Origin of the sequence: uncultured Veillonella sp., from assembly GCF_963522475.1 — a bacterium.
GTDB lineage: Bacteria > Bacillota > Negativicutes > Veillonellales > Veillonellaceae > Veillonella.
Genome location: NZ_CAUQYW010000001.1, coordinates 173,015 through 230,685 on the forward strand (window position 1 = coordinate 173,015; position 57,671 = coordinate 230,685).

Below are 57,671 nucleotides of genomic sequence, written 5' to 3' on the forward strand. Positions count from 1 at the left end.
CCAATAATATTGGCTCCATCAAGGATTGTTTGTTCAATGGTTGATTCTAGCATAGCAGCTGCAAACTCTTTAGAGTGACATACTTTATCGTCCCCAGCAAGTCGTAATTTCGGATGGAACGCCGCACATTGATAGCTCACATTACCGATGTCGGAGCTACCGCCGAGGGCTGCTGGTCCCGGTTCAAAGTCTAGGCCCATATCTGCCATGACCGCTTCAATAAGAGCAGTGCCACGGTGATTTTGGTTCATATCATCATAGGGATTGCCGTAAAATTCTATATCAACTGTTGTTCCAGTACAAAGGGCAGCCCCTTCAAAAATTTTCTTAATCTGTTCAGATAGGCCATTCAAATAGTCCCGTTCTGTATGACGTACGGTTACTTCCAACTCGCCAAACTCAGGGATAACATTAGATGCAGTACCACCAGCAATAATCCATGTGCCGATGCGCGTTTCAGGTCGCACTTGTTGGCGCATCATATCCATCGCGTGAATAGCAAGTTGTACGCCGTTTACCGCATTAATGCCGTTCCAAGGCTCACCTGCAGCATGAGCTGGTTTACCGTGATAGCGTGCACGGAAACAGTCTAGTGCCAAGAATTGTGAATTAGGTCGTGTTTCTTCACCATCGAGGTGAACCATGATAGCTAAATCATAGTCTTTAAATACGCCTGCATTACACATATCCACCTTACAACCTGTAGCTTCTTCATCTGGTGTACCGATAATATCGATGTCCATATTGAAAGCAACGCCGTCTTGTTGCATTTTATGTAGTGTTAATGCTGCCAGAACACTCATAGAGCCACTGGCAGAATGACCGCATGCATGGCCCACCTCTGGCAATGCATCATATTCACAAAGGATAGCCAAACGGCCTTTAGGATTATCTACTTTTACAGGAGATGCCTTAAACGCTGTTGGTAGATTACAAAATTCATAAGTTACATCTATACCATATTTTTCGAGAACAGCACCAATCGTTTTTACGGTCTCAAATTCATGACTAGAAAGCTCAGGATTCTTAGCTAATGTATAGTTAACAGCAAACGCATCGGGTGCGAAGCTTTTACAAAGATCAGAAAATGTATTTGTAAGGGACATATTGCCTCCATGTATATATGCAAATGATTGTAATGAACGAAGATACTCTACAACATTAAATCTATAACTCATGTATTCTTAATTATACAATGTTATTGCCTATTATTGTAAAATTCCGTACAATATAAACAGAATTTGATAAACCATGTATATGGATGTTTGAGGAGGTTTCTATGTTTAAGTTCAAAAAGTTGACAGCCATCGCCCTCGTAGCGGTAGCAGCAATGGGTTTATTGGCTGGTTGTGGTAATGACAAACCCAAAATGACACAACAAGAAGGTGTATTGCGTGTAGGTTCTGAAACTACATTCCCACCATTCGAATTTACTGAAGGCGACAAATACGTTGGTTTCGACGTTGATTTGTCCGAAGCAATTGCTAAAAAATTAGGTTTAAAAATGGAATTCAAATCCATGGGCTTCGATGCTTTGATTCCAGCAGTTCAATCTGGCGATATCGACATGATCGCAGCAGGCATCAATGCTACACCTGAACGTGAAAAAGTATTGGACTTCTCCGATGTATACTTCGACCAAGGCGGTTTCATCACAGTTGTTCGTAAAGACAACACAACAATCCATAACATGGATGAATTAGCTGGTAAAACTGTAGGTGCTCAAATCGGTACAATCCCTGTTGAAATGGCTCAAAAGATTCCTGGTACAACAGTAAAAGAAATCGATTCCAACGCTAATATCTTCATGGAATTGAAAGCTGGCACAATCGATGGTGCTATTATCGATAACGCAGTTGCTATGTACTACCTCAAACAAGGTGCTGACAAAGACCTTAAACTCGTAGGCGAACCTACTCAATCCCCAGGCACAGTACTTGGTGTGAAAAAAGGCAACAAAGCTTTACAAGAAGCTGTTAACAAAGCTCTTAAAGAACTTAAAGAAGACGGCACTTACCAAAAAATCTACGACAAATGGTTCGGCGATTACAACAAAAAATAATATCTATCTCTATGAACTAGGATAAATATGACCCCTCTGAAAGACTTCAGAGGGGTTTTCCCTCTTTTACGGTCTCTTACGTTCGTTATATAATAAATACGTATTCTATAGTAAATGTAATTAATATAAAGGAGGCCTTATGGCACAGTACTTTACGGAACGCCTAGAAAAGGTCTTCCACATGATTTTCACATCATATAATCAAGAGATGGCTCAAGAAGGCTTACGCCAATTAGAGCTCATCGTAAACAATCAGCAAAGCCCTGAGCAAACAAAGCATCAAGCCTTGCGCAACGATATGACTACCTCTCTCGAAAACGAAATTGACACTAAAGAGGACGCATTAAAAATAGCAAACGATCCAGAGTCTCGAGAGATAGCTGATGCATATGCTTTATTGGCTCGTATCTACGCAGGTTCACGCTTTACGTGGGAGGAATCTAATTTCCCTGAAAACAACATGCGTACCTATCAATGCTTGCACGATAGCATTCGCCGCTGTAGTCCAATCGGCACCTTGCAAGCCTTGCGGATAAAGGGCTCAATTACACCTACTGTTGAAAAGGACATGCAAATCACCTTTAATGACGCCTTTCGTATTGTCTACAACTATGCAAAGCAAGATGATGCATTTTGTCAGTACATTATAGGTAATGTCTTTTTCTGGCGCGATGATGATCGCATTAGCTTAGCTCGGGATATGATTACACCACCCCGCCTAAGCTTGGCAAAACGGATTCAACAAAGCTTACAAAAAGGTTCTATACAAGAACGTATCAGAGCCTTACAAGGCACTGTTTTAGACGAAACATTACAGGAAAATGCTACTACATTCGCCAAAGAATGGTTTAACAAGGCCCTCAACAATGGACTTGCCATGTTCCAAGGCAATTTACGTAATATCTATATCGACGAAGGCGATTTTGATAATGCGCGCCGTATAGCATTAACTGCTGCTGAGCTAGGCAATCCAACTATGATGCTCTACACCGGCCTAGACTGTCATGAACATGGAAAATTTGAGGATGCTTTCACATGGTTCACGAAAGGTGCTGCCTTGGGCCAAGCTGAAAGCACCGCTGAATTAGCAGATTATTACTATCATTTCTATGACACCAAAGAACTACACAGAGTCATCCCTTATGATCCAGTAAAAGCGATTGGTCTCTACCGTCGTGCAGCTACTAAATATTTTAACGACGCCGGCTATGCTGCATTGCAAGCGGCCTTCGGTTATATTTTCCACATAGGCCACCTTCCTCTCGACTGGGGTCTCATTGCTGATTTAACACACATGGCTGCCACAAAAGAGCGTTTTATGTTCTCATTACCATATATTGGTTATATGCGAATCCATGGCTTAGGAGTAACAAAAAATATACGCTTTGGCGTGCAATCCTTAACGCGTGTACTCGATGAAGAAAAGCGCGCATTAGAAGAGGAAGATCGCGTTCTATTCTATGATATTACACGAGCTTTAACACGTGTCGCTCTAGGGTATGCCTATGAAAAAGGCTATATCACAGGCAAACCTGATTTAGATGCCGCTGTAGCCTATTACGAAGAGTCTCATCAATATATGCTATCTCACAAGGCAAACCTTGATGAAGAGCTAAAGGATATCCCTATCGATAATGAAGCAGAAGAGCGCTTGGCGGTCTTCGAAGAAATAGACGGTCATTGGCACTATAAAGAGGGCTTTACAGAGTCTACCTCAACAGTACGGCCTGGTCACACTGAATGGCCTCAAAATGCGGCTCGCTTATCTGTAAACATGGATGACTTCTTATGGGATACCACCTTATATGATTGGCAAACCATTGAGCATGCTTTAGAATCACAAGAAGAAATGAAACTGAGCTTTTACAATCATTTTCTATCCGTCCCAGATACGTTACGCAACATCTTTAAACTAGATGTAAAGCGCATGCCAAGAGATACATACCAAGTACGATTACATGGATATGACCCTACAGAGGGTCAAGAGGTTATCTACCGAGCGCTATTCAAGAAAGAGGATGCTAAATATCTGTTAAAAGACCTCTATGATAATCATCAGTTACCTGCATTTGGTGATAACTGGTCTATTGAAAAGAATGAAGAAAAACCAACGTGGCACTATGTACTCGACGTAGATCAACAAGCTTTCTTGCTTGAAGAATACGACGATGCGAATGCCATGATACAAACCGCATTACAAGGCTTAAAAGACAAAAAGTACGAACAAATTAATGTCCGTACCCATGACTTTATTGGTCCCTCCTATTTTATTTTCAGAGGCAATCACGCAAATCCATTTAGAGTGCAACTCTATCTGAAAGAATCCATGCGCCACTCCATCGACAAGGATGGTAAACCTCTCGATACACCAGGCAATACCTATTTATTTGAACAACAGTTAGGTAACGAAGTATCCTTAAACTACTGGATTCAAAAAACGATTAATACCTTGGAAATACCTGAATTAGATAACTGGAAAAAACTCAACGTACCAAAGGGGTTACAATAGGATATAAGAAAAAGACCACCCGCAAGCCAGGTGGTCTTTTTTCTGGGGAATGAAATTGTTATTTGAATAAAGGCAAGATTGCGTTTGCTAAACCAGTAAGCGCAGCCAAGATTGCTTTAACGATAGTTGCTACCATTGTTCTTCCTCCTTCTCATATAAGCACAATAACTAAACTAACTATAAATATCTTAAACTAAGATATTAAATTTAATGTGAAATGAGTAATTTTTTACACATTAATTTTTCATGAGGAAAATAATAAACTAGCAATTATTATAGATAGTTTTATGAGAAAGATAGCATACAATGAATTCATAAATTTCTATAAATTTTTAATAATTTGTAAAACAATGTAACTATTATACTTAAAGCACATCATACTATAATATCATCATAACCAACACTCAAAAATTCTTCAAAATGAAATAAAAACCCTTCTCTATCTAAACTTAGTTCAACATAAACTAACAATGTTAGAGAAGGGTTTTCTATTTACTGCTTAACACATAATAAATACTTTACATTATGTATTTGCAATTATGATTATAAAGATTTAACAACCTCTGCACAACGATGGCAAAGTGTAGGGTGTTCGCTGTCTTGACCTACTGTGTCACGGTGGATCCAGCAGCGTTCACATTTTTCAAGTTCAGATGGAGCAACTACTGTAGCTACGCCTGTTTCCTCGTCTTTTACAGCCTCTGTCGGTGCAGCACCGTTTACGATGTGAGCTTCAGATACAATAACGAGTTTAGCTAAGCCGTCTTCACCAAGAGCGTTCAATGCGTCGAATGCAGCGCCTTCAGCATATACTGTAACGGATGCATCCAATGGGTGACCGATTGTTTTATTTTGACGAGCAAGTTCCAATGCTTTTTGTACGGAAGTACGCAAGTCTAACAATTGGTTCCATTTATCAGCCAATTCTTGGTTGAAGTGTTCAGGATGACCTTGTGGCCAATCTTGAAGCATAACGGATTCAGGCATGCCGTCTTCTTTAGGCATGTATTTCCAAACTTCTTCTGCTGTGAAGGAAAGTACAGGAGATACCATAGCTACCAATGTTTTCAAGATTTCGTACATTGCTGTTTGAGCAGAACGACGAGCTACGTTGTTTTTGCTTTCAGCATACATAGTATCTTTCATTACATCAAGGTAGATGGAGCTCAAGTCTACTGTGCAGAAGTTATGAATTGCATGGTACAACATGTGGAATTCATAGTTTTCGTATGCGTCAGTAACCTTTTGACGTACTTCTTCTAAGCGCAACAATGCCCATTTATCGAATTCGGACATATCTGCGTAAGCCACTTTATCAGTGTTTGGATTGAAGTCATCCAAGTTACCAAGCAAGAAGCGGAATGTATTACGGATCTTACGGTATACTTCGGATAATTGTTTTACGATGTCTTTGGACAAACGTACGTCTGCTTGGTAATCCGCAGAGGATACCCACAAACGCATAACGTCAGCGCCGTATACGTCGATAATGTCGCTAGGTGCTACTGTATTACCTACAGATTTAGACATTTTGCGACCTTCGCCGTCCACAACGAAGCCGTGAGTCAATACGGAATTATATGGTGCTTTACCAGTTGTTGCTACTGCAGTTAACAAGGAAGAGTTGAACCAACCGCGATGTTGGTCGGAACCTTCAAGGTACATAGCACATGGTACATCTAAGCCGTTAACTTCAAGTACGCCAGACCAAGAGGAACCAGAGTCAAACCATACGTCCATGATGTCTGTTTCTTTTTTGAATTCATCATGACCGCAATGAGGACATTTGAAACCTTCTGGTAATAATTCTTTTGCACTGTGAGCCCACCAAGCATCGGAGCCTTCTACAGCTACTTTTTCTTGTAATGCTTTGATCGTATCATCGTTAATAATGTGCTCGCCACAGCTTTCACAATAGTAAATAGGAATTGGCACGCCCCAAATACGTTGACGGGAAATTACCCAGTCACCACGGTCACGAACCATGTTATAAATACGATCATGACCCCATTTAGGAATCCATTGTACTTGATTGTCGATTGCATCAAGCGCTTGTTGACGGTATCCATCTACAGAGGAGAACCATTGTTCTGTAGCACGGTAAATAACAGGGTTTTTACAACGCCAGCAGTGAGCGTATTGGTGACGCAAGCTAGATTTATGAAGCAATGCATTGTTATGCGCCAAGATTTTGATAACAGGCACTTCAGCATCGTGAATTTCAACGCCAGCCAATGGGAATTCAGTATCACCATAACGGTTGTCGTCCACTTGTTTAGTGTAGTTACCAGTTTCATTAACAAGAGATACGATAGGAAGCTCTGTTTTGCCTTCCTTGTTATAACGCATAACGATGTTAAAGTCGTCTTCACCATGTGCAGGAGCTGTATGTACACAACCAGTACCAGCTTCAAGTGTTACATGGTCACCGCACAATACAGTGGAGCCACGTTCAACAAATGGATGTTTGAACTCAGCTAATTCTAAGTCTGCGCCCGAGAAACGATTTACGATTTCATAGTCTTCAATGCCGATATCTTTCATAGCCGCATCAACGAGTTCAGTAGCCATCAAGTAGTATTCGTCACCTACTTTTACCCAACCATATTCAAGGTCAGGGTTAACAGAGATTGCTACGTTGGCAGGCATTGTCCAAGGAGTAGTTGTCCAGATAACAGCAAATGCTTGTTTTGGATCTACGCCAGCTGGCAATGTTACCTTTTTCTCGGATACGTAAGGGAATTTTACGTAAATGGAGAAGGATTTTTTCTCAGCGTATTCGATTTCTGCTTCTGCCAATGCAGTTTCGCAGTGTGTACACCAGTATACAGTTTTAAGACCTTTATAGATGTGGCCACGTTTTGCCATTTCGCCAAAGATACCAAGTTGTTTTACTTCGAACTCAGGGCGCAATGTCAAATAAGGGCGTTCCCATTCGCCTAATACACCAAAGCGAATGAAGTCTTGTTTTTGAGTTTCTACGCATTCTAATGCATATTCCTTACATTTATTGCGCAAATCCAATGGCGCCATTTCATGACGGTTAAGACCAGTGTTTTTAATAACCGCATGCTCAATTGGTAAACCGTGCGTATCCCAACCAGGGATATAGCGAGTATAATGACCAGTCATTGTTTTGTATTTCATGATGATGTCCTTCAATGTTTTGTTGAGGGCATGACCTATGTGCAATTTACCATTTGCGTATGGAGGGCCATCATGCAAGATGAAAGGTTTTGCGTCTTTACGCAATTCCAAACGTTTTTGATAAATTTTGTTGTCTTCCCAGAACTTTAAAATTTCTGGTTCGCGCTTAGGCAAATTGCCGCGCATTGGGAATTCTGTTTCAGGCAAATGTAACGTCTTACCGTAATCCATGATATGCTCCTTTTACATAAAAAAATCGCCCGTCCCCGAAGGGACGGACGTAATATCCGTGGTACCACCCTACTGACCTTCTGTGAAAGCCACTTAGACATATAACGGTGTTCACCGGCAGGGTTCCTGCTTGCTCCAAAGTGATCCGCACATCTCTAGATTTCCAAACCTTTCAGCCCATGAGTTTGGTCTCTACTAAATCCGTCTGAGACATGCCGTCTTTTTCAACGCAATCTTCATATAATAGATAATTATAGAGCTCATAAGAGGGAATTGTCAACTGGAAAACTATTCCGCATTAGGAAAGTAACGATGAAAGTATAACAATTAAATTTTATTGATATCAACCAAGCGACACAAATAAAATACAGCCTCTGATTAAATTCTATCAAATCCATCATATGGCAAACTATATGTCTTATAGTCATAGCCAGTAATCCGCCACATTTTATTATCCATTTGAGTCATTTCTATCGGTAATACTTTGGTTTCATTAGTCTTCTTATCCAATGCACGAATTTCTATATTAACAACTCCATTGTTCTTATTTTTTTCTTCTATGGAAATTAATTCATATCGCCCTACCTCTTTTAACGTCTGCAAATTATCTTTAAACGGATCTTTAGGGTCAGGTCTATTCGGTATATGACTCCTTAAATCTTGGTTAAGTAATACCTCTTTTACATCTAAATAATAATTATCTATTGCTGTAAACAGCAATGCTTCTCCAAGATTCAAAATCTTAGTTTCTCCTTTTGAATTAGTTTGAGATATATTCCGTCCATCAGATTCTTTTAACAATTTCTCAATATACGGATCAAACACCTTATGCAAAATGCCTTCCCCATCAACCATCACAAAAAATGTATCTGGATCACCATTTTGAATTGCATTATAAACCACTCGAAGAGAGTATTCTGGTGACTCCTTATACACAAATTGATAGTACAGTCCATATCCAGCAGACACAACTATTCCAATTACTACTAAAATACCCAATATACTCTTTACGACCCCAATCTGTTTAAACTTCATTAATATTTCATCATTCCTTTCAACTGCACATATTGCTTAGGTTTATCTAATTAATGTACAATATATCATAACTAGCATTTTATAGATAGTTTAAATTTGTAGTGTGAAAGAGAGGAATACTATGAGAAGATTATCCCTTATGATTCTTAGTTTATGTATGTTACTACTATCTGGGTGTGCCACAATAGATTCAGATGTAAAAATTGACAATGATGGTAGTGGTACTTGGAATGCGACTATTCAATCCCAAGCAGAACCTCTTGAAAAAGAAGTTATTACCGAACTTATAAAAGAATATCCAATGCCTACCTACACCATCAAAGCTATTAATAATGATGGTAAAACAATAACAGTTGAGGATAATGATACAACACCTTATAAGTCTTGGTTAATAGCCTCAGAATTTAAAAACATAGACGAATTTACTCTAATTAGAAATGCTATGGTGTTGAAATCTAAGAACGAAAACCTAGCACCAGCATTAGAAAAAACAACAACTGGTGATTATATTGTGGATTTAGGTACTTCACTTGGAAACACAACTATCTCTGTATCTGGGACAATCGATAAAGCAAGTGTTCAATCAGGTACGTTAAAAAATGACAACACTATACTATTCACCCTAGGCGAACATATCCGTTTTGTCTTTAAGCCAAGCCACGGTTGGTTATTCTATATTGGCATCGGCGTTGCTATCGTTGCTGTCATTGGCGGTGGCTACATCTTCTACTTACGTCGTAAATATTATGGAGATGCTGCATAAGGAGACCATATGAAACGTAACTTTATAATTACACTATTACTAACTTTCACAATGCTCTTTGTAACTGCATGTGGTAGTGATAATAACAAAAGCAATAATGCTAACAGCAAATTTGAAGGTACTTGGATTGCTTATAATAAAACTAATGATAAAGATGATATTCAAGAATTAATAATTGAAAATATCGACGGCCAACTATTAGTATCTTTATATGATTACTCCTATTATCCTTTAATGGATTATTTTTCTAGTGGTCTTGAAGAAGCTGATAACACTAAAAATGGTGGAGATACAGCTCCTGCCAATGCAGATTATCTCTTAACCAAATCTAGCGATTCTATACATAACAAACTTACTTCTGCTATTGACAATAAATTAGATGTAGGTCCTAAACCAATTATTTATAACGAAAAAGATGGCACCTTAGTTTTCGACAAAGTAATCTTCAAAAAGCAATCTGATGATAATTCTGTTCAAGCATATTTACCAGAATTAAAAGAAGATATGAAAAAACTTGTTGTGGAGGAACGCAAAAAAGATACATTTGGTAGTTTCAAACCAAAGCCAACCATTCAATTCGATTTTTCCTTTAATGATTCTATTTTAGATACTGCAAAATAAGGAGATATAGCATATGAAGTACATTTTTAAACTCAGCTTAATTATGGTTATGCTGTTATCTACTATTATTATTGTAGGCTGTGGCAAAAACGAAAGCGAAAACAAGTATCTAGGAACTTGGGTTGGCTATGATGGCAACAATGTTATGTACCGTATAACATTCCAAGAAAATGGCAAAGAATATATGGTAACAGAAGATAAACTATTTTATAAATCAGAGAAGAACTATCCTAAGCCCCATGGAGGTCTCTTCCCATCATTTGATGATAGTGTAAAGCAAGCCAATAATACTTATAATATCAACTTTATCCTTCAAAAAGACTCTAGAACAACAACAGCGAAAGAGATAACACCACAAAATGAAAAAGATGATAAAGAAAAAGATAAGTATAAAAATCAACTCAGCTATGATGAAGGTCGTACAATCATTAGATATATCGAAAAGGATAATACATTATTAATTAATGGTATTCGATATAAAAAAGAAACATCCCCAGATGTAACTAATGACATTTTAAAACAAATACAAAATGCTAGACGTATTGAATTAGAAACAAAATTCCATAAGTATGGTAATCGTGCTATCGGATCTAACCACAATCTTGTCATTATTGATAAAATTACTTTTGATGATAGTATATTAACTAGTAGTAAATAACACCAAAAGCTCCTACTTAAGTAGGAGCTTTCTTTTATAAAAAATATATTATTTATGAGCTACATCACACTAGTTGTAAGTAATCGATCTACCAAGAACCACAGCACAAAGATGGCACATAGTAGACCTGCTGTAAGGCCTGTGGTAGGCGTAGCATCAATCAAACCAATTTCATGAGCCATTTGTTTTGTGAGGATAACTTGGCCTGTAGGTGATCCGAATCGATTTGTATGGTTTTCACCAGGAAGCGCCATCAAGGCTAACAATACAATTGTACCAATGACAGGAACTAGTCCGATAAATACTATCCCTCCAGAGCGACCTTGATCGTGCAAACGACGAACTGCAACGGCAACACTAGGGATAACCATAACAACAGATATGAGCACAAGAATGACTAAGCCAACGCCTACGCCAACTGCACTTGAAAGTGGACTAATATAACTCAAGAATGCACAGGTGAATAGAATAGCCACAAAGAGTAATTGATATACCAAAAAGAAGTTCCAATATTCACTACGACTGGCACGGCCTTCAAAGTCAGCGTATTTATAAACAAAACATTGTTTAAAGTTTTCAATCATGCCTAGACTATATTTATCTAACGAAATGGGTGCTTTACGGATACGTCCACAGTTTGGACAGTATCGTTCACTTTTTAACACCTCGTGTCCACAATATGGACAAGGTCTCATAACAAACTCCTTCCAACCACAGCAGGAAACCGTAAAACTCATAAAGTCCTGTTGCTCTAACACATATAGTAACTTAGATATGTTGTAAAATATCATATCTATAACTTTAAATTCATTTCGTTTTCATTTTACTACAAAGTATTATATTGTCTATAAAGGAGTTGTTAAACTTTTATAAAATAAAATAATAAATATGCTACCAAATGCAAGTTAATACTATAAGTATCCATTAGCATTTATACCATACCATAGTATATCACCTATGGTGTTACCAAATACGATAGATTGAATAATAAAAATGGTAATCCCCATAATCCAGTCTTGACGACGAGAAGGTGTTTCTTCAAGACCTATAGAGTTACTAATCATAGCAGTAACAGGAACATAGGCAGTTCTCTCACCGTAACTATTCTCGCCTTCATCGCCTCGTTTCAATTCATAATTTAAGAATATAAAGAAGCCTATAATAGGAATAAAGGAGATAATCTGAGTCCAGCCACTACGCCCAATATCATGCATACGTCGCGCTGTAATAGCAAGATTGGGGATTATAAAGAATAAAGTCACTAACAGGGTAATCGTATCAATAATGGACTCAAAATTATAGAGCCCCACACCTTTACAAAGAATGGCTACTATCCCCAACGTTCCTTGAACCATCATCATTCCAGCCATAAAGCGCCAGTATTCGCTACGGCTTGCACGACCTTTAAAGTTAGCATAGTTTTTGATGCCTAGCACGAAGGCATCGGTATAGTTTAAATCATATACATTTACAGATGCCATACTAGTCCTCCTCAAACTCTTCGAAACCGACGATTTTCCAATCATTACCCATATTATATAAACGCACTAACATAGATGGCCTTCCATCTACAAAATCCACTCGATATCCTATATAATTCACCACAGTATCATCATCAATATCTTGAGTTACATAGTCTAATTGTATAGACTTGACTGCCGAACGAGATTTCTTTTCTTTAGCTTGTTGCCAAAGATCAAAGGTACCATATCGTTCCATTTCACGACTACTCAATTCTCGATACGCACTATGATAGTCCCCATTCGCAAGTGCTTGGTAATACTCTTTCACAACTAGATAACCTTCCGTTGTAGCGGAATCACTACGTAACAAGCGATTTGCTTTCTTAGTGAAAGCCCCCTGTCCTAAATTACCAAAAGCTGCTTCTTCTACCATATAATTATGCCCCATCATTGAGGTTCCTACACTGCTAGCAATCCAACCTAAAACAAGGATAGCCACAATGAATACACCAGAAATAGACTGCTTTTCACTTATACTAGATTCTACAGATATCTGCTCATTAGTTATGTTTACTTCTTGTCGAGAAGCCGACCGCTTACATAATAAGTACAGCAAAATCAACCATCCTAAAATAGGAACAAAGACAAGAATCATCAAAGTTGGATCATTATTAGAATCACGCAATCGTCTAGCTACTAGCATAATAGTCGGCAATGTTAATAATACCGTCAATGCCGTCAATACACCGCCCCCTAAGGATATGGCATATAGAAATCCATAAGGAATGAAGGTCGCAAGACCTGTTATGAATGTAACTAGACCGTATACAAAGGTCATAGCGCTTATGGTAAGCCAAAAGTCGGCTGTTGTTGTTCTTCCTTTACCATTTGCATAGTTTTCTACTAGCTCGCGATAGAGGATGTTAAATACTCTCTGCTTCATAAATCTCCTACTATATTTAGATATGATACAAACTTAGATATTACTATTATACTATGCTTTACCAAGGCTTACATTTCATTTTTTCTTCATTAATTTTATCTATACTAATAATATATTTTTTACAACTAAAATTCGTGCAATTAAGTTTGTATAGGAGATAATACTTATGAACGCTAAATTGACTAAAGTAGTAGCTATGGCCAGCTTGGCAGCATTCTTAACAGTTGGTATTGGTGCTAATGTAGCGCAAGCTAATGATTACCACTTCAAAATCGGCGAAAACCATCGCATGGAAAAGAACGATGATGGTACTGTAGATAGCAGTGCCCATCCATGGTTCAAACCAGATCGAAATAAACATAGAAAACACAAAATTTCTGAACGTGAAAAACATGATAAAAATGCCACTGCTAAACGTAGTGAGCAACATCAACGTTCCGAATCTACAAACGGCTAATCATTCCCCTTTCATAACTGGTTATCCAGTCATATGACACATAACTAAACTAACTAACATAAAAAGGACGTTATACACATGTATAACGTCCTTTTTATGATGTATTGTATTATCATTTTATTATGCGTTAGCTTTTTGTACCGCTTGCTTCATAGATTGTACGTAGTCAAATAACGCTTGGTCAGCATGTTCACCATGTTCTGCCACGATTTTAACGATAGCAGAGCCAACGATAGCACCGTCAGATACGCGAGCCATTGCTTCCGCTTGTTCTGGCTTAGAAATACCGAAGCCAACGGCTACAGGAATATCTGTATATTTGCGAATCGTCTCAACAATGGATTTAATATCTGTCTTGATTTCGCTACGCATGCCTGTAACACCGAGAGAAGATACGCAGTACACAAAGCCTTCTGCATCTTTTGCGATCATTTCGATGCGGTTTTCAGATGTTGGAGCAATTAAGGATACTACTTCAACGCCGTGTTTATTAGCTACACTCGCAAGTTCCCCTTTTTCTTCAAAGGGCATATCTGGCACGATAACACCAGAGATACCAACCTCTTCACAGAGAGTAAAGAATTTTTCACGACCGAATACATAGATAGGGTTCAAGTAAGTCATGAACACGAGTGGTACTGTCACTGCATCATCACCACTGCGCAAACGACGCACCATATCAAAGATATCATGAATTTTTACGCCTGTAGATAATGCACGTGTACTCGCTTCTTGAATAACTGGACCTTCCGCTGTTGGGTCGGAGAATGGAATACCGATTTCTACCATATCCGCACCAGCTTTCACCATCACGCGAATATAACGTTCTGTATTTTCAATACCGTGATCGCCAGCACTGATGAACGGGATGAATGCCTTTCCCTTTGTGAAAGCGTCTTTAATTTTACTCATGAAGATCCACCCCTCTATATTTTGCCATAGCCGCTACGTCTTTATCGCCACGACCAGATAAACAAATAATAATGATATCATCCTTGCTCATAGTAGGCGCAATTTTACGTGCATGTGCCACTGCATGAGCACTTTCAATAGCTGGAATAATGCCTTCTAAACGAGACAAGTATTCAAATGCATCCACCGCTTCATCATCCGTTACAGGCACGTATTCTGCACGGCCGCTATCGTGCAAGTACGCATGTTCAGGGCCGATGCCAGGGTAATCAAGGCCTGCAGAGATAGAATATACTGGAGCAATTTGGCCATCTTCGTCTTGGCAGAAGTAAGATTTCATGCCATGGAAGATACCAACAGAGCCTTTTGCAATTGTTGCTGCATGTTCTTCTGTATCAATTCCGCGACCTGCTGCTTCACAACCGATAAGGCGAACGCCTTCATCTGGAATAAAGTTATAGAACATCCCCATCGCATTGGAACCACCACCTACACAAGCCATAACAGCTGTTGGCAATTTACCTTCTGCTTCAAGAATTTGTTCACGCGCTTCACGACTGATAATAGACTGGAAATCACGAACGATCATAGGGAATGGATGCGCCCCCATAACAGAGCCTAATACATAATGTGTATCAGACATGCGGTTTGTCCATTCGCGCATCGCTTCAGATACAGCATCTTTTAATGTACTTGTACCAGTTGTTACAGGATGCACCTTGGCGCCCAATAATTCCATACGATATACGTTAAGTGCTTGACGTTCACAGTCCTCTGCCCCCATGTATACTTCACATTCCATGCCCATCAACGCAGCGATAGTAGCTGTTGCCACGCCGTGTTGACCAGCACCGGTTTCAGCAATAACGCGAGTTTTACCCATCCGTTTTGCCAATAACATTTGACCGATTACGTTATTTAATTTATGAGAACCGGTATGGTTCAAATCTTCACGTTTCAAATAAATTTTGGCGCCTCCAAGGTCCTTTGTCATGCGTTCTGCATAGTATAAAAGGGATGGACGACCTGTATATTTTTTATGTAGATCCTCAAGTTCGCGTACGAAATCAGGATCATCTTTGTACTTGTTGTATGCCTCCTCCAATTCGATGACTGCATTCATCAATGTTTCTGGCATAAATTGGCCACCAAAGGCACCAAAATAGCCATGTCTTTGTTCACTCATATAACTAACCTTTCTATATATATTTCACAATATTTGTGAAAGCTTTAATCTTCTCATCGTCCTTCACGCCATCTGTTTCAATACCGCTACTAATATCGATGCCATAAGGTCGAACTGTACGAATAGCACGTGCTACATTCGTACTATCAATACCGCCGGCGAGCATAAACGGGCGTTCAAAAGCATCTAAGCAAGACCAGTCGAACACTTCGCCTATACCGCCGCGTTCATCCTTATGATACGCATCAAACAACAGCATATCTGCACTGCTATCAATCCATTTTTCTGCGTCACTAGCACTACGAATTTGAACTGCCTTCCAAACCTCTACATTAGTACATTCTTTTAAGGATTGGATGAAAGTCTCATCTTCATCACCATGCAATTGCACCGCATCAAGATGAACTTTTTCCGCAATCGTAACAAGGTTATCTAGCGTTTCATTAACGAAAACACCAACCGTTTTGATTTCATCAATATCGGATTGGTCTGCACCACTGTTATATCTCGCGGCATATTGCTTATGTAATTCTTCAGCAAGCGTCTTAGCTTGTTCTACCGTAACTTGTCTCTTACTAGGAGCAAATACAAGCCCCATATAATCTGGCTTTGCGTCTACTATAGCAGGTATTGTTTCTACTTTGGAGATGCCGCACATCTTAACCTTTGGCGTGTAGTATGTTGGCCCATAGAGATATGCCAACTTTTCAACCTTGTTAGGAGAACGCATAAAGGTTTCACCCATCAAGGCTACTCCAATATTGTTATCCCGCAACACTTGAATATCCTCTGGCATTTCTAGACCGCTTTCAGATACAAAAATTACATCATCTTGAACGAGATTGCGCAAGCGCACACTATTTTGTACGTCTACAGTAAAGTCTTTCAAATTACGGTTATTAACGCCAATAATGCGTGCCCCACAATCGATGGCCATTTGTACTTCTTTTTCGTCATGAGCCTCTACCAAAGAGGATAATCCAAGAGAGTCCGCTAACTCACGGAACTTGGTCAATGTTGGCACATCGAGGCATGCACAGATTAATAGGATTGCACTAGCGCCCCATACCTTTGCTTGGTAGATTTGGTATTCATCGATGATAAAGTCCTTACGAAGTACAGGGATTTTGACAGTACTTGCAATTTCTTGCAAATATTTTTTATCACCTTTAAAGAAGTCTGGCTCTGTCAATACAGAGATAGCCGCAGCACCAGCCACTTCATATTCTTTGGCGATATCTAAATACGGGAAGTGCTCTGCTATGATGCCTTTTGATGGAGATGCCTTCTTTACTTCACAAATAAAGTTAAAGTCTTGCTGACGAAGAGCCGCTTCAAAAGGAAATCCTGTATCAAATGGTAACGCTAAGGCCGCTGCTTTCACAGCCTCAGGCGTTTCCATCTCTTTTTCTTTGGCCACTCGAGCTTTAGTAGCCTCTACAATTGTATCTAAAATCAATGGTTATACCTCTTGTGTTGCTTTCACAAATTGTTCCATTGTGGCAAGAGCCTTGCCAGAGTCGATCATATGTTTCGCCTCTTCAATGCCCTCTGCCAATGTAAGGCCTTCTTTTGCAAGGTAAATGGCCATGCCTGCGTTGAGGAGAACCGCCGTACGTTTGCCGCCTTGCTCACCACCAAGAACGCGACGTGTAATCTCAGCATTTACTGTAGCATCGCCACCTTCAAGCTCAGTTTTATCAGCGTATTCGAAACCATAGTCCTTAGGATCGAATTCGTAGCTTGTGAAAGTACCATTATTAATTTCGCACACATACGTTTTGTTGGTAGCCGTAATTTCATCAAGGCCATCGAAGCCGTGTACCACAGCACCGCGTTTAACACCAAGGTTAGCCAATACACGAGCCAATGGTTCTACCAAAGATTTATCGTAAACGCCCATCAACTCCACAGTAGCGCCTGCTGGATTTGCTAAAGGTCCGAGAATATTGAACACAGTACGAACGCCTAACGCCTTACGTACAGGGCCAGCATATTTCATAGCTTGGTGGTATACAGGAGCAAACATGAAGCACATATTGGCTTTGTTAAGGACTGCCTCGTTCTGTTCACCATTGAGCTCTAATTTAGCGCCCAATGCTTCGATCAAATCAGCAGCCCCACATTTACTAGATACACTGCGGTTACCATGTTTTGCTACCGGAATACCTGCTGCAGAAATGATAAAACCAGATGTAGTAGAAATGTTGAACGTATTCGCTTCGTCGCCGCCAGTACCTACGATTTCTACAACAGTACCTTCATGAGGTACAGAACCGGCCTTCTCACGCATAACCTCAGCAAAGGCTGTAACCTCATCTACAGTAGGGCCTTTTGCCGCCAAAGCGCACAAGAAACCAGCCATAGGCACCTCAGCTACCTCGCCGCTCATAATCTTGTTCATTGTATCTTTTGCAAGGTCGTAGGATAAATCTTGACCATGCGTTACTGCATATAATGCGTCTTTAATCATTTTATATCTCCTTACTTGTTGTTCATTTTACTTCGCTTCTACGTTAATAGGGCATATACCTGCGTTAATGCAACATGTGATTCACGGGGACCTATGCCCTCCACTGGCCGGGTCTGACTACGGCCTACGGCCTTCGCAGGGCCAAAGTCGGGCCCAGAACCCCGTGAACTCACATAAACGCTATGACATTTAATCTTTTATATGCCCTACTCATCGTCACATTCGCAATAAAATGAACAACAATTCAATATCTCTTAAATGATCCTGCGCATTATATGGAGTAACGCACAGGTCATCCCTTTATCGGGAAAGTGGGAATAGTGGTGCTACGCACCACTTTTTCTTATATTAGGGGTTCTGGTTCGCATATTTCTATAGAAAAATATAGTTACTGTTCCATATATGTATTGCAGAGGGGCTAGTATAGGTCCTGCCAAGGTTGAGTTGGCAGGAAATAAGGTTTTAAAGAACTCCAAGAGGCCTTATTTCTGCCTTATCATTCTAAGGCTTATAAATAGCCCCTCAATACCTAAATTAAACAATAGTTATTTTTCTAAGAAATTGCGAATCATTTGTTCCCCGTTTGGCGTCATGATTGATTCCGGATGGAATTGCACGCCGTAGATTGGGTAATCCTTATGTTCTACGCTCATTACTTCGCCGTCGTCTGTAATGGATGTAACGATAAGTTCGCTTGGCATGGTTTCATCGATAATTGCCAAGGAGTGGTAGCGTGCCACTTCGAATTGTTCTGGTATGCCTTTAAGGATTTTGGATGAGTGTACTTGTTTGGCTACGCTTTGTTTGCCGTGCATAACTTGTTTTGCGTAGGAAACGGTGCCACCGAATACTTCGCCGATGGCTTGGTGTCCGAGACATACGCCGAGGATTGGGAATTCACCTTTGCATTCGCGCAATAGGTCTTCGTATACACCCGCATCAGCTGGTCTGCCAGGGCCTGGTGAAAGTATCACATAGTCTGGTTTTAAAGCGCGGATTTCTTCAACTGTTAATTCATCGCTGCGGATGACTTTAATGTCTGGATTGATAGAGCCTACTAATTGGTATAAATTGAAGGAAAAACTATCGTAATTATCTATAAGGAGTACCATTATTCTACCTCCTGTGCATCTGTAATTGCGGAAATCATGGATTGGCCTTTGATCAAGGTTTCGTTATATTCACTAGCAGGAACACTATCGCGAACGATACCTGCGCCGGCGCGAACATAGACCTTACCGCCTTTGTTCATAGCCATGCGGATGCCGATACATACGTCCATGTTACCGGAGAAATCGATGTAACCTACAGCGCCGCCGTATACACCGCGCGGGCTTTTTTCAAGTTCATGTAAAATCTCGATAGCACGAATTTTAGGAGCTCCAGATAAAGTACCAGCTGGCAATGTAGCACCGATAGCATCGAGGGCATCTTTACCGTCTTGAATGTCGCCGCTTACAGTAGATGTAATGTGAATAACATGGGAGAAACGTTGCAACATATGTAACGCCTCTACTTGTACGGAACCGAATTTAGCAATTTTACCTAAGTCGTTACGGCCAAGGTCAACGAGCATGTTATGTTCAGCCAACTCTTTTTCGTCATTAATGAGTTTTTCTTCAATAGCGAGGTCCTCGGCTTCGGTTTTACCGCGGCGCATAGTACCTGCAATTGGGAAGGTGTACATTTTACCATCCGTCAATTTTACCAATGTTTCTGGAGAAGCACCTGTAAGCTCTACATCGCCACCAGATAGGTAGAACATATATGGAGATGGGTTCAATGTACGCAATACGCGGTATGCATTTAACAAGCTACCATCGAACTCAGCTTCACGGCGGTTAGATACAACACATTGGAAGATATCCCCTTCCTTGATGTAATGTTGTGTCTTTTTAACAACTGCTTCAAACTCGTCCTTTGTAAACTCAGAAGTGAACTCTGTTTTAAGAATTCCTTTTGGAACATCTGCCTCTTTGCCGTTTACTACGAGATCAGCTAGTGCTTTTAACTCAAGCTCAGCTTTGTTGTAGTTCCGTTCTAAATCGTTTGTGCTAATGTTAGCAATCAAGTAGATTTTATTTTTATAATGGTCAAAGGCGATTACCTTATCAAAGAGCATAAGGTCTACGTCGTTAACCATAGCAGAGTCATCATCTGGTGTTGGGAAATCCAATGTTGGCTCGATATAGCGGATATATTCGCAAGCAAAGTAACCTACAAAGCCACCTGTGAAGGTTGGCAACTCTTCTAAGCGAGGGCTTTTATATTGGCTCAAAATATTGCGAATCTCTGCAGCAGGATCAGAACACTCAAAGGTACGTGTTGTACCGTCTTTGATGGTCATTTTATGGTTTTTGCAGAATAGCTCAATCTTAGGATCATAGCCCAAGAAGGAGTAACGGCCCCAATGATTACTATTATCCGCACTTTCAAGCAAGTACGTATGACTGCTCACTTGTTTTAATGCTTTCAACACGCTAATCGGTGTGCGTACGTCGGATAAAATTTCCATATATACAGGCACGATATCGTAGCCCGGTGCGATAGCTTTCACACGGTCTAAACTGGGAAAAATCATGAGAACCTCCATCTGGCGATGCCAATAAAAAAACTCGCCCATGACAATATAACGTCAAGGACGAGTCTATAGTTCTATTTTTACAAGATTATTAGAAAATACTTGTATTATGCTATAAATCGCGGTACCACCTTGTTTGAATGCAGCGCACTCCCCTTTCGCAGGATACTAACATATCCCTCACGACTAACGCTCGTGTGACGTCGCACCATACTAGGAATGAAATTCATTCTGTTCCATGCGCCCTCGGTGGTCCATTTAATAAGCTGCGTACTACGGGTTCTCAGCTAATCCCGCTCTCTGTGAGTGCATTTCCTATTTTTATCTCCACCTCATCAGTTTCTTTTAGGCGAGTATAAAATTATAATCTGATTATACGTTTTCTATAGAATGAAAGTCAAGGAGAATCTTAACTTTCAATATGCCAAGATTTTTTAAACAAAAGATGATAACTAACAAAAATATTAATATACGGAACGAAAAGACCAATAATCCATAACCCACTTAATAGGGAATCATGAAGTCTACGTATGCCTAATGTAATTATCGCTAAAGCTGGCCATATCAGGATAGCCATAAATCCCCAACGTGGTATATAAAGAGGTATACCAAGCTGAACAATTAACGATACTACGGCTATAACCATATTCATAATGATATCCATGAAAAGACGAGTTCCTATGAGACCAACCCAAAAAGCTGATACGGAAGCTCTTCCTTTAATATCAAATAGCTTAGCAAATAAAACATCCCATATACAGCTACAAATATAGTCAAATTTACTATTATTTGTAGCTTTAGTAATCGTAGAACTTCGAGTATAGGCAGTAATATAGTTATTATATCTATCTCGTCCTTCATCTAAACCATACTTATTAGAATCTGGCACACTAAGTGGCAACGCAAAGCAAGCCAAGATAAAATACTGCCAAAAAAATCCGTCCCAATGAAAGCCTGCATTTATAAAGGTTTCGGATATAGATTCCAAACTAAAACTCATACCCCAATATACCCACAAACTTAGGTATGCTATGGGTACTAAAATCATATACCACAAGGATGAACCACAGTCATTCAATCTACGTTTAAGTAAAAAAATAGTTACTACTATATGTATAATCTGCAAACATCCAAAATAAATATATGACAAATATGTACTGCCTTGAAACAAACCATCTTGAATAAATCCTATCAATACTACAAATATAAGGTACGCTAAAAATTTACTTCCCATTAAACCAAGTACAGCCCATAAAAATGCCAATCGGCCTATACGTTGATTCACTCGCTGCATTTCTATATTTTGTTTAAATAGTGAAAGTTCATTATCTAACCACATTAAAATAAATCTCTCTTCTCTCTCATACCGAAGGATATCTATAAACTAAAGCTATGTAAATATAATCAATACAAAAACATATAGATAAACAATAGTAATATAAAGCTCAAAATACTATCACAATAAGACTATTCTTGTAGTCTTTAGATGCTTTCTTTTGAGCAATCTGTAGTATTCGACTTGCAATAAAAGAAATGCCCGAAATTATCATAAATCCAAGCGAAATTTCTGTTAAACCTTCAATACAATAATAAGTAAATGCAACAATAATCAATAAAGAACTACATATACAGACCCATTTATATAAATTGGGAAATAACATAAATTCTCTCTTAGCTGCTTCACGCTCAGAGAGTTGCTTGCCCATAACATACTTATAATACCCTCTACAATTAAGTATTATCATGGCAAATACGGCAATTATCATATCAAAATTAAGTTCTACCATTATCTACCGTTTACTATTTATATTTCATTAATTCTTATATTAATTTATTCTAATACAAATAGCTAAAATTGAATATCTCCTCTCTCAAGCAGTCGAGAAATTCAGAATATTTATATTGTGTTCCTCTAAATACTAATAGTATACTGAAACTACATATGTTATCAGCTTCTACTGATTATTATGCGGAGGAGAGAGTATGAGTTTTTATTTCACTGATCAAATACAGCAGTCTTTCAATAAAATATTCCACCAGTGTAATAAAGATATAGCTTGGGCTGGTAAGGCTGAGCTTGATGCCCTTGTGAAACTTGATGAGGAAGGTCAAAAAATTCCTAGTATTGGCGATGTATACGCTATTTTGGCGCGTGTCTATGAGGGCGCCCAAAAGGGTTGTTCTTACTGTGCCTACGCCATTGCCAATGTATTCCAGTGGGGAGATTACCGCCTCTTACCATCTGCACAAAAGATAGTTAATGAAGGTGAACCATCTGGTATTATCCATTTCTTAAAATCTTTATTTGTACAAGTAGATCAACGTAGATTGGACTCAAAAATAACATCTATAGCACAGCAATGGTTGCATAAATCTACAGCGGCAGGTCTTATTATTGCGTACCGCAACTTGCGCCTTACCTATGCCGAGCAAAATAATAGAGCAATGGAAGAACAAGTTATTTTTGAAGGGGCTGCAGCAGGTTTGCCACTCATGATGTATTTAGCTGGCGATATTTGTAAGTCTCGCGGGGAGCATGAACGATCTCTCGAATATTTTGAGCGTGGCGTAACCATGAATAATGGCATGTGTTTGCGTGAAGCTGCCGAGTACCATGCAAGCTATTATTCTTCGCACATTAAATATCGATGGTCAGTCCCAAGACTGGTCTCGCATCGCTCACTTATTACAACAACCAGCTATTTACACTCTTGATACTATTTGGCCGTATCTCGCTTATGTATTTACTTTCAAAAAAGGTAATACCCCTGCCATAAGAACCGCCATAGAGTGCGTTAATAAGGCTAGCAAATGTTACGATAGATACGGTAGTTATGACTATGCGGACCATCTATGGCAACTGGCCGCCGGCTATTGCTACGAAATTGGTGCCATTACAAAAGAACCTGATTTAGACCAAGCCGTTACGTTCTACGAGCATGCTCGTGAAAGCATCAATCGTCTCAACACAAGAAACGATAATTGTATTGGTACTGGTGAGCCGCTAGTAATTCCTGACGAAGCATCTGAGCGATTAGAAGCCTTTGAACTCGTTGATGGACACTATCAGTACAAAGAAGGCATACAACAATCTTCTACAACTTGTAATCCTATGCCCCCTGCATGGCCTCAAAACTCTGTTGATGTATTAGAAATCTTCGAGGACTCTACTACTGGTTGGCGCACGAATAAATACGACTGGAATTTCATCGAGCGTGAGTGGGATACACAAAAACATCTTAGCCTTATCATCTATGATAATCGCCAATCCATAGAAAACGTAATTTACGATGTGTACAGTATCGTTATGTTCCACAATGAAGATAAAAACTCTTGTACTATCTATCTATACGGCTACATTGAGGATACTAGCAGACAGGATGAAAACGTGGATCCTAGGGTATATGAAATAAGATACTTTAAAGAAATGTCCATTCCTGAAGGTCTCGCTTTAATTAAAGACTTCTATGATAATGCTAAATTGCCTGTTATTGATGAAAGTTGGGAGAAACAGTACAAAAACACTACTCCTCCACGAGAATATGTATTAACTTGTGACAATGATATCTTCTACCTCAATCAATATGAATATCCAAACCAAATGATTAAGGATGCCTTAGAAGGCGTAGCGAATGGCAAGTATAATATTATTGAGGTTCGCCCTTCTAGCCTTGATGATCAATGTATTAACTATTACATCGAGCGCGGAAAAGGTAAAAACTTACGCATTCGACTCTATGCCACTGTAGATGAGGACAACGTATATGGCTTTGAAAGAGAGTCTTGCAACTTAACCTCTATCAACTACTGGATTCAGGAATCTATGACGAGCAATACGCTTTCAGATTTAAGTGATTGGGATGAAATTAAAAAGAAATAAGAGTATTATTTTATTAAGAACATACTAAAACTAAGAAAGGAGGGATACGTTGGAAACATGGAAACGAACGGTGTACATTTGCGCATTCTGTGTATTCTTCATGTCCCTCGGCATTAGTCAGGTGAGCCCTATCCTGCCCCTTTACTTCCATGAGATGGGATTAAGCGATACAGGGGCTATTTCACGATGGTCAGGCGCTTCCATGGGGATTACCTTCCTCATAGTCTGCTTAGCGGCGCCCTTCTGGGGACGATTAGCAGATCGTAAAGGCCGAAAAATTACGCTAATACGCTCTAGCCTTGGTATGGCTACATGTAGTATTTTATTGGGCTTTCAGACTACCCCAGAAGGTGTGTTCCTCGTTCGTACGTTGCAAGGTTTAGTAAGTGGTTTCTACTCCGCATCGGTAACACTTATCGCGTCAGAAACACCGCAAAACCATACAGGTTGGGCTCTAGGGATTATAGCCTCCTTTAACCTTGCAGGCTCACTAGCCGGTCCACTTGTAGGCGGGTATCTCAGTGATGTGATAGGTATTCGAAATGACTTCTTTATCATCGGTGCCCTTATGCTGTTGGCATTTGCCCTAACAGCTATACTCGTACATGAAAATTATGTACCAAAACCACTAATAGAAAAACAAACCTTCAAGAACTTAAAACTCCACTTACCTGAATTTTCTAGTTTAGTTGCTTTATCTGCAGCCTCCTTCTTATATGCGATTTCTGTTACCGCCATTTCACCTATTATGACAGTCTATGTGAAAGGTATGCTACCAAGCAATGCTGAAAATATTGCCTTTATTTCTGGTGCTGTATTTTCCGCCATGGGCGTAGCACAATTCTTGAGTAGCTCTCCACTCGGAAAATTAGTAGATCGCATCGGGCCAAGAAAGGTCCTCATTTATTCGATGCTATATGTAGGCATTCTCAATATCCCCCAAGCTTATGTAGACTCTGTATATGCACTAGGTTTCATACGGTTCTTACAAGGCTTTGGGCTAGGTGGGATGCTACCGGCACTGAATACATACTTATCTTCTAAAACACCTAAGGAATATACAGGACAAGTATTCTCTTACAATCAATCCTGTTTATTTATGGGCTACTTCCTAGGCTCCTTTGGTGGCTCCATCGTAGCCGCTCAATTTGGCTTCACAACCCTTTTCTGGGTATGTAGCCTTACCTTTATCGGCGCCGCCCTATGGGTTGCGTCAAAACTAAAATAACGCAAAAGAGCTATCCCAAGAATTCAGATGTACTGATTCTGGGACAGCTCTTTTATTATATTTTTTGTAAAAGTTTAAAAACTTTCACTAGCTAGGAGATAATCATTCTATATGTATAGAATAACTATTGTCTCTAGTTAGGTATTAAAGGATACCGAGGATTTCCCACCATGCATAACCTACAACTAGGGTTACAACGAAGCACATGATAGCGAAGATACCTCCGATAATCCACCAACTCTTAACTGTATTGTAGCCTGCACCGAATACGATTGGAGCTGCTGCACCGCCGTAGTGAGTCAACGCACCACCGTAGGAGTTTGTAGCAGCTAATAACAAAGACAAGGCCATTGGGTTTACACCCGCTACTTTACCTACAGTAAGGAATACTGGAAGCATGGCTACAACGTACGCACTACCAGATGCGAACAAGTAACGAACAGCGATACTGATAGCACCAATGATAATAAGCGCCATCATAGGATTGTCGCCGAAGCTGAAGTATGTACCCATGAAATCAGCCAACCATTCAAAGAATTTAACCTTGGATAATGCACTGGACATACCGATAATACCACCGAACCAGATCAAAGTATTCCAAGCACCTTTGGATTCAAGCATATCTTCCCATTTAATAACGCCGAACACAAGAGCGGCTACCATAGCTACAATAGCTACAGCTGTTGCATCAAGAGAGAATTTAATACCAAAGCCTTGAGTTAAAATAGAAGGCAATGCCCAACCAACTAAAGCAAGAATAAAGATAGCGATAAGCGCTTTCTCACGACCAGTGATAGGTCCAAGTTCTTTCAAACCTTCATCAGCAATACCGTGAGAATCGATATGTTGAATAGATGGTTTGTCTAAGTAGTATACCAAAGCAGGTGTAATGAAAAGCATTACAAGACCTGGTATTACAAGAGCTAATGCCCAAAGGCCCCAGTTGAGATCTACACCGAGGATTTTGTTCATGTAGTCAGCAGCCAACAAGTTTGGTGCCATTGCTGTAGCGAACATCAAACTTGTTACCTTAGTCACCATGTAAGTGTTAACCATGAGGTAAGAACCAGCTTTTTTAGCGCTTTCACCAGGCTCAGAACCTAAAGCTTTTGCTACAGAGTTCATGATTGGAAACACGATACCACCACAACGTGCTGTGTTGGAAGGTGTTACTGGGGAAATAATAAGATCTAATAAAGCAGTTACATAGCCAAGACGCAATGTAGTGTGACCTAGGGATTTAATCAATAGGTATGCAATACGACGGCCAAGACCGGTTTTTACGAACGCCACACTGAGGGAGAACGCAGAGAATACTAGCCATACTGTTGTAGATGCATAACCAGATAAAACGTTTTTCGTAGCATTCAAGAAAATTGCAGAACCTGCAATAGATAATAACAAAATAATTGGTGCTGGCCAAGGTTTAACAACTAAACCAACGATAGCCATTAAATAAAAACCTAACAGCCGCCAAGCTTCAATACTTAAGCCTTCTGGCGGTGTAATGAACCACATTGCCAAAGGAATGGCAAACATAATTGCAATTTTAAGTAGCTTACTCATTCTTACTCTCCTTTTACATAAGCTATGCCTTTCATGATCGGTCGTGCTGTTCTAGCCACGCCCGCCTTCTCCACATGCCAACCAGTATCATTAGTCAAGCATATTTCGAAATCAAATTTCCCTGATGGATGTGCCAAAGTAACACGACTTGTCTCTTTAGCACGTTCGCTCACTACTTCGTTCGCTACAGTACCCGTAATCAGCGCTGCCGTAGCTGTACAAATACCACCTGTAACGGCATAGGCTTTATGCATTACAGCGAGTGCCTTGGTACGAGCTACAATGTCTATACTATTCCCCTCGATAGTTCGACCATCGCTTGCTAAGTAGGTTTGCGGTGCGGACACCATGCATACCTTTGGAACTGCAGGACTAGCGGCCTCTTTAGATGGAGCAAGGCCCATCATTACCGCCGCAGTAGTGCGAATATATTCAAGTGTATTGAGTAATACACCGCCATCCGTTTCTGTGAAAGCCGGTAGTTCCGTGCCTTCATAACCAAGATCTGTAGCCTTTACAAATACAGCTGGATTGGCTGCATCTACGAGACTGACTTGAATTGTCCGTCCATCAGCCAATGTAATCGTGTCTTGTACATTGCCTGTTGGTAGTAGCTTACCTGTCTTAGAACCACCTGGTTCCAAGAAATATAATGTAATACGAGCACCTGTACCTGGTACGCCATCGATAGCAAAATCACCATCAATAACTGGTTTGCCATCTTGGACTGGTACATGCGCTTCAATAACCTTATTTGTATTTGTGTTAAAGATACGAACTACGGTTTCTGGTTCTACGGCTTTCACAAAGCCTTCCATAATAGCAAATACCCCTGCACCAGCAGAAATATTGCCACAATTACCTTCGTAATCTACCACCGCATCAGCGATACCTACATACCCAAAGGTATAGTCGATATCTGCATCATCGCGGTCAGAAGGATTTACGATAGCTACCTTGCTCGTCAATGGATCGGCACCGCCGATACCATTAATTTGACGCGCATCGGGAGAGCCATATAAATCTAAAATCATACGGTCTCGTCTGGCTGGGTCAGTTGGGAGCGTATCTTTTAATAGATACGCCCCTTTACTAGTGCCGCCGCGCATATAGGTAACAGGGATTTCTTTATACCCGTTCATAATGTACTCCTTTATATTAACTACTTACGCTTTACTATTTGCATAGTAGTTGATGAGACAACCTGCTGCGATAATATCTTTTTCTTCATCGCTAAGGTGACCTAAATGCAATGTAATTTCTGCTTTTTTCACACCACCGCTGATAACATATGCTGTGTAATCATCGGAGTCAGAGAATAATTGATCACGTACATTTGGCACATATACATAGTCGCCTACTGCCATAGTTTTAGAATCTTCTTCACTAGTTACGAACGGCAACATACCCCAGTTAATGACATTACTACGATAACGTTTTGTAGCATATTCAATAGCAATATTAGCACCGCCACCCAATACGCGTTGGCAAGATGCAGCTTGTTCGCGAGCAGAGCCATCGCCAGGGCGATTAGCATATACCATGCTAGATACTGCTGTAGATGTAGCCATATCTTCTACAGTTTCTGTAAGGCCAAGAGCTTGTTTTACTTCTTCATATGCACTTACTAAGTCAGCTACGCGTTCACCTTCTTGACGAGATTTTTCCCAATCACGAACTGTTTTAGCACGGCCTACATATTCAGGAACCTTACGGCTCAAGGCAAATTCAGACAACGCATATGGGTCAGAGCGGAAGGAGGATGTTTCACCAGATGGAATCAATTCATCTGTAGTTGTTACAGGATCATCGATATAAGCGGCTACTTTAAGCAATACATTCGGTGTCAATTCCTTAATAGAAGGCCATGGCTTAATGGATGGACCGTAAATGAGTTCCGCATCTTTTTTAGGTTCATTAAAGCCACTGTATACTTTACTTTCATACGGTTTATCATCATAGTGATACGCTGGTACTGCATCATCGTATTCCACATCGATTGCTGCCGTTAAAGCGCCACCATTAATAGCTGTAGCGGCTACAGAACGAGCATCGAGAAGTGCAACAGAGGAGATTTGACCATTTCCTGGTTTAGACCCTTCGCGGTTCGGGAAATTACGTGTCGCATGACGACCGCTAAGACCAGTATTATTAGGTGTATCACCAGCACCAAAGCATGGACCACAGAAAGCAGTACGTACAATAGCACCGGATTCCATCAAGTCTACAAGGGCACCATTTTTCATGAGTTCTAAGTAAATTGGTTGGCTAGAAGGATATACGCTGAATGCGAAACGACCGGAGCCTACACTCTTACCGCGTACGATGTTTGCGGCTTGCATGATATTTTCATACAAACCGCCAGAGCAACCTACAATAATACCTTGATCTATGTGTAATTTGCCATCGAAATGTTTTTCAGGCAATTGCAAAGATAAAGATTTGTTATCTAATTGCTCAACAGCTTGACGTTCGATTTCTGCTAATAAGTCGCGACCGCCTTCGTTGATTTCTTTAATGGTATATACATTGCTTGGATGGAATGGCATCGCAATCATACTTTCCACTTCATCAAGATTAACTTTTACAAGACCATCATAGTAAGCTACATCGCCAGGGTTAAGCTCTTTATACGCATTACCGCGGCCATGGAGTGTTAAGAATTCTTTTGTATTGCTGTCTGTTCTCCAGATTGTTGTAAGACATGTAGTCTCTGTAGTCATTACATCGATACCATTACGGAAGTCCATAGACAAGTGCTCAATACCAGGGCCTACGAATTCCATAACTTTATTTTTTACAAAGCCATTTTTAAATACAGCTTTTTCAATAGCGAGGGCTACGTCTTGTGGGCCTACGCCATGTTTAGGTTTACCGTCGAGGTAAATGGCTATAACCTCTGGCCGTTGTACATCATAGGTACGACCAAGCAATTGTTTTACAAGTTCTGGACCGCCTTCACCAATCGCCATAGTACCAAGCGCACCATAACGAGTATGGCTATCGGAACCGAGGATCATTTTGCCACAGCCTGCCATTGTTTCACGCATATATTGGTGAATAACTGCAAGATGCGGAGGTACATAGACACCGCCAAAGCGTTCTACTGCGGATAAGCCAAATACATGGTCGTCTTCGTTAATTGTGCCCCCTACTGCAGCTAAACTGTTGTGGCAATTAGTCAAAATGTAAGGGATTGGGAATTTATCTAGACCACTGGCAATAGCAGTTTGGATAATACCAACATAGGTAATATCGTGAGATGTTAAGGCATCGAATTTGATACGTAAATCTTGATCACCTTCATGTTGTTGGTGGTCCATTAAAATACGGTACGCCATCGTTTCCTTATAGGCGCGCTCTTTATTAAAAACTTCTTGCTGATCAAGGGCTGCACTAGAATCCGCAGGAACGATATCCGTACCGTGATATAAAAATACACCATTTGAAATTAACTCAACCATGACTTGCTCCTTTATTACTTTCAGGCATGTGTAAACCTTTACAAACACTATGCTTTCACCATGTTTATTAGTGAAGGTTTTCATTCCTCTTACTAGTACCAATCCTTTAGTTATATCTAATCTGTATAGCCCTAGCGTCGCCTCATCTGTACCAACTCTATGAGATAGAGTACAATAATACATATGTAAAGGAGAGTTTATGGACACGAAAGATTGTACGATTTTAAAAACCTTAGCAGAGGAAAATAATATTACCTATGCGGCGCGTCGTCTATTTATGACGCAACCTGCATTGAGTGAACGGATAAAAAAATTAGAAAAGGAATTTAACTGTCCCATCATCAACCGACAAGCTCGCGGTATAGAGTTTACCTATCAAGGCCATCGCCTTGTTCGCTATGCCGAAGATTTGCTCAATTCCTATACTTCGGTGCGCCAAGAGCTATTAGCTATGGGTAGTGAACCACGCGGTACATTAAACCTAGGATGCTCAAATGTATTCGCTAAGTATCATATTCCCCATATCTTATCGACCTTTAAAGAGGCTTATCCTCATATCGATATCATCATGTATACGGGACTTAGCTATAAGCTGTACCACGACTTTCTTGAAGGCCGCCTACATGCTGCCATCATCCGCGGTTCTCACACTTGGACTGAGTCGAAAGAACATATTTGGTCAGAACCATTCTGCTTCTTTAACAAAACACCTTGTGCTATTGAGGACTTACCTCGTCTGCCCTATATTCACTATCAAACAGATCCGAATTTACAACAAACCATAGATGATTGGTGGTATTCTCACTACTCACAACCACCGATGCGCACCATCGAGGTAAATGATATTGATACCTGCATGAAGCTCGTTAACCAAGGACTTGGTTTCACCATCCTCACTCAAAGCTGTGGCAACGATTACCCTAATCTATTTAAGGAAACCTTGAAGGCTCTTGATGATCACATCATGACTCGTGATACGTGGATGTACACCCGTCATAGTGCCCTTGAGTCCAAACCAGTTCAAGCATTTTATAGCTTTATGAAAAACTGGTCCAACACCAAAGCATAGTATCTATTCCTTTAATACATATAATATATTATGAAAGTGCAATAAAAACAAATTGCTCTTTTCTTTAGTACCCATAAATTTTACTTATGCCTTATATCTCCATATATGAAAAAAAGAACCCGTCATGACACAAGAATCATGACGGGTTTTCTTTTATATAATCGCTTTTATAAGAATGCTTTTCAGACTATTACTAAATTGGCTCACCTAAAACTATAGTAACAAGAGCATAATCACTACTGTAGCAAGAATACATGGCACAGCATTGCGTTTTGCCATTTCCATAGGGTTAATACCTGCAAGGCCAGCAATGATGATACCTGCACCTGCTACTGGACTCATACTACGGCCGATACCAGCACCCAATTGGGCCATGGAGCCCAATTGCATAATGCCATAGCCAAAGTCTGCCGCATGCGGTGTTACAGCACCGTTAAATGCAAGGGCTGCCGCATTACCAGAACCAGAAATAACAGCTAATAAGAATGGACCAAATGCCGCACCAATTTGAGCGATTTGTTGAGAGTTCTTCATACCATCAATGAGTGCACTTGTAAGTCCAATGTACTGCATACCCGCAGTAAAGGCTGCCGCCGCAGCCATAAGACCGACTACATCACACATACCATCACCAGTACCGCGGAAGAATTTTTTAACTGCATCTGTTACATTCGGACGTACAGCAATAATGCCGATAGCCGTACCAATGAGCATAGATACAGGAACAGATATCTCTGGAATTACCGCTACTTGTTTACTACCGAGTACAAGTAATACAAGCGGAATGATTGGGATGATAGCATATAAATAATTTACTTTAAATTCTTTGCCTTCTTCTTCGTTAGCATCTTTCAATACATATCCTGTATGCTCTTTCTTAACGATAGCTACGATATTGAGCAAAATAGCCGCTACGACAATGCCAATAATGGCTTGCATAGAGAAGCTAGCGATAACGGTCATTACATCTTCACCAGCGAGTTGTGCTACTTGTGGGTTAAACATAAGACCAGGGCTCAATGCACTTCCCCATGTACCTAGGAAAATAGCAGAGCCTGCCATTGCAGGATGCACACCAGAACGAATAAGTGCAGGAATTAATAGAGCACCTACTGCTGCCGCACAACCGGCTGCTGTAGGCAATGCAATATTGATCAAGAAGGTAATAATAACAGCACCAGGAATGATGATTTTAGTCATCTTTTTAAGGCCTGCAGAGATGAAATATACCATATGCTCTGTACATTTTGTATACTCCATAACATAACTAAAACCAAGCACTGTACAAATGGTTGGTACAAGCCCTGGATTTGTAAGTTCTTTTACAAAGGCTGTCGTACCTGCACCAATCTGTCCACCAATAAAGCACATTAATAAGCCCGATAATAACAACACGAGCCGTGTTTCAAACTGTTTAATAATAGCGATAAACGTCGCGACTACGATAACAATACCAGCAATAACCATAATCTCTCCAATCCGTGTAGGTTCAGTTCTAGATTACTAAAATACGTTGTTAAGCCTTGGAACTGCAATACACTGTTACACAAACTGATATCCATTGATATCTCTACTTACACAAGTTTTGTAGATTCTAAACTAAGCTTTCTAAGTACTGTATCTAGTACTTTCGCACCTGTTACAATATGATTCATATCCGCAAATTCAGCTGGATTATGACTAATACCTTCGCGGCATGGGATAAAAATCATTCCTGTAGGAACATCATCAGCCCAATGCATGGCATCATGACCAGCACCACTTGGCATGGTCATATAGTCTACACCTATAGACTTAACAGCCGCTTCAATTTCTCGAATCATCACAGGATGCATCGCCACTGGGTGGTCCTGTGCAACAGGCTCAATCGTATAGGATAAGCCTCGTTTCTCTGCTATAACATCAATAAATTCCTTAATGAGGGTAACTACAGAATCTCGGGCCATCTTAGAAATACTGCGAATATCTACGCCCAGTTTAACGGCCCCAGGAATAACGTTCATCGCGCCTGGCACAACATCTACTACACCGACTGTACCCACTACTGGAGGCTCTTCTTGCAAGGATGCAATCTCCTCAATACCGAGGATGATTTTAGAAGCCCCACAGAGCGCATCATGACGCAAGTTCATTGGTGTGGCCCCACTATGATCCGCATTACCACGAATGGTTACATAGAACCGTTCTGGTGCAGCAATCCCTGTTACAATGCCGATGGGTTTGGTTTCGTGCTCTAACACTTTACCTTGTTCAATATGAATTTCTGTGAAAGACTTTACAGGTCTCTTATATTCCATATGCTCAATAGCATCTGGATTTAAATTACGCTCTTTTAATGCATCATACAAGGAAATGCCTTGTTTATCTACTAAGCGATGTAAATCTTGCAATGTCAATTCACCGCGCATAGCTTTACTACCCAATGTGGCTGCTCCAAAGCGGCTAGACTCTTCACACATAAAGTCTACTACTGCAATGGTATGGTCATGTTCAAAACCATCATCAGTCATACTGCGAATCGCTTCGATAGCAGATAATACACCCACAACACCATCATAATTGCCCCCATTAGGTACGCTGTCCGTATGAGAACCAACCATGACAACCGGTAAATCAGGATTCTTACCAACCTTATAGCCTAGCACATTTCCAAAATCGTCTATCTCTACAGTTAGACCCGCATCAGTCATACAATTAATAATATATTGGCGACCTTCCCAATCAGAATCGGTGAAAGCTAGACGATTTATACCTTCACCAGGTGCAGTCAACTGTGCCATAGAATCAAAGTCTTTAGCTAATCGCTCTCGTTGGATCATATAACACCTCACAATCTAATCCCCATATTACATCTAACTTATAGCCCACTATACATATTTCTATGCATCCATCTATATAGTTATGCATCTATAGTTTAGATATATACATCGCAATATCACAATCAATATGTCCTATTTTAAATAGTGCGTAGCAATTGTACCTAATGCAACAATGCCATTTAACATATCTTCTTCATCGATATCGAATAATGGATTATGATGAGGTGCTTTAATAGCAGAACCTAATACCATGTAAGTTGCCCGACCACCACGATCAATAACACGGTTTAAGAAGTAAGCACAGTCTTCACTACCGCCACCGCTATAATCGAATGGAACTTCTTTAAAGATACCTAATGGTTCAATGATAGATTGTACTTCGCGAGCTAAATCATCGCTAATACGGCCTGCAGGAGTTTCACCTTGTTTTGTAATTTCAAAGGTACAATCATGCATTTCTGCGGCACCTTTAATAATGGTCTTAGTGCGTTCAATCATATAATCATTAATCTCTGTAGTAGCACCACGAGTTTCTAATTTAAGTGTTGCTACATCAGGAGTAACATTGCGACCTGTACCACTTTCAAAAACGCCTACATTCATACGAGATGCGCCCCCACTATGGCGAGCAATGGCTTGTAAGTTAAGCACCGCTGTACAGCCTGCCAGCATGGCATTTTGCGCCTTTTCTGGAGAACCGCCTGCATGCGCAGAATAACCATGGAATAGGGCATCAAGTTTTGTAGTCGCTAAAAAGCCATGATCACTACAAGCAAAGCAATTAGATAACTGTTCATTAAATCCGATATGCATGCCGAACATCAAGTCTACATCATCTACTACGCCAGCCTCTACCATCGCTTTAGCACCACGTACGCCTTCCTCTGCTGGTTGGAAGATAAGTTTAATAGTACCCTTCAAGCCATCCTTATGTGTAGCAATATATTCAGCAAGACCAAGCCCCATTGTCATATGTGTATCATGACCACAAGCATGCATAGCCTTCTCATGGCGAGATCGGAAACCATTCTTAGCAGGAATATGGTTAGATGCTTTAGATTCGATTACATCATTGGAATCCATATCTGCACGGAATGCCACTACAGAGCCATCGTCACTAAACTTCATAGTTGCTACGATAGCTGTTTTACCATAGCCCATTTTCTCTACTAGCTCAGGATCAGCACCTTCATCCATAGCACGAGCCATTGCTGCTTTCATAACATCTTCGCTAGGTAATCCCATACGAGAATCTAAATCAAGCACTTCTGCACCGAGTGCCACATCATAACCCAAAGCAATTAGCTTTTCAGCTACTTTAGCGGCAGAACGATATTCGAGCCAAGCTGGCTCTGGATACATATGAAAATCACGACGTAAAGCGATAAAATCATCGCGGCGTTGTTGTACAAAATCTTTTACAGACATACTTACCTCCTAAAATACAATAGATACCTATAACTCAACTATATAAAGAGCTACACAAATAGCTAATTAAATAGTCAACCAATAAGATTATGTATACAGAATTATAAATTTCTATATACATCAATAATAATTCTTGTATTTATTATAACTTATATTGATATTTTTAGAAATAAAAGAACATACATACGCAGATCACACAATTTCCTCTTTATTTAATTTTCTTAGTACTTCTCGTTTGATTTGACGGTGTCGATCCCAGGCGATAATGAATACGGTTGCAATGATACAAATCATGCCAAAAATACCGACCAGCGTAAAATGATTCCCTAGCAAAACCCACAATGGATGTGGTGCCATATTTCTTTAATAGCTCAATAGGTTGCAAGGTATATACACAGATACTAGCTGCCGATACAATCCCCCCAGAATAAAGCAAGCACATTAAAGTTCGAAACATCTAGCCCTTCTTGCATAACGATACAGAGTATTCCCACCAAGGCTAATACAATACAGAAAAACTCTGGTACAGATGGCTTTTTAAAGTATCTTAAAAACAAATAGATAATGATCAGCGTAGGCGCAACATTTTGAAGGACCGTAGCAATACCGACTCCTGAAATGGCAATGGACTTGAAGTATGAATATTGAGCTAAAGCAATACCTAAAATACCAAATACTAATAATTTCCCTATATCCTTAGGTTCTGTAAAGATAGAGAAAATACGCTTACCATCCCTTATATAGGCAAGTCCTATCGTCAATATACCTGCTATGAGCAAACGCGCTTCTAATAGCCACTCCACATTGATATGCTTTGCATTTTCAAGGAATTGTACAGATGTGCCTGAAAGCCCCCAAAGTAGGGTACCTAAAATGGCAAGGGCCATACCTTTCCATTGTTTTTCCTCCATATAACCTCCTTTCACAACTACTTTCACATTATGCACAATCATAACAAAGAGGCCTCTAAGCCGCAATATCCAGCAAAGAGACCTCAAACTATGTACGTTTTTCCAGAGCAATTATAATAACAGTAGCAATGATCATGGCCATGCCAATTAGCCCTAATGCACTAAATTGGTTGCCTAACAAAGCCCATCCAAAGAAAGCTGCCGAAATCGGTTCAATAGATGACAAGATGGATCCTGGCACTGCACCTATTCTCTTAACACCTTCTAAATAAGCATTAAAGGATACAATTGTCCCCAAAAAGACAACATTGAAACAGCCAATAACAGTCCATACATCCCACATAGCATACGAATTTGGCTGATGAAATAAAATAGCAGCAACAATACCACTGAGAAGCATACCAAATCCTACAATCGGCAAGGTTCCATATTTATATAGTAAATCTACAGGAGAAACACTATATACAGCGACCCCTACAGCAGATAGAAGTCCCCATACAAGCACTGCCAGCGGGAATCGCTCCATAGAAAAGCCATCATTCCCCATCAAACAAATCGTACCTACCAAGGCCAGTATAACGGAAATAATTTCCCCTTTAGAGGGCCTTTTACCATAACGGGCAAGCATATAAATAATAATCATTGATGGCGCCAAGTATTGAAGCACCGTCGCAATACCGGCCCCTGCTAAAGCAATGGATTTAAAGTATGTATATTGGCATAAAGCCATGCCAAATACGCCAAAAACGATAAGGCCTGCTGTATCTTTTAAACTACAAAAGACATGGAAGATAGAATTACCATATTTAAACCATGCATAGATAACAGTCAATAATCCCGCTGTAATTAATCGCATGGTGACTAGCCATTCTAAGTTCATATCCCTATAGTTGCTTAAGAACTGTACTGAAGCACCTGATACGCCCCATAAAACAGCTCCTAATAGGGTTAGTAAGACACCTATAATTTCATATCGCTTCATAGGATTAGTCGCCTAAGAGGTCTACATGCACTTTCACAACAACCTTACGGATTTTAATTGGCTTATCATTAACCGCTAATAATGGTCTATGTATATCAGATGGGAAGAACACTGTATAATAACCTTCTGGACAATGAATTTGACCTTCATCAATAGCTTCATTTGGATAGAAATAACAATCCCGTTCCGGATAGGATTCTACTGGTTTAACAAGACCTTTATCGACAAAGAATCCCATATTTTCTTCACCACTCACCATAAATTGAATATCAACATAATTACGATGAGACTCTGGCTTTGTAGTTTCAAATAATTTAGTTTCCACATCGTCCACATTAGCGTACATCATGTCGCCTTCGATGATATGGCGACCTCCTGGCAATGCTTTTAAATCTGTATGCTTTAAGAAATCTAAAGCCCGTACAATGGCTTTAGGATATCCCATTTTTGTATAATCTGCAGTAATGCTAGAGAAAAACATATACAATCCTTTCACAATTTATCTGAAGATAGTAATCCAAAATAACCTATTATATTACCTTAATGTTAGCACATATACACCTAAAGAACTAGCTATTATACACTCTATACAAGGCATATACTCCCCTGTTACAAAAATACCAGTTTTTACATAGTTAAACCTTACTTTCACAAGAAATGTATATCTTGAAAGTGCATGCCTTAAAAGTACATACACAGTAAAAGTCCTCCATATGCTACATATATGGAGGACTCGTACATGGACCTAGATTTACTTTATTCTTGAGTTTTACGAGCAGAGATAATTTCTTCCGCTTGTTTATGTGGAACCTCTTCATAAGTATAGAACTGACGGTTAAATACGCCTTGTCCTTGAGTGATGGAGCGTAATGCAGTCACATAATCAGCCATTTCAGCCAATGGTACTTGAGCTTTAACAACAGAAATACCAGTTCTTTCACTTTGTTCCATGCCTAATACACGACCTCGACGACTATTTAAATCACCCATGATATCACCCATGAAAGCATCTGGTGCAAACACGTTAACCTCATAGATTGGTTCTAATAGGACTGGTTTCGCCTTAGGAATTACATCCTTGATAGCCTGTGACGTAGCTACTTTGAATGCTAACTCTGAGGAATCTACGCTATGGTACGATCCATCCAAGAGTGTCACTTGCACGCCGATCATAGGATATCCTGCAATTAAGCCTTTTTCTAGGGTTTCTTTGGCACCCTTTTCCACTGCTGGTATGTATTGTTTAGGTACAGCACCACCAAAAATTTTATCTACAAACGCAAATTCAGTACCATCATATAATGGGTCCACTTGAATCTTAACGTGACCATATTGACCATGACCGCCACTTTGTTTCTTATATTTAGACTCGGTTTCAGCGGAGCCTTTAATGGTTTCGCGGTATGGAATGTATGGGGTCACGAGTTTAGCTTGTACGCCATATTTACGATCCATTTTGTTGAGGATATGCTCGAGATGAACCTCGCCCATACAATCGATTTGTAGTTGACGGGCCTCAGCATTTTTCACCACTACACAAGTAGGATCTTCTTCTGCGACTTTTAGAACAGCACCTGCTAATTTTTCTTCCTCACCTTTTTTCACAGGTTCCAATGCCACTGTGTATAGAGGTTGAGGGAAACGAATAGCATCGTATGTTACTTTAAAGTCAGGAGCTGTTAAAGTGTCGCCAGTTTTAGCATTAGCCAATTTCGGTATCACTACGATATCGCCAGCTTTAGCTGAGGATACAGGGATTTGTTGCTTCCCAATAAGGGTAACCATCTTGCCCCATTTTTCTTCTACACCTTGGTTTACATCATAAAGGCGATCGCCTTCTTTAAGTTCACCAGAGAAGATACGTACAAAGCTTTGTTTGCCTGCGAATGGGTCTAACAATGTTTTAAATACGAATGCAGTTAAAGGTTTATCTACATGTACTACACATTGTTCGCCGGTTTCCGCATCAATTGCGGTCATCACTTTTTTAGTTGCATCCGGCATGTAACGAATCATACGATCCAATACTTGATCTAAGCCAATACGAGATGTGGCACTACCACACATGATTGGGCACACACGGCCACTAATCATCCCTTCACGCAAGCCTTGGCGAATTTCCTCTAGGGATAATTCTTCGCCTTCTAAATATTTTTCCAACAATTCATCGCTACCTTCAGCTGCGGCTTCTACGGTTAATTCCCGAATTTCTTGAGCCTTTTCGATAAGGTGAGCTGGTACAGCGATTTCTGTTGGTTGGCCGTCCTTGTAAGTAAACGCAGTCATTTTTGCTACGTCTACGACGCCTTCAAAATTGGCGCCTTCACCGATAGGAATCTGCAATGGCATAATGCCTTTGCCAAATAATTCCCGCATTCTTTCAATAGTACCGAAGAAATCGGCACCATCCACATCCATTTTATTGATAAATGCCATACGTGGCATTTGTAATTCAACTGCATAATCCCATGCGCGAACTGTGTCAGTTTCTACACCAGATGTAGCGGATAGTACCATCAACATACCATCACAGGCACGCAAAGCGGCACGAACTTCGCCATGGAATTCGTTATAGCCTGGAGTATCTACGAAGTTAACCTTATGGTCATGCCATTCACATGGAGCCATGCCCAATTGGATTGTTACGTTACGTTTAATTTCTTCAGGTTCAAAGTCCATAATATGTTTATTATCTTGACCTTTACCTACGGAATCAATCGCACCAGAGGTTAACAACAAAGATTCGACAAGAGCTGTTTTACCCGCACCATCGTGGGAAACAACAGCAACGTTTCTAATTTTATCACTACTGTACTCTTTCATCGGAATCGCCTCCTTTATGGCAAATTACGCATTTGCTAATACATTTCGACACTATACTATAAAAGTCCTCTTTTCCCGAAAAAATTTATCGAAAAAAGAGGACTCTATATAAATATTAAGTTATCTGCCCACCATGGAAACACAGCCACCTAGAAGTGCCATAAAGAGGACCCAAATAATAACAAAGACGACAGATGTTAATATAGCTGCAATGAATACTTTCATCTTGGTAAGCATCACTTGCCTTGCCATAAGTTCTAAAGATACCCAAATAGATATGATGAACAAAGCTATGGTTCCTATAAAATACATAACCCCAGCAATGGCACTACTATCAAATACGACCCCTAATAGCCCCATTAAAATAAAGACTATCATATAGCCAATACTGAATAGAAGAACGCCATAACCTTGTAAATACCAACTAACTTTCATTACGGCCTGTACATTATCTGTACCACCTAGCTTGGTAATAATCCAATTATATACATAAGATCCGACAGCAATCATGACAAAGGACCAACCAATACTGATAAGCCAAGCAAAGATAAACATAAAGCTAGCACCAATACCGATTAAATAGGTCAATCCAGTAAATTCATTATGAGGTAGAAATGGTATTAACATCGTCCCGAATAAAGCTAATGCAATATAAGGAATAGCCCATAAAAATACAGTGCCCCAGAATCCTTTTTTCAATGTCCCCGATTGTACAACTTGATCAATACCGCCGCTAAAAGGACTCACAAACAACCGCCAAAAATCCGAATACCATTTTGTCTCCATAATACACCTCTAATAAATGCAAAACCACTAATTATATTTCATTATATACCATTCTACATATACATTAATACTTTCAAGCTCTACTTTTCACTCTTCCCCACAGATTTTAGTATTTCTATGTGTATAATTACCTTAAGTATCTATTAATAAAGCTTTATCTATATAGATGGGACTACAGCGCATATAAAGTTATAAAAAAGACGGTCTGTACTTGTGCAGCGACATCAGGAACGAGGAGTAAGCAAGTATAGACCGCCTTTTTTAATTAAGTTGTCGTTATTGTAATGGGGCCCCATCTATATATGGGTGCGACTAACCTAAAACATATAATAGGATAAATGAATTAGATACACAGAGAAAGCTAAAATTCTCCTGTCCGTTTGCCGTAATGTTTGGAGTCACCATTTTGCTTCCAGCCAACAGTATCTCCAATGGACATTACGCGACGCGTTAAGCAGTCCTTACATTTATCTGCATTGTCATCTACGCAAGGTTTGTTATCGTATAACAAGTATTTCGCACGGTGTTCAGGGATGGTAATGATAGGCATCAAAATATTCGCACCTGCAGCTAGGCCTTTTTCGCGGCCTAGTTTATCTAACGCTTGTAATGCAGTAGTAGCTGCAATATTGACATCTTTCAAGAATAAACGTGTTAAAGCAATCATCTTGAGCCCCAATTGAATACGGCGCAATTTACCAGCTTCATCATCGATGCCCATGGCTAATGCCTCTTGGCCTAATGGCGTATCATGATGTACTACATACGGTCCCATACCGATCATATCAATATCCATATCACGATAGAACAAGATATCATTTACCAGGTCTTCTTCAGTTTGCCCAGGCAGACCAATCATAACACCTGTACCCACTTGAAAACCTACACGGCGCAAACTACGCAAACATTCAACGCGCGTTTCAAAGGAGTGCAATTCATCTTGAGGATGAATTTTATGGTACAGTTCTTTATTCGTTGTTTCAATACGCAATAAATAACGACTTGCACCAGCTTCACGCATGCGGCGGTATGCCTCTTCGCTTTGCTCCCCTACACACATCGTAATGCCAAGGGAACCATCACCAATGGCTTTAATGTCGCGAATGAGGTCTACCACATAATCAACGAAGGCATCATCACAGCGTTCACCAGATTGAAGTGTAATAGAACCATATTCATGATCATAGGCCCACTGCGCCATCTTGATAATATCTTCACGATTCATATCAAAACGTTCCGTCTTATCATTTTCACGACGGATACCACAGTAATTACAGTTTTTGATGCATCGGTTCGAGAACTCGATGAGGCCACGATAATACGCTACAGGCTTTACATATTTCGCCTTCACTTCGTAAGCCTTTTTATATATCAACTGCAACTGTTCTTCATCAGTTACAGACATGAGAAATTTTAGCTCATCCTCTGTTAGCCATTCATCGCCAACGAGGTCTTTCTCGAGAATGTCTTGCACTTGCAAATAATCACTTCCTTTCGTAACGAACCGTCATCGATTGGCTTGGTATGGTAATGGATTCAATATCTGTAATACAAGTGAATCCATTAACTTCACGAGGCAAATCTCGCACATGCTTCACTTGTCGAGTTAAACATTCATGAGCCATCACACCGCGGCTCATTTTAGAAGACGTACTCATCTGTTTAAACGTATCGCCTCGTAATTCCCAAAATTCAATGGTCACTACCTTTGGATGGTTTACCATTTTGGCATATTCTTTAGACGCTAGATTGAGAATCCAATCTTCCTTGTGAAAGTAGGCATCTACCGCTTCACGCCACGTATCATATAAGTTAATGCCTACCTTATCCACCATATCGAGTCGATAGTCTCTAACGCCCATCATAGGCTCTACAACACCGTACAAGGCAGACATCACAACGAGATGGCTTTCACCAAAGGCCTTAGCCTCTTCAGTCAAGTTCGACCAGTTCAAATATTTAAAAGCAATACCATCGTAGCTTTCACAAGCATGCCCAACAGGATGGGACTCAAAATCTTGATAGAAATCAAAGAGCGCTCGGGCCTTATCGTCCTTTAGCTTTAAAGCCTTACCAAGGGCAGCTACATCTAGAGATTGTACATGCTTTACTATCTCTTGTATAATGTGCGGTTGAAATTGACCGTCTCGGACTATAGGATTAACTGCCTCATCGTTGCTAGCAACATTAGTAATTGTTTTTGTCTTACTAGGAGAGAGGACGATTTTCATGAGATAATTCCGCCTTGATAGTTTCCTCTGTCAAATTATCGATCAATTCAGGATTCCATAACATAAGAGGTACTGCCACAACGTGACTAGCTTTCATTTCTTTACATAATTTAATGCATTCTTTAAGGTAGTTGGAGTCTTCGTCCACCAGGTCACATATGATAACAACGTGACGACCTTTTAAATTAACACCTTCATAGTCGATACTTTCAGCAGATACAGTAAGCATACCTGTTTCTAAACGGCCTTCGCTCATATCGTTCAAACGAGACATCAATACATGTTCAAGCATAGTGGATACAGGTGTCACAACGCGACCAATCCCAATAAGTGCTTCTGGTTGAGCATGAACGATAACAGTTTTCTTACGTTTATCTGTTCTAAAATCTATAAGAGCTTTTTCTAAAGCACCAAAAAATACGAATAATTGCCAAGGATCAAAAGAACCTGTTTGGAACATATCAATGACAGAACCATCCTCATCCATATTTAGGCGCGTTAATAATTCCTCTGCAATATCATTTACTACAATACTGAAATCAGATTGCATTGCATCTTGTACTTTTACTTCGTTTGCCATTAGGTCCTCCTAATTTTATCTATTACACTAGTGAGGGAATGTTCCCTACAGATATTATGCTATTCTTAATTGTAACATATTTTATAAACCACATGGGTATTCTAAGATACGCTTTTTACATAATCAATATATATGCCCTAGCATAAAAAAAGACCGCTGACGCGGTCCTTTTTATCATTATTAACTTTAAATATGAGCAATCCATTCAATTACATTACTAAGACTAGCTAATCGGCTAACTGGCCTCTTTCAAGAATGAGCTAATATGTTATGCACCTACATACAGCAAGTAAATATTCATAACTGTTACGATAATGCCAATGCCCCATAATAGTAAATTCGTAAATTTATGGTTCGCATACTGCCCCATTACCTTCCGACTGCTTGTCATATAAAGCTGCAAGAAAATTGTGATAGGCAATTGCAAGCTTAAAAACATTTGAGAAATCAACAACGCTTGGAACGAATCAGTAACAAATACAATCAGCAACAATGCTGGAATGTAGGTTAACGCCAAACCTAAACGCGTATGAAAGTCTTTCATATCGTAAGACTCACCAAACATGCCTGCAAAAATACTCGCCCCTGCCATACCTGCTGTTGCAGATGATGCAAAGCCTGCAAAAAGCAATGCAATAGCAAAGATTGTGCCCGCTGCAGATCCAATAAGAGGTCGTAACAATTCTTCTGCCTGTTCAAGCTCTGTTACCTCAATACCATGAGCAAAGAACACTGCAGCCGCCAATAAAATCATAGCGGAGTTAATCATCCATCCAATCCCCATGGACAATAGAGTATCTAAGAATTCATAACGCAATTGTCGCTTCATGACAGAATGATCTTGCGTATTAAACTGGCGACTTTGGATAATTTCTGAGTGCAAAAACAAGTTATGAGGCATGATAACAGCCCCTAAAATACTCAAAATAACAAGCATAGACTCATTAGGAATCTTAGGATCTACCCAGCCAATACCAGCTGCCACCCAATCTACATTGACTAAATTTACCTCTACAAGATAAGCCAATGCAATAAGGGATACAAAGCCGGCAATAATTCGCTCTAACTTGCGATAGGAATTAGTAATAAGCATAACGGTACAGATAAGAGCCGTTAGAATACTACCTATCAAAATTGGGATACCAAACAACATCTTTAGAGCGATGGCAGCACCAATAAATTCTGCCAGTGCCGTCGCTGCCGCCGCAATGCCTGCCGTACTAAGCACGAATCGAGACACATAACGTGGCAAAAACTCATAGGCACATTCGGATAAGCATTGTCCTCGTACAATGCCTAAATGAGCCACATTATGCTGCAACAAAATAAGCATAATGGTAGATAATGTAACTACCCACAACAACTCATAGCCAAAGCTAGCACCAGCAGCAAGATTTGCTGCCCAGTTGCCAGGATCTATAAAGCCAACGGTTACAATGATACCAGGTCCTATATATTTAAAGACCTCGCTCGCTTGCTGCTTACCGTTTTGATGGACGGTAAATAGCTGTTTCTTAAAAAAATCAATCATTATAACACCTCATTTAAGGGTTATAGAGTGAAACTCATCTCTGTTTGCATACGAGCATCGGTTTTGGATTTACTATCCTTACCACCTGTATAACGGATGCGCACATGATTATTTACTTTAACGCGAGAATCATCAATTTTGAACTTCTTCATCTTTTCTTTGATTTGCTCATCAGTTAAAGCGCGCTCCTCTGGTTTTGCTACCTCATCATTAGCCGTATCTAAAGCCTCTTGTTGAAATTTAGATACTTGGTATGTTTTACCAAATTTCTTAGCCTTTTCAGCAAGCTTTTCGTCTAATTTTTGACGACGGTCTTGAGTGATTTTCTTATCGCGAGCAATCCGATAATCCATCACATCACGCATATTTTCTTGGTAAATACGCAATGCATATTGACGATCATTTTCGTTCATTTGTTCACGTTTTGTTACTACCTCATCAATAAGAGGCATAAGCTCATCTTTTGTATAGCTTGTATTACCATCAAAGACAAAACCATGTGTATCTGTAATAGCACCGTGCTTAATTAGTGTTTGTAACGCTGTATACGTCCAATCACTTGGCGTAATTACACCTGTACTCACATGGTGTTGTACTTTGCTAGAGCTACTAACCGTTTCTACATCAGCACTCACACCATCCATCATAGGACGTGCACTTGGAATAGCAATGCTTTCAGCATGAACGAAACCAACAGAGGCAACGAGACATAATGTACCGATGCCAACAGCGCGACGAAGTAAATGTATGTGACGTGTATATTTTATATTCATAAGAGTCTCCTTAAAATTACATTTGATACAATCTATTATATGAAACCCCTAATCATACGTCAACTCTATAACCTTACACACTATATATCAATATTTACAGGACCTTAGACTCATTTAAGTCCTTACACGTTTAGGTTTATATTCAGTAAATACCACAATAAACAAAAAGACCTCACATCGGATGATGCAAGGTCTCAGCATGGCGGAGGATTAGGGATTCGAACCCTAGCGACGGTAACCCGCCCTAACGATTTAGCAAACCGTCCTCTTCAGCCTCTTGAGTAATCCTCCATGCTTTACTGGGTAATCATATCATACCCAATAAGGCGTTGTCAATTGTATTATTTCAACATAGATTCGATAAACCAGATTTGTTTTACATAGTATGCAATGTGGTCTTCCATCATGTTAGAAAGCAAGAAGTTATCTTCTTCACCTGCTGCTTCACGGATAGCAGCTGCTTGATCTTTCATGTATTTGAAGTCATGAAGAAGGATTTCAATAACTTTATGTTGAGGAACATCTTCTTGGCCTAATTCACCAATCTTAGCCAATTTAGCATATTCAACAGAATTTACTAATGGGAAGTGACCTTGCATTTTCACATGTTCTGCTACTGCATCAAAATATTCAAAAGCTACATCATAAATGGATTCCAAGTATTCATGAATAGATTTGAATTGTGGCCCAGTTACATTGAAATGAAGATTATGTAATTTTACGTTCCATACGGAAAGATCTGCTAAATATTGATTTACTTGTTGTACGTTTTTCATAGTAATACTCCTTTTTATCATTTAATTCTCAATTATAGTTTATTCAAAAAACAGAATAAACCAAGTTGGCGTCTATGCCCTTCAATTTGTTTATTTAATTTGTAATCAATATTGATTACATTAATAATTTTATCAATAATGATTTTCCATGTCAATAATAATAATTGCTTTTTTGAATATTTTATAAAAAAAACTCTAACTACTAGTTCAACTAATAGTTAGAGGTTTTATCACTCTATTATATACAGTTTTATCACATTACATCACATTAAATATAGTATTCTATGTAATCATCAGGAATTTTCTTTTCCTCTGCCTTACCGTTATTAGCTTGACGAGGTTTGCGGACATACATATTTTCTGGATCCGTTTCAAAGATAACCATATCTTTCGGAATATCATGTTTAATAACGAGGTTACAACCGATTTTCGTACGTGCCCCAATGGTAATATCACCTAAAATTTTTGTACCTGTACCGATGAGTACTTCGTCTTCGATGGTTGGATGGCGTTTTACCTTTTTAGAGGACATACCACCTAACGTCACTTGGTGGAACAAGGTTACATTATCCCCTACGATTGCCGTTTCACCGATAACGACGCCCATACCATGGTCGATAAATAAACCACGACCGATGGTTGCGCCTGGATGGATTTCAATGCCAGTTACGTGACGAGAGTGAAGTGCTATGCGACGCGCCAATGTTGGCCACCCCGACTTGTAGAGGCGATGCGCAAAGAAATGCCAAAACAGGGCCGTAATATGCGGATACGTCCAGATAACCATCCACACATTTGTGGCAGCAGGGTCAGAATCCATTACGCGTTTAATATTATATTGAATTTTGCCCCATAATTCGCGTAAACCTTGTATCATAGCGACTCCATCTCAAATAACTCTACTCATATAATATATAGTATACAACATATGTGGTATGTATTCCTATACATAAGATGTTTTATCTATGCGAAATTCGTTACTTTACATATTCAGTATTGCCGAAGTCCAAGAGGGATAAATATTTTTCTACCCCATCTGGTGCAATAACTACGATATTCGCCTTTGGTTCTTCTCGAGCAATACGCTTTGCAGCTACGATGGCGGCCCCTGCAGAAAGACCAATAGAAACACCACTTTCACGCATAAAGGTTTGCACCTCACTAAAAGCCTCTTCATCGCTTACAGCCTGTACGCCATCCATCAAACTTTGATCAAAATTTTCTGGAATAAAGCCAGCCCCAATACCTTGAATTTTATGAGGGCCACCCTTACCTTCCGTAATGACTGGAGAACCAGTCGGCTCAACAGCGATCGCCTTTAGGTTAGAATTATGCTCTTTCAAACGTTTTACAACACCTGTGAAAGTCCCACCAGTACCAATACCAGCTATAAAAATATCTACATTTGGTACTTGTTCTACAATTTCAGCACCAGTTGTACGATAATGCATATCTGGGTTTGCCGGATTTACGAATTGTCCCAAAGTGAAAGCATTTGGATATTTATCTAAAATTTCATCTGCTCGTTCAAGGGCTCCTCTCATTCCAGTTTCTTTCGGAGTTAAAATGAGCTGTGCCCCATAAGCCTTAATAAGCTCACGACGTTCTTTACTCATACTTTCAGGCATAATAATAACTGTTTTAATATGCAAGATAGCGCCTACCATGGCAAGAGCAATACCTGTATTGCCACTTGTAGCCTCTACGATAATACTATCCTCATGAAGGCGACCTTTTTCCTTAGCATCTTGCAACATGCCAAGTACAGCACGGTCTTTCACGGAACCACCTACATTATATTTTTCGAGCTTTACATAAATATTAGTATTGGGTAATTGATATACCGGAGTCTTACCAATCAGTTCAGTTGTTTGATTTGTGACTATGCTCATCTGATCCTCCTTTAGGCGATAGATGATAAAAATCGTCCTTAGGAACCTCCCAAGGACGATATAAAATTCACCTTGTTATTCTCTATACACTGGATATAACCATTTGTGTATTCTCATAAATACAATCATACTCTATCACCTGCATCTATGCATTGTCAAGAGAATGAGAACCGCTTTTAAAACCCTAAATATACAGGAAATAACTAGGTTTATCTATAGGTTTGTCAGTATGTCTACTACCGTATCCCATGTAACAGGCACCATAATGATAGCTAGCGCGAGTCCAATAAAGATGACCGCCCCTAGCATAACGCTAAGACGTGGAATGATGGCTATAACAACGCTATTCGCCACATTATAGGCCTTTTCTATATCATAATGCAGTGCTACATGCCCCCATAGAAATCCAGCGATGAGATATGTCGCTACATAAGGATCTAATATGATATACGTTGATGCCATCGATTCATCATGCATGATTCGATTGATTACTGGTGAAAGCAGCACATTAGCGAATATAGCTATAAGCTTAAACCACATAAGACATATAATATACGGCCACACGGTTCTCATAGTCATCCGTATCATGTAAATCAACCCTACAAGAGCTAAACCCAACCCACCCTTTTCACGGGCCATGTACTGCTCCATCCAGGAAGGTTGTTCTTTGCCTTGATGTAGTTGGTCATAATGAAACGATAGATTTCTTTCACCATGAGCCAAATCGACGATGCCTAACACTTGTAGCAACACTAGAACAAAAACAACAACAACTCCTATTTGGAAGCTTTCACTAAAGAATATAACCATCGGATCAACTGTCAGCTCATGTAGAGCAGATAGATTGCCATACACATCATTAAATCCAGCATATAGGCCATTTGTTATGAGTACATCTACGATAAATAGAGTCAACATGAAAATAAGATACCCATTCCACCGAGTCCATCGACTGAGATGTGATAACTTCGTATGCTCCCCTACGATTATGGATGCAGGGTGAATAGACAAGATCACACCAATCATAAAAAACATTATGAACGATGTGCCCATTGTTATATATTCATATACCATATTAACGGTATGTTACGCGTTCAGGCTGCATGTCGTGGAAATGAAGGCGCTCTTTTGCAGTCTTTTCCCACTCTGTACCAGGCTTGCCGTAGTTTGCGTATGGATCGATGGACAAACCACCGCGTGGCGTAAACTTCCCCCATACCTCGATGTACTTAGGATCCATCAACTTGATGAGGTCTTTCATGATAATGTTGATGCAGTCCTCGTGAAAGTCCCCGTGATTACGGAAACTAAATAGATATAATTTCAAAGACTTGGACTCTACCATTTTCTTATCTGGTACATAAGAAATGTAGATGGTCGCAAAGTCTGGTTGACCTGTCATAGGGCACAAGCTGGTGAACTCAGGACAGTTAAATTTAACGAAATAATCATTATCAGGGTGTTTGTTATCAAACGCCTCTAACACCTGTGGTGCATAATCAGTAGGGTAATCGGTCTTGTGACCTAACATCGTTACCCCTTGTAACTCTTTTTCAGATCTGCCGGATGCCATAAAGAACCTCTTTCTATACATTCTATAACTCTATAATTAAGATATATTAAATAATTCATGTAACACTTAATTATAGCATATAAAAGAATACACTACTTATAGAGATAAACGAAGTCCAATTCAATTATATTACGCCCATATATAGATTGTGTAAAATTAAAATTTATAATAAAATATTCATATACATTTGGTAACGTTAATACATTCAGAATGATATAACACCTTATGGAGGTCACTTATGAAATTAAAACAGCTTATTTTATCTAGCATTGCTGTAGGTGCACTAGCTTTCACATTTGGCACAGTACAACCTGCACAGGCGGCTATTGGCATGGAGAATCCTGGTCCAGCTATGAACCTTGAAAAACCAGCATCTGTTACGACTGCTCATCACATTAATGTAGATGGCAAGGTTGTAGAGCCTATTAATGGCCAACAAAATGTAATCTATGTAGACGGTCAACCACTCGTAGCATTGCGCCAAGTATCTGAAGCATTAGGCTATAAGGTGGCATGGGACGAGCCTACTAAAACAGCATTAGTAGATATGAATATCGCTACATTAGCTATCCAACCTGATTCTGCAGAGGTAGTGCGCCATGGCAAATTAAAGATTATTAACCTTGATACTTCTGAAACCTTCTTACCTACAGCACGCAAAGTTGATGGTACGATCTTTGTAAAACCACAAGTATTCAAATTATTATTGAACGATGTAAAAATTACAAAGGATGAAATCTTCATCGCCCCTCAACGTGCACAATTAGCATCTACTACAGATACTAAAGTAGCTCATAAGAATGAACTCAATACATTCTTACCACCATCTCAAGAGGATGTGAAGAAAAAAGAAGATTCTAAAGCTACAGAAAAACCTCTTATTAAAATCAAAAAATCGTTAGCTAAAGATACTGTCACAACAGACGATCAAACTACATCTACAGATGTATCTGAATACCAACGTGCTAATGGATTAGATCGATAAATAAATCTATTAGATTGTAAACAAATCTATTAAGGCTTTAACGTAATCTAGACATATAAAAAGGTCCCATAAAGGGACCTTTTTATGTTATATGATCAAATCTAGTTATAGCTAAATTTAGTTATAATCCAATCCATATTCTCATCAATCTCATCAAAGGACTCATCATAGAGGATAAAATTACTTTCCCCACACCTCCATATCTCGATACATTTATAATTTTATTTTAATGGGCCCCAAAACAGAACTCAATGTTTATGCTTCGTCGTCAGTTACGGCCTTAGTGCCTCTTGTACCTGTCCGTATACGCATAGCGTCTTCTACATCGTATACAAAGATTTTACCATCCCCTACTTCACCAGTTTGTAATGTATTTCGAGCTGTATCCATTACAAGGTCAACAGGCACATCACACACAACGGTTTCCACTTTTACCATAGGAATGAGGTTCACATCATATTGTTGACCCCGATATACTTCAGTATGCCCCTTTTGTAAACCACAGCCAAAGACTTGTGACACTGTCATGCCTTGAACACCAATCCGATTTAAAGCATCTTTTAAATCCTCTAATTGCTCAGCACGAGCGATTATATCTACCTTTTTCATTCGTTTCATATATTTATCTCCTAGGCAGTACCAAATACAAGTAATCATTATACAACTTAACTTTCAGTTTCGCGTACTATTTATCAGTCACAAATCATAACAAAGACGTTTGATTAGACGAAATAAATCGACCAGAGCTTTTAAATTCAGATTGATTATAAGCACCTTCTCCATGTTCACTAATATCGATACCTAGTGACTCAGAGCCAATGCTAACACGCATATCCATGAAAGCGCTGACGATTTTAAATAGTATAAATGTACCTACAATGGCAAACACATACGCAATAACCAGTGAAAGTAATTGAGGGCCTAACAAGGAGCCGCCATAGAATAGCCCATTCGCCCCATCAGGATTAATAGTTGTAGTAGCCCATAAACCTGTAGCAATGGCGCCCCACGTACCACCTACACCATGAATACCGAATGCATCAAGAGAATCATCATAGCCAAGGCGGTTTTTAATGATCGCTACCGCTAGATAACATACAACTGCGCCTATAAAGCCAATAATAATAGCCGCCATAGGTGTTACAAAACCTGCAGCTGGTGTAATGGCGACTAGCCCAGATACACCACCAGAGGCAGCCCCTAACACAGTAGGTTTACCACGATGCAACATTTCTGCTAACACCCATCCTACAATACCGACAGCTGCAGAAATTTGCGTAGTTAACACTGCATTAGCTGCAAGGAAGCCTACACCAAGAGCAGATCCTGCATTAAAGCCAAACCAGCCAAACCATAGAATAGCGGCTCCAAGGATTGTCATCGGCAAATGATGAGGTAGCATAGGCATGCGTCCATAGCCTCGGCGACGACCTAGCAACATACATAAAGTCAATCCAGACACACCGGACAACACGTGAATCACAAGTCCACCTGCGAAGTCTAATGCGCCTAAATCACTAAGGAATCCACCACCCCAAATCCAATGAGCCATCGGATTATATATAAAAATAGACCATAATAAGGCGAATATTACAAACGGTGAAAAACGCATTCGCCCAGTAATAGATCCACTCATGATAGCTGGTGTAATAACAGCAAACATACATTGAAAGGCTACAAAAGCAAGCTCCGGAATATGTGTATTAATTAGCACTGTTGTCTCTGCACCACCAAGACCAAACTTGCTAAAATCACCGATGATACCATATATATCATCACCAAAAATCAAAGTATATCCTAACAAAATAAACTCAACAGAAATGACACCAATCAAAAAGAAGCTCTGCATGATCGTACCTAGCACATTTTTACTACGCGCCATTCCACCATAAAACAACGCTAAACCAGGTGTCATAAAGAATACTAATGCAGTACACAACAATACCCATGCTGTGTTACCGGTATCAATCATATTGACCATAAGAAACTCCTTTCCATGCAAAAAACGCCTTGCTTACAGAAAGTCTGCATGCAAGGCGCCGTTACCTAACTATTTTATTGTAGAAATGTAATATACATCACTACATACATCGTATATTACATTTCTATTCATGTCAATAAATTCTATAGAATTTTAAGTATTATAATTCAATAAATTTTTATACAACACACTAATTATCGTTAAAATAAAAGAGCACTCATAATAAGTGCTCTTTTAGATATTGAATGCAACAAGCTATTATGCTTTTGCTTCTTTACCGTATTTTACAAGGCTTTCAGCTTCAATTTCAGTTTGTGTACGGTAATCTTGAGGAATATTGGACAAGCGAATCCAGCTGCGTACAGCTTCTACCAATACGATAAGGATCATGAGGAACATAGCAGCACTAAATGCTACTAAAGTCCATTTACCAGCAGGAATATAGCTATAGAATACGTTTTCATAGTCTGCCGCAATAGCAACGATAGCCATTACTATACAAGGAACCCCTGTTACCCATGCATAACGTTTGTGGCCAAGTCGCATAATAACTGTAGTACCTACAGCCAATGTCATAGTACCTAATAATTGGTTAGATACGCCGAATAGAGGCCAGATAATACCGATGTTACCTTGTAGAACTAGATAGCCCCACAATACACATATTAAAGCTGCACAACCATATACACCTGGAAGCCAATGTTGGTCATTAAATTTAGGATGGAAATGACCTAATAATTCTTGAAGTAAATAACGACCTACGCGAGTGCCAGCATCGATTAACGTCATGATGAACAACGCTTCGAACATGATACAGAAATGATACCAATAGCCCATCAAATGATCCATGTTAGGTAATTTGGAGAAGATATGTGCCATACCTACGGCAAGAGATACAGCGCCACCAGGACGATGCATTAAATCTTCGCCAACCATAGCAGATAAAGCTGGTAATTCGTGAACTTGAAGGCCTAATGCTTTGAATGTATCAACAGTAGAGTTGATAGCAAAGTAATCATCAGGATGCAATGCAGTTGCGGCAATCAATGCCATCATAGCAATGAAACCTTCTGTTAACATAGCGCCATAACCGATAGGCAAGATTTCTTTTTCATTAGTCAACATTTTAGGTGTTGTACCTGTAGCAATAACAGTATGGAAACCAGATAACGCACCACATGCGATAGTAATAAAGATATAAGGGAATACAGAACCTTTCAATACAGGACCGCCACCCCAAAGGTAAGGAGTAACAGCTGGCATTTGAATTTCAGGCATTACGATGATAATACCAAGAGCCAATGCGCCGATCGTACCGATTTTAAGGTATGTGGACAAGTAGTCACGAGGAGCAAGCAATAACCATACTGGCAATGCTGCTGCAAAGAAACCATATACTGCAAGCATGATTTCAATGGTTTGCAAGTCATATGTGAACCAAGAAGCATATTCGCTAGCTGCTACATTTGGACCATAGATAATAGCTGCGAAGATTAATGCTACACCAATAACAGTTGCCTCTTGAATTTTACCAGGACGCAACCATTTCAAATAAATACCAATAAAAATAGCGATTGGAATTGTAGCAAATACGGAGAAGAAACCCCATGGAGAGTTATGCAATGCATTAGCTACTACTACGGCCATACCAGCAAGGGTGATGATCAATAGGAACAATGTAGCAAGCATAGCACCGAAACCAGCGAATTTACTGATTTCTTCGCGCGCAATATCCGCGATAGATTTACCATCATAGCGAACGGATGCAAATAAGATAACCATGTCATGTACAGCGCCAGCTAATACGGAACCGATAAGGATCCATAATGCACCAGGCAAATACCCGAACTGGGCTGCGATAACAGGACCTACAAGAGGGCCTGCACCAGCAATCGCTGCAAAGTGATGACCAAATGTTACCCATTTGTTTGTTGGCACGTAATCGTGACCATCATTGTGGACCATAGCCGGCGTTGGACGATACTGATCAAGTGTCAGCACCTTGGCCGCTATGAAAGCCCCATAAAAGCGGTACGCTAAAATTAGAATACACGCGGAGGCTATAACTAAGTAAATACCATTCATAACCATATAAACACCTCCAATTGTCTTGTGTGACATGGTGTTATATAAAAATATCTGATAAATCTTTTGGACATCCATGCCACATTGGCTCTCAAAACTTTTAGTACTTACAATAATATTGTATATCTAAACATAGAAGTGTCAATTATCGATTTCTCATTTTGAATGTACATTATGAGCTAAAAGCATAGATAATCTATATTGATACTAATTACCAGCAGTAATCCTTCCAAAAGTACGTAATAAATCGAGCCCTACTGAGCCACTTTTTTCTGGATGAAACTGCATTCCAAAAACCTTACCATATTCCACTATCCCAGGCACATCAATACCATAATCAGCGGTAGACGTAATATATTGTGGATCTGTATCTACATAATAAGAGTGAACAAAATATGTATATTTTCCTTCAATATGACTAAAAGTACTATCTGGATTACGTACTATATTTTTATTCCACCCCATGTGAGGTACACGCAAGCCAAGATTGTGAGGAATAGCTTTTACAGTACCAGGAATGATACCTAAGCCTGGTGTTGGGCCATATTCCTCAGACTCATCAAATAATAGTTGCATCCCTAAGCAAATACCTAATAATGGTATCTCCCGGCGAACTACCTCATGAATTATATCAACCAAACCACGATCTTTTAAAACGGCTACAGCCGATGCATATGCCCCTACACCAGGCAATATAACGCCATCAGAATGTAATATCGTATCAGCATCAGATGTTAGCACCGCATCAAGACCAATATAAGCCAATGCTTTCTGCACATTAAAGGTATTTCCTGCGTCATAATCGATTATAGCAATCATGATGCGCTCCTTTCACCAATATATTTTATAAGAACACTACGCATAACATCCCCATCTTGCGACATAGGAATAGTCAACCGCAACCAATTTTCACGCTGACCACGACGTACTTGATAACCTTCTTTGAGCCATGCATCGGCTAACCCCTCCGCATCAGGTACTGCAAAGAAGATAAAGTTCGCTTCGCTCTTATAGTAGTGAATTCCTAATTCATCAAATAGAGTTTCCCATTTTGCTCGTTCCTCTGCATTTTGAGATACCGTTCTTGCTAAAAACTCTTGATCTTCAAAAGCTGCCTCTGCGGCCACTTGCGATAAAGTATTGAGATTGTAAGGCAAACGGATAGTTTGCATGTAATTAGCCAACTTTACAGGCGTCATCATATAGCCTACACGGTAATTAGCGAGGCCATACGACTTGGAGAAGGTCCTCATAATAGCAACATTAG

At 39.7% G+C, this 57,671-nt stretch carries 51 protein-coding genes and 1 tRNA gene (2 of these 52 running past the window's edge); 11 read left to right on the forward strand and 41 right to left on the reverse strand.

What is annotated here, in order from left to right; translation table 11 throughout:
- On the reverse strand, positions 1-1,106 hold the 5' portion of the coding sequence (locus RWP19_RS00790; RefSeq protein ID WP_314356086.1) for an amidohydrolase. Its footprint begins 76 nt before the window's first position; the window shows 1,106 of its 1,182 coding nt (coding positions 1-1,106); its start codon is at positions 1,104-1,106; its stop codon lies beyond the left edge, outside the window.
- Positions 1,107-1,279: 173 nt separating this feature from the next.
- Between RWP19_RS00790 and RWP19_RS00795 the strand changes: the two genes are divergently transcribed.
- Together RWP19_RS00795 and RWP19_RS00800 are read left to right on the forward strand one after the other, a co-directional pair.
- The gene (locus RWP19_RS00795) at positions 1,280-2,062 is read left to right on the forward strand and encodes a basic amino acid ABC transporter substrate-binding protein (RefSeq protein WP_285365620.1); all 783 of its coding nucleotides are present in this window, start codon (positions 1,280-1,282) and stop codon (positions 2,060-2,062) included.
- A 139-nt stretch (positions 2,063-2,201) separates the two neighbouring features.
- Complete coding sequence (locus tag RWP19_RS00800; protein WP_314356087.1) at positions 2,202-4,571, forward strand: sel1 repeat family protein; 2,370 nt, start codon at positions 2,202-2,204, stop codon at positions 4,569-4,571.
- A gap of 543 nt (positions 4,572-5,114) precedes the next feature.
- Here the strand turns inward: RWP19_RS00800 and ileS are convergent.
- Together ileS and RWP19_RS00810 are read right to left on the reverse strand one after the other, a co-directional pair.
- Positions 5,115-7,949 carry an isoleucine--tRNA ligase gene (gene ileS / locus RWP19_RS00805; protein WP_314356088.1) on the reverse strand — a complete coding sequence of 945 codons (2,835 nt, stop codon included), beginning with the start codon at positions 7,947-7,949 and terminating at the stop codon, positions 5,115-5,117.
- Positions 7,950-8,327: 378 nt separating this feature from the next.
- On the reverse strand, positions 8,328-8,984 hold the full coding sequence (locus RWP19_RS00810) for a hypothetical protein (protein WP_314356089.1): 657 nt from the start codon (positions 8,982-8,984) through the stop codon (positions 8,328-8,330).
- A 121-nt stretch (positions 8,985-9,105) separates the two neighbouring features.
- Here RWP19_RS00810 and RWP19_RS00815 point away from each other — a divergent pair, with 121 nt between their 5' ends.
- From RWP19_RS00815 to RWP19_RS00825, 3 genes are read left to right on the forward strand one after another with little or no spacing between them, the layout of a single operon-like run.
- Positions 9,106-9,747, forward strand: a complete 642-nt coding sequence (locus RWP19_RS00815) for a hypothetical protein (protein WP_314356090.1) — start codon at positions 9,106-9,108, stop codon at positions 9,745-9,747.
- A 9-nt stretch (positions 9,748-9,756) separates the two neighbouring features.
- The gene (locus tag RWP19_RS00820; protein WP_314356091.1) at positions 9,757-10,368 is read left to right on the forward strand and encodes a hypothetical protein; all 612 of its coding nucleotides are present in this window, start codon (positions 9,757-9,759) and stop codon (positions 10,366-10,368) included.
- Positions 10,369-10,381: 13 nt separating this feature from the next.
- Positions 10,382-11,026, forward strand: a complete 645-nt coding sequence (locus RWP19_RS00825; RefSeq protein ID WP_314356092.1) for a hypothetical protein — start codon at positions 10,382-10,384, stop codon at positions 11,024-11,026.
- 59 nt (positions 11,027-11,085) lie between these two features.
- Here the strand turns inward: RWP19_RS00825 and RWP19_RS00830 are convergent, their stop codons facing one another.
- The 3 genes from RWP19_RS00830 to RWP19_RS00840 form a co-directional block, all read right to left on the reverse strand.
- A complete protein-coding gene (locus tag RWP19_RS00830) occupies positions 11,086-11,721 on the reverse strand; it encodes a DUF805 domain-containing protein (RefSeq protein WP_295260209.1) in 636 nt (211 codons plus the stop codon).
- Positions 11,722-11,937: 216 nt separating this feature from the next.
- Entirely contained in the window at positions 11,938-12,507 is a 570-nt protein-coding gene (locus RWP19_RS00835; protein WP_314356093.1) for a DUF805 domain-containing protein, read from the reverse strand.
- Between the two features lies 1 nt (position 12,508).
- Positions 12,509-13,432, reverse strand: a complete 924-nt coding sequence (locus RWP19_RS00840; protein WP_295276103.1) for a DUF805 domain-containing protein — start codon at positions 13,430-13,432, stop codon at positions 12,509-12,511.
- Positions 13,433-13,598: 166 nt separating this feature from the next.
- Between RWP19_RS00840 and RWP19_RS00845 the strand changes: the two genes are divergently transcribed.
- Positions 13,599-13,889: a hypothetical protein gene (locus RWP19_RS00845; RefSeq protein WP_295276105.1), complete on the forward strand. Its 291-nt coding sequence runs from the start codon at positions 13,599-13,601 to the stop codon at positions 13,887-13,889.
- Between the two features lie 120 nt (positions 13,890-14,009).
- Here RWP19_RS00845 and trpA read toward each other — a convergent pair whose 3' ends face one another.
- The 8 genes from trpA to RWP19_RS00885 form a co-directional block, all read right to left on the reverse strand.
- Positions 14,010-14,801, reverse strand: a complete 792-nt coding sequence (gene trpA / locus RWP19_RS00850) for a tryptophan synthase subunit alpha (protein ID WP_285365306.1) — start codon at positions 14,799-14,801, stop codon at positions 14,010-14,012.
- Positions 14,794-15,987: a tryptophan synthase subunit beta gene (trpB, locus tag RWP19_RS00855; protein WP_314356094.1), complete on the reverse strand. Its 1,194-nt coding sequence runs from the start codon at positions 15,985-15,987 to the stop codon at positions 14,794-14,796. Before trpB ends, trpA begins: the two co-directional genes overlap by 8 nt.
- A gap of 13 nt (positions 15,988-16,000) precedes the next feature.
- Positions 16,001-17,446 (reverse strand): bifunctional indole-3-glycerol-phosphate synthase TrpC/phosphoribosylanthranilate isomerase TrpF, encoded by a 1,446-nt coding sequence (gene trpCF / locus RWP19_RS00860; protein ID WP_314356095.1) that lies wholly within the window; start codon positions 17,444-17,446, stop codon positions 16,001-16,003.
- Positions 17,447-17,449: 3 nt separating this feature from the next.
- A complete protein-coding gene (gene trpD / locus RWP19_RS00865) occupies positions 17,450-18,460 on the reverse strand; it encodes an anthranilate phosphoribosyltransferase (RefSeq protein WP_295275865.1) in 1,011 nt (336 codons plus the stop codon).
- Between the two features lie 545 nt (positions 18,461-19,005).
- Entirely contained in the window at positions 19,006-19,572 is a 567-nt protein-coding gene (locus RWP19_RS00870) for an aminodeoxychorismate/anthranilate synthase component II (protein WP_295275868.1), read from the reverse strand.
- Positions 19,572-21,041: an anthranilate synthase component I family protein gene (locus tag RWP19_RS00875; RefSeq protein WP_105083450.1), complete on the reverse strand. Its 1,470-nt coding sequence runs from the start codon at positions 21,039-21,041 to the stop codon at positions 19,572-19,574. The genes RWP19_RS00870 and RWP19_RS00875 overlap by 1 nt, the downstream gene beginning before the upstream one ends.
- A gap of 409 nt (positions 21,042-21,450) precedes the next feature.
- Complete coding sequence (locus RWP19_RS00880) at positions 21,451-22,380, reverse strand: DUF805 domain-containing protein (protein WP_314356096.1); 930 nt, start codon at positions 22,378-22,380, stop codon at positions 21,451-21,453.
- Between the two features lie 106 nt (positions 22,381-22,486).
- Complete coding sequence (locus tag RWP19_RS00885; protein WP_314356097.1) at positions 22,487-22,828, reverse strand: hypothetical protein; 342 nt, start codon at positions 22,826-22,828, stop codon at positions 22,487-22,489.
- Positions 22,829-23,024: 196 nt separating this feature from the next.
- Between RWP19_RS00885 and RWP19_RS00890 the strand changes: the two genes are divergently transcribed.
- From RWP19_RS00890 to RWP19_RS00900, 3 genes are read left to right on the forward strand one after another with little or no spacing between them, the layout of a single operon-like run.
- The gene (locus tag RWP19_RS00890; protein ID WP_295275472.1) at positions 23,025-23,756 is read left to right on the forward strand and encodes a hypothetical protein; all 732 of its coding nucleotides are present in this window, start codon (positions 23,025-23,027) and stop codon (positions 23,754-23,756) included.
- Positions 23,656-24,921, forward strand: a complete 1,266-nt coding sequence (locus tag RWP19_RS00895; RefSeq protein WP_295275469.1) for a hypothetical protein — start codon at positions 23,656-23,658, stop codon at positions 24,919-24,921. Before RWP19_RS00890 ends, RWP19_RS00895 begins: the two co-directional genes overlap by 101 nt.
- Positions 24,922-24,970: 49 nt before the next feature.
- Positions 24,971-26,149, forward strand: a complete 1,179-nt coding sequence (locus RWP19_RS00900; RefSeq protein WP_295275467.1) for an MFS transporter — start codon at positions 24,971-24,973, stop codon at positions 26,147-26,149.
- Positions 26,150-26,293: 144 nt separating this feature from the next.
- On the opposite strand, the gene RWP19_RS00905 is transcribed toward RWP19_RS00900, so the two are convergent.
- The 3 genes from RWP19_RS00905 to RWP19_RS00915 are packed head-to-tail and all read right to left on the reverse strand — an operon-like array spanning position 26,294 to position 31,179.
- Positions 26,294-27,715 (reverse strand): anion permease, encoded by a 1,422-nt coding sequence (locus RWP19_RS00905; protein WP_314356099.1) that lies wholly within the window; start codon positions 27,713-27,715, stop codon positions 26,294-26,296.
- Positions 27,716-27,717: 2 nt separating this feature from the next.
- Positions 27,718-28,857, reverse strand: coding sequence for a PrpF domain-containing protein (locus RWP19_RS00910; RefSeq protein WP_314356100.1), 1,140 nt, complete (start codon positions 28,855-28,857; stop codon positions 27,718-27,720).
- 24 nt (positions 28,858-28,881) lie between these two features.
- Positions 28,882-31,179 (reverse strand): hydratase, encoded by a 2,298-nt coding sequence (locus RWP19_RS00915; protein WP_314356101.1) that lies wholly within the window; start codon positions 31,177-31,179, stop codon positions 28,882-28,884.
- Positions 31,180-31,378: 199 nt separating this feature from the next.
- Here RWP19_RS00915 and RWP19_RS00920 point away from each other — a divergent pair, with 199 nt between their 5' ends.
- Positions 31,379-32,248: a LysR family transcriptional regulator gene (locus RWP19_RS00920; RefSeq protein WP_314356102.1), complete on the forward strand. Its 870-nt coding sequence runs from the start codon at positions 31,379-31,381 to the stop codon at positions 32,246-32,248.
- Positions 32,249-32,461: 213 nt separating this feature from the next.
- Here the strand turns inward: RWP19_RS00920 and dcuC are convergent, their stop codons facing one another.
- The 19 genes from dcuC to queF form a co-directional block, all read right to left on the reverse strand.
- A complete protein-coding gene (dcuC, locus tag RWP19_RS00925; RefSeq protein WP_314356103.1) occupies positions 32,462-33,715 on the reverse strand; it encodes a C4-dicarboxylate transporter DcuC in 1,254 nt (417 codons plus the stop codon).
- Positions 33,716-33,822: 107 nt separating this feature from the next.
- Complete coding sequence (locus RWP19_RS00930; protein WP_314356105.1) at positions 33,823-35,067, reverse strand: M20 family metallo-hydrolase; 1,245 nt, start codon at positions 35,065-35,067, stop codon at positions 33,823-33,825.
- A 132-nt stretch (positions 35,068-35,199) separates the two neighbouring features.
- Positions 35,200-36,495, reverse strand: a complete 1,296-nt coding sequence (locus RWP19_RS00935; protein WP_314356106.1) for an amidohydrolase — start codon at positions 36,493-36,495, stop codon at positions 35,200-35,202.
- Positions 36,496-36,896: 401 nt separating this feature from the next.
- Positions 36,897-37,406, reverse strand: a complete 510-nt coding sequence (locus tag RWP19_RS00940) for a DMT family transporter (RefSeq protein WP_399553571.1) — start codon at positions 37,404-37,406, stop codon at positions 36,897-36,899.
- 88 nt (positions 37,407-37,494) lie between these two features.
- Positions 37,495-38,388 (reverse strand): DMT family transporter, encoded by an 894-nt coding sequence (locus tag RWP19_RS00945; RefSeq protein WP_314356107.1) that lies wholly within the window; start codon positions 38,386-38,388, stop codon positions 37,495-37,497.
- Positions 38,389-38,392: 4 nt separating this feature from the next.
- On the reverse strand, positions 38,393-38,869 hold the full coding sequence (locus RWP19_RS00950) for a YhcH/YjgK/YiaL family protein (protein WP_314356108.1): 477 nt from the start codon (positions 38,867-38,869) through the stop codon (positions 38,393-38,395).
- A gap of 275 nt (positions 38,870-39,144) precedes the next feature.
- Positions 39,145-41,211: an elongation factor G gene (fusA, locus tag RWP19_RS00955; protein WP_295275256.1), complete on the reverse strand. Its 2,067-nt coding sequence runs from the start codon at positions 41,209-41,211 to the stop codon at positions 39,145-39,147.
- Between the two features lie 120 nt (positions 41,212-41,331).
- Positions 41,332-41,997 (reverse strand): hypothetical protein, encoded by a 666-nt coding sequence (locus RWP19_RS00960; RefSeq protein ID WP_314356109.1) that lies wholly within the window; start codon positions 41,995-41,997, stop codon positions 41,332-41,334.
- A 361-nt stretch (positions 41,998-42,358) separates the two neighbouring features.
- Positions 42,359-43,477, reverse strand: coding sequence for a [FeFe] hydrogenase H-cluster radical SAM maturase HydE (gene hydE, locus RWP19_RS00965; RefSeq protein ID WP_314356110.1), 1,119 nt, complete (start codon positions 43,475-43,477; stop codon positions 42,359-42,361).
- A gap of 4 nt (positions 43,478-43,481) precedes the next feature.
- Complete coding sequence (locus tag RWP19_RS00970) at positions 43,482-44,228, reverse strand: YaaA family protein (protein ID WP_314356112.1); 747 nt, start codon at positions 44,226-44,228, stop codon at positions 43,482-43,484.
- Positions 44,206-44,808 carry a hypothetical protein gene (locus RWP19_RS00975; protein ID WP_295275245.1) on the reverse strand — a complete coding sequence of 201 codons (603 nt, stop codon included), beginning with the start codon at positions 44,806-44,808 and terminating at the stop codon, positions 44,206-44,208. Before RWP19_RS00975 ends, RWP19_RS00970 begins: the two co-directional genes overlap by 23 nt.
- A 268-nt stretch (positions 44,809-45,076) precedes the next feature.
- Positions 45,077-46,339: an Nramp family divalent metal transporter gene (locus tag RWP19_RS00980; protein WP_314356113.1), complete on the reverse strand. Its 1,263-nt coding sequence runs from the start codon at positions 46,337-46,339 to the stop codon at positions 45,077-45,079.
- A 20-nt stretch (positions 46,340-46,359) separates the two neighbouring features.
- Entirely contained in the window at positions 46,360-47,112 is a 753-nt protein-coding gene (locus RWP19_RS00985; RefSeq protein ID WP_314356114.1) for a hypothetical protein, read from the reverse strand.
- 200 nt (positions 47,113-47,312) lie between these two features.
- Positions 47,313-47,403, reverse strand: a tRNA-Ser gene (locus RWP19_RS00990).
- Between the two features lie 50 nt (positions 47,404-47,453).
- On the reverse strand, positions 47,454-47,888 hold the full coding sequence (locus RWP19_RS00995; protein WP_295275521.1) for a DNA starvation/stationary phase protection protein: 435 nt from the start codon (positions 47,886-47,888) through the stop codon (positions 47,454-47,456).
- A gap of 268 nt (positions 47,889-48,156) precedes the next feature.
- Entirely contained in the window at positions 48,157-48,765 is a 609-nt protein-coding gene (gene epsC, locus RWP19_RS01000; RefSeq protein WP_295275518.1) for a serine O-acetyltransferase EpsC, read from the reverse strand.
- 100 nt (positions 48,766-48,865) lie between these two features.
- A complete protein-coding gene (cysK, locus tag RWP19_RS01005) occupies positions 48,866-49,780 on the reverse strand; it encodes a cysteine synthase A (RefSeq protein WP_314356115.1) in 915 nt (304 codons plus the stop codon).
- Between the two features lie 213 nt (positions 49,781-49,993).
- Positions 49,994-50,806: a hypothetical protein gene (locus RWP19_RS01010; RefSeq protein WP_314356116.1), complete on the reverse strand. Its 813-nt coding sequence runs from the start codon at positions 50,804-50,806 to the stop codon at positions 49,994-49,996.
- A gap of 49 nt (positions 50,807-50,855) precedes the next feature.
- Positions 50,856-51,353: a preQ(1) synthase gene (gene queF / locus RWP19_RS01015; RefSeq protein WP_314356117.1), complete on the reverse strand. Its 498-nt coding sequence runs from the start codon at positions 51,351-51,353 to the stop codon at positions 50,856-50,858.
- Positions 51,354-51,591: 238 nt separating this feature from the next.
- Here queF and RWP19_RS01020 point away from each other — a divergent pair, with 238 nt between their 5' ends.
- On the forward strand, positions 51,592-52,338 hold the full coding sequence (locus tag RWP19_RS01020) for a stalk domain-containing protein (RefSeq protein ID WP_314356118.1): 747 nt from the start codon (positions 51,592-51,594) through the stop codon (positions 52,336-52,338).
- A gap of 255 nt (positions 52,339-52,593) precedes the next feature.
- Here RWP19_RS01020 and RWP19_RS01025 read toward each other — a convergent pair whose 3' ends face one another.
- The 5 genes from RWP19_RS01025 to hisC all read right to left on the reverse strand — a co-directional run.
- Positions 52,594-52,956 (reverse strand): P-II family nitrogen regulator, encoded by a 363-nt coding sequence (locus RWP19_RS01025; RefSeq protein WP_295208919.1) that lies wholly within the window; start codon positions 52,954-52,956, stop codon positions 52,594-52,596.
- 85 nt (positions 52,957-53,041) lie between these two features.
- Positions 53,042-54,319: an ammonium transporter gene (locus tag RWP19_RS01030; protein WP_314356120.1), complete on the reverse strand. Its 1,278-nt coding sequence runs from the start codon at positions 54,317-54,319 to the stop codon at positions 53,042-53,044.
- 258 nt (positions 54,320-54,577) lie between these two features.
- A complete protein-coding gene (locus RWP19_RS01035) occupies positions 54,578-56,410 on the reverse strand; it encodes a carbon starvation protein A (RefSeq protein ID WP_314356121.1) in 1,833 nt (610 codons plus the stop codon).
- Positions 56,411-56,611: 201 nt separating this feature from the next.
- The gene (gene hisH, locus RWP19_RS01040) at positions 56,612-57,223 is read right to left on the reverse strand and encodes an imidazole glycerol phosphate synthase subunit HisH (RefSeq protein WP_314356122.1); all 612 of its coding nucleotides are present in this window, start codon (positions 57,221-57,223) and stop codon (positions 56,612-56,614) included.
- Positions 57,220-57,671, reverse strand: partial view of a histidinol-phosphate transaminase gene (gene hisC, locus RWP19_RS01045; protein ID WP_314356123.1) — the end only. The gene runs 640 nt beyond the window's last position; the window shows 452 of its 1,092 coding nt (coding positions 641-1,092); its start codon lies off the right edge, out of view — the gene reads right to left on this strand; it ends in the stop codon at positions 57,220-57,222. Before hisC ends, hisH begins: the two co-directional genes overlap by 4 nt.

Coding starts and splice junctions, on each gene's coding strand:
- RWP19_RS00935 (WP_314356106.1), bottom strand. CDS start 36,495: ATGTCTGTAAAAGATTTTGTACAACAACGCCGCGATGATTTTATCGCT.
- fusA (WP_295275256.1), bottom strand. CDS start 41,211: ATGAAAGAGTACAGTAGTGATAAAATTAGAAACGTTGCTGTTGTTTCC.
- RWP19_RS01025 (WP_295208919.1), bottom strand. CDS start 52,956: ATGAAACGAATGAAAAAGGTAGATATAATCGCTCGTGCTGAGCAATTA.
- RWP19_RS01020 (WP_314356118.1), top strand. CDS start 51,592: ATGAAATTAAAACAGCTTATTTTATCTAGCATTGCTGTAGGTGCACTA.
- RWP19_RS00970 (WP_314356112.1), bottom strand. CDS start 44,228: ATGAAAATCGTCCTCTCTCCTAGTAAGACAAAAACAATTACTAATGTT.
- RWP19_RS00910 (WP_314356100.1), bottom strand. CDS start 28,857: ATGAACGGGTATAAAGAAATCCCTGTTACCTATATGCGCGGCGGCACT.
- queF (WP_314356117.1), bottom strand. CDS start 51,353: ATGGCATCCGGCAGATCTGAAAAAGAGTTACAAGGGGTAACGATGTTA.
- RWP19_RS00950 (WP_314356108.1), bottom strand. CDS start 38,869: ATGTTTTTCTCTAGCATTACTGCAGATTATACAAAAATGGGATATCCT.
- RWP19_RS00875 (WP_105083450.1), bottom strand. CDS start 21,041: ATGATTTTTCCCAGTTTAGACCGTGTGAAAGCTATCGCACCGGGCTAC.
- RWP19_RS00830 (WP_295260209.1), bottom strand. CDS start 11,721: ATGAGACCTTGTCCATATTGTGGACACGAGGTGTTAAAAAGTGAACGA.
- RWP19_RS00995 (WP_295275521.1), bottom strand. CDS start 47,888: ATGAAAAACGTACAACAAGTAAATCAATATTTAGCAGATCTTTCCGTA.
- RWP19_RS00825 (WP_314356092.1), top strand. CDS start 10,382: ATGAAGTACATTTTTAAACTCAGCTTAATTATGGTTATGCTGTTATCT.
- epsC (WP_295275518.1), bottom strand. CDS start 48,765: ATGATACAAGGTTTACGCGAATTATGGGGCAAAATTCAATATAATATT.
- RWP19_RS00930 (WP_314356105.1), bottom strand. CDS start 35,067: ATGATCCAACGAGAGCGATTAGCTAAAGACTTTGATTCTATGGCACAG.
- RWP19_RS00890 (WP_295275472.1), top strand. CDS start 23,025: ATGAGTTTTTATTTCACTGATCAAATACAGCAGTCTTTCAATAAAATA.
- RWP19_RS01010 (WP_314356116.1), bottom strand. CDS start 50,806: ATGATTGGTGTGATCTTGTCTATTCACCCTGCATCCATAATCGTAGGG.
- RWP19_RS00815 (WP_314356090.1), top strand. CDS start 9,106: ATGAGAAGATTATCCCTTATGATTCTTAGTTTATGTATGTTACTACTA.
- RWP19_RS00985 (WP_314356114.1), bottom strand. CDS start 47,112: ATGAATATAAAATATACACGTCACATACATTTACTTCGTCGCGCTGTT.
- RWP19_RS00880 (WP_314356096.1), bottom strand. CDS start 22,380: ATGTGGTTAGATAATGAACTTTCACTATTTAAACAAAATATAGAAATG.
- RWP19_RS00960 (WP_314356109.1), bottom strand. CDS start 41,997: ATGGAGACAAAATGGTATTCGGATTTTTGGCGGTTGTTTGTGAGTCCT.
- RWP19_RS00920 (WP_314356102.1), top strand. CDS start 31,379: ATGGACACGAAAGATTGTACGATTTTAAAAACCTTAGCAGAGGAAAAT.
- RWP19_RS00885 (WP_314356097.1), bottom strand. CDS start 22,828: ATGGTAGAACTTAATTTTGATATGATAATTGCCGTATTTGCCATGATA.
- RWP19_RS00840 (WP_295276103.1), bottom strand. CDS start 13,432: ATGAAGCAGAGAGTATTTAACATCCTCTATCGCGAGCTAGTAGAAAAC.
- RWP19_RS00810 (WP_314356089.1), bottom strand. CDS start 8,984: ATGAAGTTTAAACAGATTGGGGTCGTAAAGAGTATATTGGGTATTTTA.
- trpD (WP_295275865.1), bottom strand. CDS start 18,460: ATGATTAAAGACGCATTATATGCAGTAACGCATGGTCAAGATTTATCC.
- RWP19_RS00835 (WP_314356093.1), bottom strand. CDS start 12,507: ATGGCATCTGTAAATGTATATGATTTAAACTATACCGATGCCTTCGTG.
- RWP19_RS00940 (WP_399553571.1), bottom strand. CDS start 37,406: ATGGAGGAAAAACAATGGAAAGGTATGGCCCTTGCCATTTTAGGTACC.
- RWP19_RS01030 (WP_314356120.1), bottom strand. CDS start 54,319: ATGGTCAATATGATTGATACCGGTAACACAGCATGGGTATTGTTGTGT.
- RWP19_RS00800 (WP_314356087.1), top strand. CDS start 2,202: ATGGCACAGTACTTTACGGAACGCCTAGAAAAGGTCTTCCACATGATT.
- RWP19_RS00795 (WP_285365620.1), top strand. CDS start 1,280: ATGTTTAAGTTCAAAAAGTTGACAGCCATCGCCCTCGTAGCGGTAGCA.
- RWP19_RS00915 (WP_314356101.1), bottom strand. CDS start 31,179: ATGGTTGAGTTAATTTCAAATGGTGTATTTTTATATCACGGTACGGAT.
- RWP19_RS00905 (WP_314356099.1), bottom strand. CDS start 27,715: ATGAGTAAGCTACTTAAAATTGCAATTATGTTTGCCATTCCTTTGGCA.
- RWP19_RS00980 (WP_314356113.1), bottom strand. CDS start 46,339: ATGATTGATTTTTTTAAGAAACAGCTATTTACCGTCCATCAAAACGGT.
- trpA (WP_285365306.1), bottom strand. CDS start 14,801: ATGAGTAAAATTAAAGACGCTTTCACAAAGGGAAAGGCATTCATCCCG.
- RWP19_RS00975 (WP_295275245.1), bottom strand. CDS start 44,808: ATGGCAAACGAAGTAAAAGTACAAGATGCAATGCAATCTGATTTCAGT.
- RWP19_RS00945 (WP_314356107.1), bottom strand. CDS start 38,388: ATGAAGCGATATGAAATTATAGGTGTCTTACTAACCCTATTAGGAGCT.
- RWP19_RS00820 (WP_314356091.1), top strand. CDS start 9,757: ATGAAACGTAACTTTATAATTACACTATTACTAACTTTCACAATGCTC.
- hisH (WP_314356122.1), bottom strand. CDS start 57,223: ATGATTGCTATAATCGATTATGACGCAGGAAATACCTTTAATGTGCAG.
- RWP19_RS00845 (WP_295276105.1), top strand. CDS start 13,599: ATGAACGCTAAATTGACTAAAGTAGTAGCTATGGCCAGCTTGGCAGCA.
- RWP19_RS00870 (WP_295275868.1), bottom strand. CDS start 19,572: ATGGTACTCCTTATAGATAATTACGATAGTTTTTCCTTCAATTTATAC.
- RWP19_RS00895 (WP_295275469.1), top strand. CDS start 23,656: ATGCAAGCTATTATTCTTCGCACATTAAATATCGATGGTCAGTCCCAA.
- trpB (WP_314356094.1), bottom strand. CDS start 15,987: ATGAGTGAACAAAGACATGGCTATTTTGGTGCCTTTGGTGGCCAATTT.
- ileS (WP_314356088.1), bottom strand. CDS start 7,949: ATGGATTACGGTAAGACGTTACATTTGCCTGAAACAGAATTCCCAATG.
- cysK (WP_314356115.1), bottom strand. CDS start 49,780: ATGAGCATAGTCACAAATCAAACAACTGAACTGATTGGTAAGACTCCG.
- dcuC (WP_314356103.1), bottom strand. CDS start 33,715: ATGGTTATTGCTGGTATTGTTATCGTAGTCGCGACGTTTATCGCTATT.
- RWP19_RS01035 (WP_314356121.1), bottom strand. CDS start 56,410: ATGGTTATGAATGGTATTTACTTAGTTATAGCCTCCGCGTGTATTCTA.